Here is a 57,671-nt window from a genome sequence, read left to right on the forward strand (position 1 = left end):
TCATTTCAGGGTCTTAAAAGCATGAAAGATGCTGACCACGAAGTAGCTATTAGGCCTTTAAAACAATAAAAACTGCTAATAAAATAAATTCAGCATGACGATCGCGTGAGATAATGCTGCTGTAAACATTAACTATGATTCAAATATTAATCGAACTCAGGTTACAAGTAATGCATATAAGCAAGAGTTTGATATTTGTAATTTTATTTCGTTTTTAGTTACGGGAACGATTGCATAGATATATATGATTTATTATACGTTTTTGTAGTTATATTACTAATTTCATGTTCATTAATAACCAAATATAATTCTACAATCATGAAAAAAAAATCAGGTATTCTCGTACTCGGGATGGCTATTGCATTGTTCGGATGCAAAAAAGACAACACTACAATGACTGATGTTGCAGATGGTAAATCCATCGTTCAGCCAAACAAACTAGGGCTTGCAGCTGCGGCAGTGAGTGCTACTGTAACTACTGAAGCTGCTTTAAAAGCAGCGATATCAAATGCGCAACCAGGCGATGTGATCACGGTGAGTGGTACCATTTACCTCACCAGCACCCTTCAGTTACTTAAAAGCGGTACATCCAGCTCTAAAATTAATTTTACCGGCGGTATATTGGATTGTTCAGGTATTTCTGGTGCCAACTGGGGTGTAAAAGTAAATGGAAGTTACTGGAATATTACCAATATGACCATCAGAAACGCACCCGACTGCGGGATTGTTTTCCAGACAGGTGGCTATAATTATGTGAATAAGGTAACCACACATGGAAATAAGGATTCCGGACTTCAGATTTATAACGGCGGTCACCACAACAGCATCAATAATTCTACTTCTTATGATAATTATGACGTGGCCAACGGTGGTGAAAATGCAGATGGTTATGCCTGTAAATTATCTGCCGGTGCAGGTAATCAGTTTAACTCCTGTAATGCCTACCACAATTCTGATGACGGATGGGATTTATACGGACAACCTTATACTGTTGTAATCAATAATTGTACTGCCACTAATAATGGTTATGGTACAAATGGTGATGGAAATGGTTTTAAACTGGGTAGTGCCGGACAAAATGTTCCGCATACCGTTACCAATTGCAAATCCAATAACAACAAAGGAAGCGGTTACGACGGAAATGGAAACGCCGGCCATATCACTACTACTGGCAGCGGTGGTTCTGGAAATGTAAAAGGACTTTTTAACCGGATTAATTAAGATTGTTCTCCCCGTAAAAAGGTTCAGTTGGAAACAGCTGAACCTTTTGTTTTATTGAATCAGATTTATTTTATAAAAGGCATGTACTTGTTTAACAGAAAAGCTTTTCATTTATTCATACTTTACAACAGTTCCACAATTCGTTATGGTCTCAACCTAAAGTTCTGCTCGTAGTGCATTTTTCTTAGAATAGTTAAGGCACCACGCTAGCTTGCTTCAATAACAAACAGGTTTTACCGAAGGATGCCGTCAATCCCAAGAGCCGGAGAAATCAAAAAAACAGTTGCAGTTAAAGTAAGTTGGCACTGACAAGCCTGAAACGCAGTGGTTTTGTGTTCATAAGAAATGATTCAAAGCTTTGAATAGAATTGAACACAAAACGAAGTGCCGCTGTTTTTTTGATGTGTGTGTGATTGTGTAAAAGGCTCATTGCTGGATTGACAAAGCGCTTTGGGTACTTTGGCGCTCCAAAGTACCTTGCCCCCGCGGCATAGAGCGGTAGAAGAATGTTTTACTTAATTGTGTCCACATGATAGTTTCTAAGATATAAGAGCGCATTATTTAGCAGTAAAGATGCTGAAATAAATTCAGCATGACGATTACCTAGAATATGTACTAAAAAACAAATCCAGACTAACAATAATTTCTTACGCGATAGGACATTGATCAGGATGAGTAAGCAGATGCAGAACTTTCGCAACCGATTGATTCATAGCCCTGATTTTCTAAATATTTTAGAAGCAAACATCGCAGTTGATAAATTTTTCATCATGTGTTTATGAATGCTGCGCAGATTTATCTAAGTTTGTTTCCAATGTCATTGCCACTAACAAACCATACTTTAGAGAAATTAGAAACCCTGCTTTTTGCAATGGGTTATAAGGTACGTTATGAGAAAGGGAACTTTAAAACGGGTTCCTGTCTGCTCGAACACAATAAGGTTATTGTAGTCAATAAGTTCTCCAATCTGGAAGGAAAAATTGCCGCATTGGTTACATTGGTAAAACAGACCAATGCGGAGGAAAACCTGCTGGACGAGAAGCAACGCCAGTTTTATCAATCTTTACAACAAACCGAATTATTTTAATGAAGATACAAAGCAGGGATTACTTATTTAGAAAGGAAAGTTTAAGCAGATGAAAGTTACTTTTTTAGGTACCGGTACATCACAAGGCGTTCCTGTAATTGCCTGTACTTGTGAGGTTTGTAGATCTACTGATAAAAGAGATAACCGTTTAAGGACTTCTATATTGGTGGAAACGGCTGATAAAACCATTGTAGTAGATAGTGGACCGGATTTCCGTTACCAGCTTTTGCGCGAAAAGGTAAAAGACCTGGATGCGGTGTTGTTTACCCACGAACACAAAGATCACATTGCCGGTTTAGATGATATCAGGCCCTTTAATTACCTGCTCCATAAGGTAATCGATGTTTATGCTACCGAAAGGGTACAAACCGCATTAAAAAGAGAGTTTTATTACATCTTTGCCGAAACCAAATACCATGGTTTACCACAGATTAATTTACATAAGGTAACCAATGGCGAAGATTTTAAGATTGGCGAAACAACCATCACTCCATTTGAAGTCATGCACCATTTACTGCCTATTACCGGCTACCGGATTGGCGATTTTACGTACATCACCGATGCTAAAACCATATCAGAACAGAGTTTTGAGAAAATAAAGGGAACAAAAATATTGGTGCTTAATGCTTTGCAGAAAGAACCACATATTTCACATTTTACCTTGGGCGAGGCCATTGCCTTTGCAGAAAGGGTAGGGGCAGAAACCACTTACCTGACGCACATCAGCCATAATCTGGGTAAACATGCAGATGTGGAAAAGGACTTGCCGTCGAACATCAGGCTGGCTTACGACGGGCTTAGTTTCGAATCTTAGCGTTATTTAATATAAAAGCTTCATTCGTTTGTGATCAAAAAACGAAACTGCCGCAATACGTACTCGCAGATATCCCCATTCTGTCGTCTGCAATGAAAGCCATCCAGGTGTGGAATGTACTTCCTTTATAAAAGGAAGGAATTTCCAGGCTTTCCCTTTCTTTTAACCGCCTGGCGCCACTTGTTTCATAGATGGCCGTTTTGTTGTCCACATCATAAACCATTAGCATCACCTGGTCATGCTTCCTGGTGTAATTGCCGTTAGCATTATCCGTCCAGCTGAAATGTACACCCGCATCGTCGTGTTCCAGCTTAACCCCCTCCGCACCGCTGAGGTTTCCAAAGCTCAAACGCACAGCGGCATAGTCGATTTCGCCGGCGGCATTCTGGGCATTCAGCATATTATAGGATTTCGCCACATTATGGGCGGTCATCATGCGTTTTTTCGACTCCAGGTTAAAACCAATCCGGATAAAGGCAACAATAGGGCTTAAAAAGGTCTGCATGATGGTAAAACGCGATCTGCAGGCCTTTTGATCAGCACTACCGGTTTTGTTTTTGATAGATTTTCTGCGTTTGCTCCTGATCACCCATTTCCCGTTCAGGTAATAACCGGTTACGGCGCCCACCGTCCCGGTGAAACCTCCGTTAATTCCGTTTTCTATTTTTCCCATGATTCAATTAATTTATGTAATACAATATAGCAAATAGCTGATTTATAAACAAATAAGTTGTATTTTCTTCTGATTTAAGCCGACTTTTATTCGGGTACAATTGTCATAAGTCCGACGAAACCCCGTCTTAAGTGCGTCGAAAGTCCGTTATAACATTTACACTTTTATGTTAGTGTGCTATACTGGAATAAGTTTACAAGTTGTCCGATACTGGAAAAGGTTTACTATGTTAAGATTTGCTTTCCGAAATTTTAGTTCAAAAAATATTTTATGAATGTTGCAGTGCACTAGCGTTAATTTATATATTTGCAAACTTCAAACCCAGGTGGCGGTCCCGATAGCAATCGGGATGGTAGACGCACCATCAAATTGGGAGTGACAGTATGATAAAATAAACCCAGGTGGCGAAATTGGTAGACGCACCATCTTGAGGGGGTGGCGCTGGCAACGGCGTGGCAGTTCGAATCTGCTTCTGGGTACAAAGAGTTTGGTTTTTGCCAAACTCTTTTGTTTTTATGGTGTGGCAATTACGCGGCTTTAATAAGGCTAATAAAAAAAGCGGCGAGTAGTAATCTGTTGACCTAATTAAGGTACAAGTCAAGCCATTGCTTAAACCTGGCTGCACTAAACTCGCGTCAGTGAGTAAATCATGTTTATAAATTTCCCATCTCATCCTAAATAAATATGCGCTTTATGATGTATCTCTTTGACTTTTCAAATTTATTTACTCAGATGATAAATAAATTTGGAAAATCTTTATATTCGCCAATTATTAAAAATGAAAATAACCTCTCAATCCTATTATCTTCCTGACGTTCTAGCCGTTGAGGCTCATCATGAACTTCCAAATAGTGCCAATAAACCATTAATAATTACCGGTATAGATAAAAAAAGTGGCACGAAAAATGATTACATTGTAAAGTTAAATGGCGCTGAGCGAATGCATAAAGAAGGGCGCTTGCGAGAAATTTTAGCTGCTTTCATTGCACTTGAACTCGAATTGGATGTGGTTGAGCCCGTAGTTGTTGATATTACAGATGATTTCGTTAGAGCACAATTAGGTCAGGATTTTTATTTGAAAACTAGCAAAAGTTTAGGATTTAATGTTGGCTCAAAATACATTGCGAAGTTCATAACTTTAGAGAATGATGTATCGCTCACTAGACAGCAGGAAGAGGCAGCACAGTATGTTTTTGCATTTGATTTGTTGATTCAGAATAACGACCGAAATCGTTTAAAACCTAATATGATTACCGACGGAAATCAGTTAATAATGTTGGACCATGAATTAGCTTTTGGATTTCATCTAGTTCTGTCTTTTTTAAGAAATCCAAAACCTTGGACCTTTCCAGATGTTGATATGGTTTGGGTAAATCAACATTGTTTGATCAAGCGTCTCAAAAATAAACATTCTCAACTAGATGATTTTGGTAAAAAAATGATTAATTTAAATGATGCATTTTGGGTACGGTGTAGAGAATTGATACCGGCAGAGTGGATGGATGAAGAGATATTTATATCAGTCAAAAATCATGTTGACCTTATTAACGTAAATAGAGAAGAATTTATATCTAATATAAAACTCATACTATCATGAAAAGCTTCCAATATCAATTATTAAGATTTCTTCCAGATAGGATTACTGGTGAATTTGTTAATCTTGGGGTTGTTGCTTATGATCCTGATGAGAAGAGAATTGGCGTTAGACTTATTGACAAAACAACCAGATTATCACAAGTTTTTCCCAATACCAACTCCCGATTTATAATCAAAACAGTGAGGTTTATAGAGGAGCAGCTTAAAAAGCTTGACAATCAGTTATCTTCCGAATTGGAATTTGAATCTTTTGTTTCTTTGGAAGAAGTTACTCGAAGAGTTTTACCAAAAGATGATTCTGCGCTTTTTTTTACTGAAACCACTTTGAGCTTGGATGTCAGTATTAATGCTTTAGTTGATTATCTCTATAATAGACAAGTAAATATTAATTTAACTGAGTCTGACCGGGAATATCAAAGTGATAAAGACATATGGAGTAAAATTTATAAAGAATATTTCGACCAATTAAATATATCCAGATATTTAAAGCCTGTCAGTATCAAAACTAAATTTGAAGAGGTTAGATTTGAACATTCATGGAAAAATGGGCATTTGAATTTTTTTGAAACCGTCAATTTTGATCTGCAGAAAACTGAATCCATAAGAAACAAGGTATTCAGATGGGCAGGGCAGATTGATGAACTCAAGACTTCTAAAGAACCTTCACATCTGTATTTATTGGCACTACTTCCAAAGGATGATATTTCAACAAATAACTTTATCAAAGAGTTTTTACAATCTAAATCCTCTTCAAAAGTAACTGTTGAAGTGATCGTACCAGAGAACGCCCGCAGTGTAGCTTTAGATATAAAAAATGAGATAGATGCGCACGCTAGTACTCATTGATCTATAATTTTTTATCTATTAAATTTTTTTGTTTCCCTACAATAGATTCATTGTAAGTTTTTGATTATCTGCATTTGTAAATTGGCGAGGAGGGGTCAAATTTATTGGCATGTCCACTGAAACTAAACTTTACAAAATATTTTTATAACATATCAAAAATTTATGTTTTAATTTTTCAATTAAGCGCGGCTATTGTTTTGGTTTTTAGGATGTTATAAATAAATCCTTTGCTTTTTAAGTCATCAAAAATTGGTTGTAATGCCTGTAAGAAGTCACTTAAGTGTTCAAAGTAATCTTCATTTAGGGTACTTAAAAAGCTTCGGTAGCACCGAAGCTTTTTTGTTCTTTATGGCATCAGTTTATATCCTTTTTTCTAAAAAAATAAATCGGTATTTACACAGGTATCTGTCTGGATTTGCTACAGCGATTACAATCGCATAAGGATAAAAATTTTAAGGATAGTTTCACATCTAAGATAGATGATTGGAAACTATTTTTTCCCATCTGTCCGCGTAGTCTTAAGCCTTAAGTTGAGCGTAAGGAGACTACGGATATTGGAGAAAACCAAATTGAGTTTAGAAACTCAAAACTATACCATAATCCGTAGAGTCGCTATGCTTAACTCTATGGACAGATAGGGAATCTTCTATTTTAAGTTAGTAAATTTTAAAAGCTTAGATTAGTAATTCAATATGAGAGTAAAAAGGAATGTATAAGTCAGGACAGTTCTTCAATATTAAGCAACAGGAAAATGCAGAAAGAATTGACAAAGAGCTTCGGCATGAACATGCTGGTATATGGTATATTAGTGATAGCTATGGATCAAAGATTTTAGTTAAACTGCCTTCATCTACGATTAAGGCGATTATTAAAGGCTGTCGTTTTGAACTATTATTTGCTATTGATGAGGATTGTACCCCTAAGGTGCTACATACAGGTTTACGTATTTTCGACGATCAGCAAAATCCTCAGTTGGTAATGAATACCCAGCGGTTCTTAAGAGATCATTTTGCGCTTTTAAAGATTATGTATCTTGAATGTGTTCAGGTTCAGTTTTGTAACGAGCTGAGCGTGGTACAGACATTTGGAGATCTAAAACTTGATGAGTGGGACCGACATCGGGTACTTGCATTCTTGGGTAACCCAAAGCAGATGTATGTGGGTGATTTTAATGGGCACTTAAATCGTTCACTGGATAAATTTCAGGCAATTCTTAATCCGCGCGAAGACGAACCTATTAAGGTTAATATGAGAGATTTATCGATAGTAGGATCTTACGAGCATTTAGAAAATATTAACCATTCATTTTATGGTGGTGAGGAGCCTGTTCACACTAATATTGGAGATGCTCTTGAAGGTGAACAATTTGAAAAAGAAATTTTCGTTGTTTTGCAGTCTCTATTCACTGATCGCAATTATCATGCTCCGAAGGTCAAATCTAAGTCCAGTTTACGGGAATTAATAGATATTTTCGCTATTTCAGATTACGGTGTTTTTCTTATTGAGGCTAAGGCTCTTGGCGTTTATGAGGCTACTGGTGATAGGACTATGGCCAGAAAGATTTTGGGACTTCAAAAGCAAATAAAAAAAGCGATAGGGCAATTAGTGGGAGCTTCTAAAACAATAAAAGAAGGCCAAGGAATCTTTGATTCAAATAATAGTGAGATCGTATTTGACCGCGGACTTTTTCCGCACGGAATTGTCCTGATTTCCGAAATGATGCATTTTGGGGATTGGAGCAGTACCGTTCAGCTGATAATTGAAACCATGTCTGAGTGCAAAATGTTTATCCATGTTATGGACTTACAGGAATTTTTGCAATTTATTGGCTACTCGAACCAAGATAAAGATATCTTTGATTCGCTATTGATGCAACGAGCAGAGAGATTTGTTTCCAACCCTAAACTGGATATAAGATGGGAGTTTTTTGCTAAATAACTTATTTTGCGTTTCAGCTACGTTTTTAGTCCATGCGAGAACTTACGTTAAAGATACTCTGGGTGGTGACTTTCAATTCAATTATTCCAAGTTTTCATTTTTTATACTTCCCATCTTTCCGTAGTCTTGTGGGTTGGAAGTGGGCATAAGGAGACAACGGATTTCTAAAGAAAAATATTAGCGATTCAGATCCCCCCCTTTTTGCTTATCACACTAGCAACATCTTTAGTATTTAAGCCCTCACCAATCCGCAAGAGCTTAAATTTAGTTTACCCATTCCTCACTCAAAACTTCCCTTCCCATCAGCAACATAGCTGTAAATCACGATATATTCGATTCCATTTTTTTGAAAATGCCCGATAGGGATATCACCTTTTTCAAAGTAAGCTGATTTGCTTTCGAAAGGAATGCCGCAAAGCATGGTATTCGGTTCTATTTGATGATAAACAACATCATTTCTAGTGCCTGCAATAGCCATCAATGTTGATAAATTTTTACTCGATCCTTTTTGGTGATATTTTGGATGATGCGGGTGCTGATTGGCGGTTACCCAGGCGCCGGGCGCCATTGGTTTATAAAATTTGCCTAAAGGGATATCGAAGCGGCGAGGCAAAAAACAAGATGCTATTGTCCCATTGGGGCTGATGGTTCCGGTTTCGATAAAGAAATGGCTAATCTGTATCCAATGCCGGGTGAGCTGATACACATATTCCCGAATGGAATTTTGCCCGTCCTCTAGAAATTCTGCCCATCCGGTGTAGCGTGGCAAAGTCATCATGATTTCAGAAACATGGCCATCAATATGATGTAAGGTAGCCTTAACTGCGCAAATGGCAGGTAATACATTCGTGTTGGCTGTTTCAGCTGCAACCTGAGCAGGGAGCTGTGTGTTTTGATTTTTACTTTTGGTACTTCGCATGACCTTAAAAATTAAAATATCCCGGCCGCTGCGAAGTACCAAATAACTCTTTTCAGAGACATAGGAAATGAGGGGCTGCCTCTCGGCCGGGAATATCGTTAAAAATAATTTACTGGATTTTCTGTCTCCTGATTTAAATGAAAAAATATATTATTTGTACTTCGCATAGGCAATTTAGAAACAAAATCTCAAATCTCAAAGAAAAACCTTAATTATTAAATTTGGTTTCTCATCAGCGTTTAAAGTAGCTTCGGTTATCCTCTTTTGTTGCTGTAATTTCTTCATGTGGGTCAATACCCAAATCAATTATCTCGCCGGCTTAAGTTTCATTATACAGTTTGGATTCTTTTTCAATATTAACGACTCATCGATTGTTTTGTTTAAATTTGAAGTATGACCAATTATATCGAAGAAATCAGAGGTATATTAGCTGCAGCCAGACAAAACGCCTATACTGCTGTGAACGCGGCAATGGTTGAGGCATATTGGCTGATCGGAAAACGTATTGTTGAGCAAGAACAGCATGGTGAAGAAAGAGCCATTTATGGAGAAGCTATCTTGAAAGAACTTTCCAAAGCTTTGACAGCTGAATTTGGGAAAGGTTTTTCTTACTCTAATTTGCGTAATTTTCGTCAATTTTATCTCACCTACCGTGATAATGAGATTTGCTACACACTGTGTAGCAAATTGACATGGAGCCATAACCGGTTAATTATGAGGGTTGAAAATGAGGCTGCAAGAGGATTTTATTTAAACGAAGCTGCTGAACAGAATTGGAGTGTTCGAACTCTGGAGCGTAATATTAACACTTTCTATTATCACAGGCTTCTATCTTCAAATGATAAAGCTATAAATCAAGAAGATAGTAAAGTATTGGAGAAACAGAGACCTGAAGATTTCATTAAGGATCCCTACATTTTTGAGTTTCTAAATATTGAGCAACCTTCAACTGCAAATGAGTCTGAGATTGAAACAGCATTAATAGAGAACTTACAGCAATTTTTGCTTGAGTTAGGAAAAGGATTTTCTTTTGTGGGCAGGCAATTTAGAATCAGCACCGAGATAGATCATTTCTATATTGATTTGGTATTTTATAACTATCTACTTAAATGTTTCGTGTTAATTGATTTAAAAGCTGGCAAACTTACCCACCAGCATGTGGGGCAAATGGATATGTATAGACGGATGTTTGATGATTTAAAGAAACCAGAAGGCGATAATCCAACAATAGGTATTATTCTTTGTACAGAGAAAAGTGAAACGGTAGTTAAGTATTCTGTGATCAACGATAATCCCAGACTCTTTGCTACTAAATACATGCCTTATCTACCTACAGAGGAAGAATTGATTGCCGAAATAGAACGGGAAAAGATAAAACTTAACCTTTTTAATAGTTAAAATACTAGTTTATATTGCCAAATTTTTGCAGGTAATTACATCGGATTGGCAGAAGTTACCAAGAACGTTTTTAGCAGATTAGCAAGCAAATGGATCGATTATAAATTCATGCCCGAAGATTATGTAGGCAGCGAAGACAAAATAGTAGCTTATGGAACTTATACTGGAACCTATAAAATTACAGGAAAGCCATTCATGGCAAGAGTGGCCCATGTTTGTAAACTGAAGGAGGGAAAAATAATCAGTTTCGAGCAGTTTGTAGATAGCCAGCCGGTAAACGATGCAATAAAATAAGCTCAAAGTAATATTAATAAACACAGGTTATCACGATAAAGATCCTCAAGCAAATTATAGCAGAAATAAAGAATACGAAAGAAGAAGACACGCATCAATTGCAGGATTTGATATTGAAGTACATTTGTTATGCTCCAAAGATGCCTTTGATGATTTTCAGAATAAAAAGCGATTTAAATGTTCAATTATTCCTGCTCATGGTTAGTCTGGTAAAGTTGAAATAGGAGATTAGTTTAGAACAACTTAGTTGTTGTTGTAACTGAAGCTTATCGTTAAACTATGCGAAGCCTGTAAAATTGGAATTAATACTAATTACGGATAACAATTAACCTTTGGGTTAGGGCTGTTAATCATTTAATGCTGTCTGGTGTCTTTAAATTGCCATAACACATTGATGATTTTCCAGCTTCCATTTAGTTTGACGATGTGCAGGTAGTCTATCCATTGATCAGCAATTAATTTTACAGATGCGGTCCGTTCTGAAACATCCAGCAATTTTACTTCTTTCTTTGGGGAGGACGGAAACTTATCATTGTTTTTATTATAGCTTTCGGCCAGTAAAACCATAGATTCTGTGCTTGTCTCCCTGATATAGTCTTTTCCTGTTGGCTTATCTTTCCAAAATGTTCTCTTTACCATTCTTGGATGCAAGGCACCTTCCATTTGTGCCGGGTTTGGTTTGTGCTGCGATTCGATATAATCGAGGGCTGTTTGCCTTATTTCTATACTGTCTTGCCTGGTTTGCGAAAAGATAGCGTTACTGATGAAAATAAGTGTAATGGTAAATAAGAGGGGTTTTAGAGTCATTTATTTTGGATTTTTGTTTAACAAACGGTTTTCATCAGTTCTGGCCTGTTGGTTAGCATTCATCTTTAAATTTAATTTGTTATAGTTGGGAGCAATACTGCCGGAAGAATATATTTTTCCAAAATCTGATCTGCCTGTTGATGGGCAAAAGAAGTTCCATACGCCGATGCATTAACCACTACCACCAGGTCAATTTGCTTAAAGATGTAAATTTTATTTCCACCATTTCCGGAGCTGTACCAGACTTCCAGATTTTTGCCGTCGATTTTAATGGTCTTGTTCCAGAAAAGAAACCCATAAAAGCCGGGCCTATCCGCAGGGAGGGTTTGCAAATGGCGGAACGACTTATTTATCCACGATTTGGGAACAATTTGTTTGCCATTCCAAACACCGGCATTGCAGTAAAGTTGCCCGAATTTCGCAAAATCTAATGCTTTTAGGCGTAATCCTCCACCGGTGAATGGTTTACCCATTGGGGTACGTGCCCATTCGAGCGAGTCGATCCCCAGTGGATCAAATAATTTCTTTTTCGCATAAGGTTCCAAACCACCTGTTATCACCTTATCCATGATATCTCCAAGAAGCATTGTGCCAACGGTGAAATAAGACCATTGTTTCCCATTCTGCTTGTTTGCTGCCATGGGCAGATCAAGCGCAAATTTAACGTAATCGGCAGTAGGATACATATTCTCTTCATTGCCGGGAGATTCCATCACATCGTCATTTCCATCAAAAGCAGCGCTCATTGTTAACAGATCAACAAGTTTTACACTATCCTTTTTCGCAGATGGATGTCCGAATTGCTTTAAATTATAAAACTCACTTAATTTCTGCTGCTCGGATTTAAGGTACCCGTCTCTAATGGACAAACCAAGTAAAGTGCCCGTAAAAGACTTGCCAACGGAGCGTGCATCGTGAAGGCTCGTTCTGGAAGATCCGTTAAAATACTCTTCCAATAATAAGGACCCTTTTTTAATCACAACAATTGAATTGATCTTTTTGTAAGACTGATCGAGTATTTTGGTATTGAGCTGTTCAATTAGCTCCTGATTATATTTTCCCGCATATAATGGCCAACCGCTTCCTGGCCTAATCGGTTGTGGCTTTATTAATTTTGCATCAATAGGGGGGAGGATTCTGGTCATGTTAATATCTGTTGCCAGCAAAATCGGAGAATAGATTCTATGGCCTGCATCGATATAGACCCTAATTTGGATGCTCAGTTTTTTTGGTGTCTGTCCGAATAAACTTATACCCGAATTAATCATAAAACGGTCCCACATATTCAGGCTCCACAGCCCGGATCTGCTCCCGCTAATCAAGACTACCGGGAGTGGTTTTCTAACGATTTTATCCTGTAAAAGAATGGCGCCGGGATGTAAATCTTCCTTATAAACGGGTTTGCCCTCTATCAAAAAGGAAAACTGAAAATTTCCGATTTTTAAGGCAGAATCGGTGGGTAGGCCGGGTGCCAGCTTTTCGAGTTCCTCAGCAAGTGATTTTCCGGTGTTGATCTTCAGGTAGAGGTCTTGACTACTTCCAATATTATAACTGGTAATAGCGGTTTCTTTTGATACAGAATCAGTTGGATCAGGCCGATGATCGAGAAACTCCAGGTTTTTTAATTGAGCGCTTGCGGTAAAGCAAAGGCCAATAGATGCGACAAATACGGTTAAAAATAAAAATTGCTTCATAGGAAAATATTACCTGACAAGGTTAGCTTTTTTTGACTCTAAAAAATAGTACAGAATTAACATGCAACAACTTATTCCATTTTTACTTTAAATAACGCTGATACTGATGCGGGGTAAACCGAAACTCTTCTTTGAAACACCGGATGAGATGGGTCTGGTCGTAAAAACCACATTCAAAAGCAATCTGGATGGCAGTTTTTTTTCCGGCATTGAGTTCTGCCGCTGCCCGGCAAAGTCTGATGCTTCGGATGTATGCTCCAAGGTTACATCCAAAATACTTTGGAAAGTATCTGGATAGATGGACAGGGTGTATGCCTATGGTACCGGACATAGATTCGAGAGAATGACTTTGATCAGGACTATCATGAAGCATTTGGGTGAGTTTATCAACCCATTCCGGAGGTTGTTTATATCTGCGATAATTCGAACTGCTGGAAAGCCTGTCTATCGCATTAACAGCTAGCGCATGGAGCGATAGTGGCGTGGTATCATCGGGATTTTTAGTAGAAATTAAGATTTGATGGAAGAGCGATTTTACCAGGGGATTGATTACTTCAAGGCTGCCTTCGGCCATATTTTTGCCGGCAAATTCCAAAAGCCATTTAGCAGACAATTCCAGGTGCATTCCCCTTGTGTAGCCCTTTGGCTTTACATTGTAATGCGGTTCCTGACAATTATGGAAAAGTAAAGTGCCCGGAACACATTTATGGTGATCTTTTTTATTTATTTCAGAAACCTTGCCAGCGATTAGGAAAGTAAAGTAAGCATTGTCATGATAGTGCCAATCAACGAATTCGTGAGTATATTCAGTATTGGTGATGATGAGCCCATCCAATTTGATGGTTTGATCAGTATTACCAAAAAAAATTCCCGATGTGAGCTTTTTCATGAATGATTTTAGCTTTAAGACACAAAAAACAGGTGGGAGTTACAAGTGATTTCTGTATGTCAATTCCTGGCCACAGCAGCTCCCAAACCGCTAAGACTTGCGGCAGGAAAGGGAAATCTTAAAATACGTAATTGTTTAATGGCTTTGGAATACGCAGGAACTACGCTTACGGTATCTCTTTGTTCTACATTTGGAACATTAGAGACGACCGCTTCAATGATAATCAATTAGAATAGGAGGTGGACATTTGATAATGCAACTCGGTCTGGCCGGTTGTGCTGAATCCCAATCGTTCGTACAAAGCTTTAGCTCGCTTGTTTACTTTGAAAACCTGTAATTCGATTTGTTTTGACTTAGATTTTGCTTGCTTAATTAAGTCACGTAAAATTTCGGTACCAATACCTTTGCCTTGAACCTTGTCGCATAAGAGAAGGCTTTGAAGGTAAATATGAGTTTTGTTCTCTGTAGTAATAATAAGCCCGATAGCATCATCGCTTTCATCCATTATAATTTTAATTTTTTCAGAATTGAAGTCTTCAATGTGGAATTCTAGCTGCACTGCATCATCCCAACCCCATATTTTCTCTATATATGGCTTGATTGACTTTCTTTTAATTTGAAAGATTAAATCGAAATCAGCATCTGTAGCTTTTCTGAAACGTATCATGCAAATATGTATTTCCAGTACGGAGACGATAAAGATAAATCAATATTTACTTTTTTTTTGGCAAAAAAAATGTCACACTGATAGCAGCTCTTCACCAAAAATGGGGAAAAAACACTTTTAGCGAAATTCCCAGTTAATTATTATTTATTTAGATTGATTTGATTAGGTTCGACGACCTATTGATCGAAAAAACAATATTCCCTTCCTTTAAAAGGATAACCGAAAGACATGCTGATATGCTAAATTAACCTTTTTTTGTGCTTCTATCGAAATTTGTATATTACTGAACTAAGGTATCAAATCCCGCCCTTTGGAGATAACTGGCCCATTACAGGCAATTCTAAAGACATGCTATGAGAAGAACATTTTTTCTGATTACAATTGGACTGTTATTATTTAATCTCGCTTTTGGTCAATCTAATCATTATAAGCAACTTGATAGCTTATTTGGCGCGCTTTATAAACAGAAAATGTTCAATGGGAATGTGCTGATTGCAGACAAAGGAAAAATCATATTTGAAAAAAGTTATGGCCTTGCCAATGAGCAAACCGGGCAAAAAATTAATAGCCAAACCATATTTGAGTTGGCATCTGTTTCCAAACAATTTACTGCTATGGGAATTGTTTTGTTGGAAAAACAAGGAAAACTGAACTATGACGACAAAATTTCAAAATATATTCCCGAACTAGCTTTCTACGGAAACATCAGCATCAGAAATTTACTTAATCATACTGGCGGGCTTCCCGATTATATAGCGTTTTTTGAACAAAAGTGGGATAAAACAAAAATTGCTACCAATCAGGATATTGTAAATGTCTTCGCGAAATACAAACCAGAAGTTATTTTTCAACCCGGCGAAAAATACGAGTACAGTGATACAGGTTACACTTTACTAGCGTTGATCATAGAAAAAATATCAGGTAGGACATTTGGACAATTTTTGAGTGAAAATATCTTTCAACCATTAAAAATGAAAAGTACGTTTATCTACAGAAGTAGATTTGAACCAAAAAAAATAGATAATTATGCTCTTGGTTATGTTACAGATAGCTTAGGACACAATGTGCTTCCCAATAGTTTTGGAAAAGAATTTTACACTTATTATCTGGATGGGATCGTGGGCGACGGAACAGTAAATTCTACAACAGCGGATCTATTAAGATGGGACAGAGCACTTTATACCGATAAATTGATAGATTCAAAAGATAAAAAACTCCTATTTAATGCTGTAAAAACCAACGATGGAAAAGAAACTAATTATGGATTTGGGTGGTTTGTGGGGAATTCGAAAAAATATGGCAAAATCGTCTATCATTCCGGAGGTTGGCCAGGGTATTCCACGTATATAGAAAGGCATTTAGACAATGATAAAACAATAATAATCCTACAAAATCATTCGGAAGCAAAAATAAATTCATTTTTGCAAAAAGTAAGAACGATATTGTATAATTAATCTTTAAACAGGAAAATGTATGCTTTTTAAGGGACGACCAGGATTGTTGATTGATCTAAATTTTAGTTTTTAGCTTTTTCAAAGACCCAGCTCCTTTTTTTTTCGGTCGATCATCTTGTGCCTCTGTCATTGTCATGCCTATATTGGCCATCACAATCAAGGTAGCTGTCTGAACCAATTTCATTCTTATCACCTCCGTACTCCTCCCGGAGCCGTGTTTTTCTCTGGCAACAGTAACAGCGGGGAAGCTTAACTAACAATATATCAATATTTTGCCGCTTTTAGTTAATATACGATCAGAATGGCCGCCTTTTGTGGTGTATATTTAAATATTACAAATTTTTTATACAACACTGTAATAAATCCCGGAGTGAAGTGGGCCCGCGCCTTACCACTTTATGCTGAATGCGGAGGTGTATTGTAAAATCTTTTATTTAAGTATTAACCCATCATAAAAATATTTTTCACGAACAGCCTGCTGATCTTCTGAGGTAATCAACCCCTATAGAGATGAGTACACTGTGTGATAAAATTTAATCAATCTATAAACCTAATCAACTAAAAAACCAAAATGAAAAAACAAATTTTATTATTCCTGATCATTGTATTGTTATCAGGCTGTAAAGAGGAATTCAACTCCATTCAGCCCACTTCGCTAATTAAGCCGCAAAAGCAGGCCAACACAGCAGCGGTTGCAGCAGCTGCTGCTCCTGAAGTATATATTCCGCAGGAACTCAGCTCGAATGATTTTAATAATTCGGCCAGCACATGGAGTTGGTCAAGATCCCGCTCTTCCGATCACTTTATTGTTTTCTGGGCTAAACCCTATGGCACTAACGACCCAAATTCAACCGCTGTACCAGCAGCATATCGGGTGAACATTACCGACCTGCTGAGCAAAGCAGAAGGCTTTTTTCAATTAAATGTAACTCAATTAGGTTTTGCCAATTTAGCTACATCCAAGCTGAATAGATATAAGATGATGATCTTTATCAATTATCAAACGGAATGGCTGGCTACTGGTTCTGGCTATGATAACGTCATTGGTGCCCTGTGGGTTAGCCCGGCTACCATGCAGCCGGTTGGTCATGTAATCGGTCATGAGATTGGGCATAGTTTTCAATACCAGGTTTTTGCTGACCAGGGTGTTGGCGGGTTCCGCTATGGGTTTGGCGGTAATGGCGGTAATGGCTTTTGGGAGCAAACGGCTAATTTTCAGGGATTCCAGAGTTATCCGTCGACGGTTTTTAGCGCATATGATTTCACCGTCTACAAGGATAATTACCACCGCCATGTTCACCATGAATGGTATCGTTATGCCAGTTACTTTATACTCTACTATTGGGAATTTAAAAGAGGGCGCGATTTTATCGGAAAATTATGGCGCGAGTCTCGCCAACCGGAAGATCCGATCCAGGCATATATGAGGCTTAATGGTATTAATGTGGCTACTTTTAATGGAGAAATTTACGATCAGGCTGTAAGATTTGTGACCTGGGATATTCCTTCACTACGATCTTACGGTACCAATTACCATGGCGCTCAAACCTGGAATTACACAAGGCTGACTGATGGAAGCTACCAGGTAGCATATAATCGTGCCCCGGGTACTACTGGTTACAATGTTATCCCTTTAACTGTTCCTGCCGCAGGTACGGTGGTTTCAACCGTGTTTACCGGTATGGTTAATGCGCCTGGGTATAATCAGGTGGCAAATCCGGCAAGAGCAGGCTGGCGCCATGGATATGTTGCACTTTTAAATACAGGAGAACGCAGGTATAGCGGCATGTGGACCAATAATGCCACCAGTAGCTTTACTGTGCCGGCTGGTACTGTAAAATTATGGTATGTAGTAACGGGAGCGCCGACTACCTATGCCCCACATCCATGGGATGAAAACGAAGCCAATGATGACCAATGGCCTTACAAGGTAAAATTCACGAACAGCTCCGTGTTGTAAGACATCGCTAAATAATACATTTTATGTAAATTAGGATTATGCCGTCTCATATTGTTGAGGCGGCTTTTTTGTCGTTATGACGTTTATTTTTTAATTTTGGTTAAACCAAACCTTCAATCAGCTATGCTCAGGCTAACCAAACTGCTATCTCTTTACACTTTATTTTTATTTGGCATTTCCTTAAACATTCAGGCCCAGGAGCGTAAGCAGCTTTTTGATTTTGACTGGAAATTTAAACTGGGTGATGCTCCAGAAGCCAGGGCAAAAGATTTTAATGATCAGGATTGGAGCACATTAGATCTTCCGCACGATTGGAGTATTGAAGGGAAGATCAGCCCTGAAAATCCTATGGGGGGAGATGGGGGATTTTTCCCTTCGGGAGTTGCCTGGTACCGCAAAACATTTACTGTACCAGCTAACTGGAAAGGTAAATTGGTTTCCATCAATTTTGAAGGGGTATATATGAATGCGGAGGTTTTCATTAACGGCAAGTCTTTAGGTGTATATCCTTACGGATATTCTGCATTTACATACGATCTTACGCCTTATCTTCACTTTGATCAGGAAAACGTAGTTGCTGTCCGCGTAGATAATGCCAAACAGAAAAATAGCAGGTGGTACAGTGGTTCGGGTATTTACAGGCACGTTTGGATCAAAATTACAAATCCCATTCATGTTCCAGATTATGGTGCTGGCATTACTACCCCACAAGTTTCTACTGCTAAGGCATTGGTTCAGGTAAAAACAAAGATAAAGAACGATGCTTCGGTAATGAAGACAGTGGTTGTTCGTACCCATATTATGGGTCCAGATACCAAAGAAGCCGCTGCTCATCAGGTTTCCATAAAATTAGCGCCGCATAGTGAACAGGAACTCCTTCAGCAAATAGCTGTAGTTAAACCTAAATTATGGTCGATAGCGCAACCAAATTTATATCAGGTTAAAACAGAAATATTTTCTGATCAGAAGTTCATGGATTCGAATACTGAAAATTTTGGAATTCGCGATATTAAATTTTCTACCACAAATGGTTTCCAGCTGAATGGCAAAACCATAAAATTAAATGGCGGTTGCGTACATCATGATAATGGTTGTTTAGGGGCAGCTGCATTTGACAGGGCAGAAGAGCGACGCGTAGAATTGTTAAAGGCAGCCGGTTTTAACGCGATAAGAACAGCTCATAATCCACCATCAGCAGCATTTTTGGCCGCATGCGACCGTTTAGGAATGCTGGTGATTGATGAGGCCTTTGATGGCTGGAAAACAGCCAAAAACAAGTATGATTATGCCATGTATTTCGATGAATGGTGGGAAAAAGATGTCGAGGCGATGGTACTGAGAGACAGAAACCATCCGTCGATTATCATGTGGAGCATCGGCAATGAAATTATTGAGCGAAAAGAAGCGCAGGCCGTGCAAACAGCAAAAATGCTGGCTGGCAAGGTACGTCAACTCGATCCTACACGTCCGGTTACTTCAGCCATGACTACCTGGGATAAAGATTGGGAGATTTTTGATCCGTTAATGGCCGAGCATGACATCGCTGGCTATAATTATCAATTGCACAGAGCGATAGATGATCATAAAAGGGTGCCATCCCGGATTATTGTTCAAACAGAATCTTATCCCAGAGATGCCTTTGCAAACTGGAAACTGGTTAATTACAACAATTATATTCTTGGCGATTTTGTTTGGACGGCAATGGATTACTTAGGCGAATCTGGTATTGGCAGGTGGTATTATGCTGGCGAAGCGGCAAATTTTCATTCGTCTGCAGCGCTATTTCCCTGGCATGGTGCTTATTGTGGTGATATTGATTTGCTTGGGCACCGCAAACCGATTTCCCATTACCGAAGTATGTTATACAACAATACCGAAAAGCTTTATGTAGCGGTTAAAGAGCCAAATCTGGCGCCTCTGGAAATTAAAGAAACGGATTGGTCTGTATGGCCAACATGGGAAAGCTGGACCTGGCCAGGTTATGAAGGGAAGAATATACAGGTTGAGCTGTACTCGAAATATCCTAAAGTGAGGTTATATCTCAATAAAAAACTGATTGGTGAGAAAGAAACAACAGAAAAACAGGAGTTTAAAGCCATTTTTACGCTGCCTTATGCCCCCGGAGAATTAAGCGTTGCTGGTGTACAGGATGGTAAAGAAGTAGCGCATAAAATTTTAAAAACGGCTGAAAAAGCCAGTACTGTAAAAGTATTTTCAGATCGGAACAGGATTACTGCCAATGGACAGGACCTTGCCTTTGTAACGGTCGAAGTTACCGATAGCAACGGGGTGTTTCAACCCAATGCGGAGAATAGGTTGCACTTTGTAGTAGAAGGCCCCGGAACGATTGTGGGGGTAGATAATGGAAACCTAAAAGATACAGATCCGTATACAGGCAATTCCCGCAAGGCCTGGAAAGGTCGGGCCTTAGTTGTGATTAGAACAACAAATAAAGCCGGCAATATTAAACTTAAGGTAAGTTCAGCAGATTTAGTGGGTATGGAAATCACATTGAAATCAAATAAGTAGTTCGCTTAAATTTTTGATTGCAAGGAGGTCAGGGTTTAGCTGTTCATTGTTACGCTGCCAATTTTTTTCCATCATAATCTGATCAAGGTGTTTAAATCAAAAATTACCTTGGTTTTCGATGCCTGATTGAATGATTTTTTTCTGCTCAAATCCGCTATCATCGGCTCGATACGCAATAAAAACCGAGATTTTTGAAAACCGCCTATTTCCCGTCTGTCCGTAGTCGTGAGCCTTTGGATTGCGCGAAAAGACTACGGATTAACCGAGATAAATATATTTCCTAATGCCAAAGGCAATGATTACCTTTCAAGAAATATAAGTCCAGTGCCGGATGTCGAGTGTAAAACCTTAACCATTCATCTAAAAATGTCATTTAATACGCTGAAATTGCTACAGAAACAACAACAAAACATCCTGGAAATCTGGATGAAAAACCAACTCTCTGACGATGGGCTCAGGGAAGATCTTATCAGCAACGAAGACCTTCGTGGTCAGTCTGAAGAGTTGATTTCTGCCCTGGTAACCAATCTTTCGAAAGAAAATCTGGAGGATTTTAATTCAGATAGCTGGGATCCGGTGATCGAAATTCTGGGCGGGATCGCCATAACCCGTGCCCGTCAGGGATTCTCTCCAAGAGAAACCGGCAGATTTGTCCATAGTCTCAAAGAGGCGCTGCTGGAGGTTTTGCAGCGTGAAATCCAGGATACTAAACAGCTGTTTGATGAAAGCATGAAGATCATTAAGGTGATGGACAATCTGAGTATTGTGACTTTTGAAACCTTTATTAAGGGACGTGAGGAAGTCATCCTTCGTCAAACCGATGAGATTGCAGAAATATCTACGCCTGTGATCAGGGTTTGGGATGGCATACTGGCCCTTCCGATTATCGGTACATTGGATAGTTCGCGTACACAGATCGTCATGGAGAACCTGCTTCAGGAAATTGTTGAAACCGGGTCAAGCATTGCTATTTTAGATATTTCAGGCGTTCCTGCGGTCGATTCCCTTGTTGCACAGCACCTGATCAAGACCGTAAGCGCAACGCGTTTAATGGGCGCAGAGTGTATCATCAGTGGTATCCGCCCTGAAATTGCACAGACCGTGGTACATCTTGGTATCGATCTTTCGAACATCATTACCAAGGCCTCTCTGGCCAGTGCGCTTGCCTATGCCTTTAAAGTGCTTAGGCTGGAGGTGCGCAAAAGTAGTTTAGTCAATAAAGCAAACAATTTATAAAAGATGGATAAAATTCCTATTCTCAGGATGGGAAGCTTTCTGCTGGTAACCATTCAGGTTGATCTTTACGACCGGCTTGCCCTTGATCTGGAAGCAGATCTGGTACAGATGGTGAACAAAACCAGTTCGAAAGGCGTACTGATTGATATTTCGGCAGTTTCGATCGTCGACTCTTTTATGGGCCGGATAATCGGAAATATTGCCAGCATGTCTAAGATTCTGGATGCTGAAACGGTGGTTGTGGGTATGCAGCCCGCAGTGGCCATTACTTTAATCGAACTTGGACTTCCTCTAAAAGGGGTTCATACCGCACTAGATGTGGAAAAAGGAATGAATTTACTAAAGTCGATGATAGGAGATGATCACGGGGACGATGACGAAACCGATGATGATGATACTTTCGCTGAGTAAGGATACCATTCAGGTAATGAGGGAACAGGACGTAGTCTTGTTGCGGAACCGTGTACGTGAAGTTGCCGTAAAGATTAAAATGGGCCTGGTTAATCAAACCAAACTCATTACTGCAGCAAGTGAACTCTTGAGGAACATGCTGCGTTACGGCGGGGGTGGAAGCTGCCTGATTGAGGTGGTGACCAGGGGCCGCGACAACGGCGTGCGCCTTACCTTCTCTGATAATGGCCCGGGCATTCCCGATATTGCGGCCGCCATGCGTGACGGTTTTTCTACCGGAAAAAGCCTTGGCCTCGGACTACCCGGAGCAAAGCGGCTCTGTAATGAATTTGATTTAAAAAGCAAGCCAGGAGAAGGCACAGTGGTGATGATATTAAAATGGGCAAATGGTTGATGCAACACATATAAGCTTACAGGCAAACGACAGGAGTTACTTTTCGCTGTTAAAAAAAGAAATTCACCAAAGGCTCATTGCCGCTGGAATGGAAAATAACAGGATTGCTGAAGTAGACATTATTGTTGCTGAAATGACCAGCAACCTGTTTAAATACGCCGACAATGGCGAAATCCTCTTCGGTTCGTTTGTCGAAAACGGCGTTCCTTATATCGAGTTAATCAGTATCGACAGCGGGCCCGGCATGCAGAACACGAAACGAATGCTCATTGACGGTATGTCAACAAGCAATACCCTCGGTGCAGGCCTCGGCAGTATTAAAAGGCTTTCTGATGTTTTTGATCTGTATTCCCAGCCAGGTTGGGGTACGGTATTGCTCAGCAGAATCTATATCGGTGCTTTGCCTCCTCAGAAAAAGGGTTTGGTCATCAGGCCAATGGTAGTGAGCAAACCAGGTGAAAAAGTGAGCGGAGACGGTTTTGTATTCCGTACCAATGGTTCCGATTTTAAGTTTATGCTGGGAGATGGCCTCGGACATGGTCCGGAGGCAAATTTGGCCGTCAATGAAGCCGCTAAAGTCTTTAAGGTGTTTCCGGATAACAGTCCGGTAGAAACCCTTCGTTTTATCCACAGTGCAACCAGGAAAACACGTGGGATGGTTGCAAATGTCACACATTTCAACGCCGAAAGAGGAGAGTGGTCGCTAAGCGGTATTGGCAATATTGCCGTCAAACTGATTGGTCCGACAACTTCAAAAAACCACATGTCCTATAATGGTATCGTGGGGCATAATATTCCCAACACCATGAACGATCAGGTGTATAGTGTCTCTGACTATAGTCAGCTGGTGCTTTGTTCAGATGGAATCAAAACGCGCTGGGAAGTTGCAAAATATCCCAATATTTTAAAATATGATCCTGCAGTACTTGCGGCTTGCATTTATAAAGACCATGCCCGCAGAACCGATGACATGTCTATAGTGGTGATTAAAGCGCGTTGATATGAAAGAAATTTTAAATATTTCACTGGAAAACGAGATGGATCTTGTGCTTGCCCATCGCCGCTCCATGCAGGTGGGAGAGCAGATTGGCTTGACCGTTGCTACCCGCACTACTTTTGCCACTGCGGTTTCAGAGGTTGCCCGGACCGCAATCGAGTATACCGATAACGGGAAACTGCACCTGATTATTTCCGGAAACTTTCCACGTTACTCGCTTTATGCACGCATTGATTTCAAAGCTGATCAAGTTTTCCGGGCCAGTGATGAAGGTTTTTTCTATGCTAAAAAACTGTTGCCTGATTTTACTTTTAATAGTTCCGGCAATGCCTATGAAATTGAAATGGGGCTAAGTTTGCCCCGTTCGCTTAAGCTGGACGAATCCAGGATTAGTATGTTAAAGGATTTCTTTAAAGAAGTTGACCCGCTGAATGCATATGAGAAAATCAAAAAGCAAAACAGCCATCTCAGCAGGCTGACCGGTGAGCAGGAAGAGGAAATCAGGATGCGGCGTGAACTGGATGAAAAAAAGAGTGAGTTTATCTCTGTCGCCAGCCATGAACTTAAAACACCGCTTACCGTGATCAAAGCATATACTCAGATGCTTAGGGCATTGAAAGATCAGTATTCTGAAAAGGTTGCACAGGTTCTTGAAAAATTGGATTTACAGACCACTAAGCTCTCTTTATTGACCCACCAGCTGATGGATGTTTCCAAAATGGAAAACGGAAGCCTGCAGTACGATCTTGTCGAAGTCGATCTTAACGATTTTATCCAGGAAACTGTGATGATCTTATCCAATGTTTATCCAGGTAATACCATCACGATACAGCTGGGAACGAAATGCCGTGTAATGGCCGACCCTATGCGCCTGGAACAGGTATTGACAAATTTATTGGGCAATGCGGTAAAATATTCTGCCCGAAATTCACCCATACAGATTGAAACTGATCTTTCTAAAGATCAAGATCATATCGTAGTGAAGGTTATCGACAACGGCCTTGGTATGTCTGAGGAAGGAATCGCACATATTTTTGATAAATTTTACCGCCTTAAGGCTGTTGCTGCTTCTCATCCGGGACTTGGTATGGGGCTTTATATTTCTTCAAAAATAATTTCTGATCATGGCGGAGAAATTTGGGTGGAAAGCGTGCTAAATGAGGGATCCACTTTTTTCTTCACCCTTCCGGTTCAAAATCACTTATAATTTTTAACCTGTTATATCCAGTTTTGTAAGCAGCACAGGAAATTGGCTGCAAGCGAATAGCTGCATCATCAGCGCATTCGGTAGAGGCTATAGTATGCTTTCAGTCGATTTGCGGTCAGAAACCTTACCCGATAAACGTTACAAGCTTCCCATCGGCTTAAGGATGAACTATTTCCTGGATGATCATTTTGTAATTCGCACTTTTTACCGCTATTATATGGATAACTGGGGTATCAGGGCCCACACAGCCGAACTTGAAATTCCGGTTAAGATCAATTCTTTCTTTTCGATCAGTCCTTTTTATCGCTATAACAACCAGGTTGGTACTAAATATTTTGCACCATATGGACAGCATGCGCCTTCAGCACAATATTTTACCAGTGACTATGACTTATCTACACTGACGAGTGATTTTTATGGTGCAGGTATTCGTTTTGCTCCACCCAAAGGTGTTTTTGGCTGGCAAAGACTCAATATGTTGGAATTAAGATATGGGCACTATTCGCGGTCTACAAGTTTGGTTTCCAATATTGTATCACTAAATCTTAAATTTAAATAAGACGGTTTAAATGTTCATATCCTTTTAATATGACAGGAAATTTTATTCCTGTTATATCAATCTTTTTTGTCCTGAATCCTAAATGATGGACTAAAAAAGCGATTAGATGTTCAAGGTATTCGAACTGATCGGTACAGCCGGGCTTTGATTTTCAATGTCCGGCTTTTTGTTTAAAATCGTTGCTTTTAGTTGTTCTGATTTATTCAAGATATCCATGATCCTGGTTCTTTCTGATAAAGGTGGTGGAGATTATTTACGAACGGCACACCTTCGATCTTTGTGATGGGAAAAAATTCGATATCGAAGTGGAGGATCTATTTCGACTGATTAGCGAAGAAAATAATCTGATCAAATAGAAATGAGCATTGATGATTTGCCAGATAAAAGCAAAAGATTTTACCATAGGTCAAGATTGATTTACTTTCACGATACTACATTTGATATATATTAAGAACAAAAAACGTTTTTAAATAAAATAATCGACCATAAACAAAAAAAACTTAAAACGATGAGCTTACTAAAATTAAAAGACGGAACAGAGATTTTTTACAAAGACCAGGGTGAAGGGCCAACTTTAATGTTTCACCACGGATGGCCTTTATCCTCAGATGATTGGGACGCACAGGTTATTTTCTTCTTACAGAAAGGTTACCGTGTGGTAACGCATGACAGGAGAGGTCATGGTCGCTCCAGCCAGGATATTTACGGGCACAATATCGAAACTTATGCTGCTGATGCTGCAGAACTGGTTGCATTTTTGGATTTGAAAGATGTGGTTCATATCGGGCATTCTACAGGTGGTGGCGAGGTGATTCGTTATGTGAACAAATATGCCAATGGTAGGGCAAAAAAAGCAGTGTTGATTAGTGCTGTTCCGCCGATAATGGTTCAAAGTGACAGCAATCCGGATGGTGTGCCCATGTCTGTTTTTGATAATATCAGAGACCAGACTTTAAACAACAGGCAACAGTTTTATATCGATTTAACCATTCCTTTTTATGGATATAATAGAGCAGGTGCAGATATAAAAGAAGGAATACAAAGAAACTGGTGGAGACAGGGGATGATGGGTGGAATTGTTGCACACTACGAGGGCATTAAAGCTTTTTCTGAAACGGATTTTAATGAAGATTTAAAAGCTGTTGATATCCCGGTACTGGTGCTTCATGGTGAAGATGACCAGATTGTTCCTTACCAAAATGCAGGTGTAAAATCTGCCAAATTGTTGAAAAACGGAAAACTGATTACTTATCCTGGTTTCCCGCATGGTATGCCTACAACGGAGGCAGCAACCATTAATAAAGATATTTTAGCATTTATTCAGTCTTAGTGAGTAAAGTTTTGGAGGGTGATTAATGGTTTCCGCTCCAAATCTTGCAATTTAAATGTTCAAAATACGCCTGCCGATGGTTAAATTGAGGCTTTGTCAAAATAACAGATTCAGAGCTGGCAAAAGAATTCAATTTGGCAGTGTCGTCATGCTCAGCTTGACTGGGCATCTTAATGATTTGGTAGGGGCTTACTTATCTGCCTTTCTATCTTATTAAGATTCCCGTTTTCACGGGAATGACGACATTTCAAAACATTATTCTTCCAAAAATCTCCAAAATCATTTCTGATACAGCCTTTTGTTTTTTTACGACACTTTTAACTTTTGAGCGATTCAGATAAAAGGAATTAAAGCTTATGTTTTTTTTAAATTTTCAAAAACCAAATGCTTATGATTTCGTTTCTTCGACATGGAAACTTTTAAGAAGCTACTTTCAATCATTTTACATGTATTTTTCATTTGTTTATTCATCAGTGCGATTCTTGGGATGACCTTGGCTAAGCTGTCTTAATTTTCCATCTGATTTTTATAAACCATTATTTAATACTTCGTTTATTTTCATGGAAAGTTTAGGTTCATTTGAAAGATTACTGGCCATACTGCTTGCAACTATCTTTTTGCTTGGTGTCTTGATCGGCACTGCGATCTATTTACTTGTATTAACTTTTGCTTTTCTGCTAGGCTAATTGATTGTGCATGTTGTTCAATGTCTGTCAGAATTAATACCCATCAAAAAAATGCCTCACTGATCAATTTAAGCAAGTCGTTACGGTTTGATTTTATAAAAATCACATCGCGACATTTATTGAACAGGATAAATTCCTTTAAATTGTCTATCAGTTTATCAATGGTTTGCATGTCAATATCAATAGACTCAAAATGGAGATTATGGATAATTAGTGTTTTCTTTTTCCGGTCGGCTTTAGCATCCATTCTGGCAATAAATCTTTCTCCAGATATGATCGGTAAAGAGAAATAGCCAAATTTTCGTTTAGGAGCGGGTACAAAACATTCAATTTGATAATCGAAGTCAAAAAAATCTTTTAAACGGGAGCGGAAGACATTCAAAATATCAAAAGGAGACAGAATAAAAACTTCGTCTTCTATATTAAGGTTAACATCAGTGTCCGAAAGCATATATAATGGTCCTTTAACGCCATCAACAATCACTGTTTTAACTTCTCCCGCCTGAAGCATCTTATCCAGTTCTTTTTTTACCAGGTTCCCTTTTACACGGCGGGAACGCCAGGCCATTTCTTTTACAGCAGAAATTCCCAATGCGCCGAGGGTACGTTGGATCACATAACGGGCATACTCTTCATCTGTAGGCATGGTTTGGTCGGTATCTGGTGGCACAACGTCCAATGGAAGGTGGTAAACTTTTTGGAAAGCACTATTCCGGCTGATCATTAATTTACCTTGAAAGTAAAGTCTTTCTAATGCAACCTTGGCAGGTCGCCAATCCCACCAGCCCGAGCTGGCTTCTACGCGGTCGTTTTCAAAATCGCCAACCATCACTGCGCCATCCCGTTCAACCTGATTTAAAATCTGCTTCATTAAATCCGATTCTCTTTTTGTTAAGCTACTACCTTTCGTTGCAAATGCCTTTTTTACCGGCAGCGAAAAGCGGAAATCGGGCATAGGCAAAAAACCTGCATCAGAAGTAAAATATTCGAAAACATCACCATGCTCACCAAGTGTTGAAAGCCATTCTGTTTGATAATCTGGAACCCTTGTAAATATAGCGTGATGGTGGGCACGTTCTACAACGTAGTTGGTATCTAACTGTATATAGCCTAAATGATCAATTACCTTATAAACTGCCTCAATTCCAGTTCCAAACTGTTCTTTTTTTGAAAGTCCTGCCGCATGTAAAATGATTTTTCGTGCCTGCGATCTGTTGAGTACAATAGCTTCCATTATACTAATATATCGATCATTTATCGGGTGTCAAAAATTGTACTTAAGCCTTTTTTTGTTTTGATAGGCTTGGCATTGCCATTTTGTTAGGTATTCTCCATTTAAGCTCCGAAATCAGCGTGGCGATAAAAATCAGTCCGCCACCCATTAAAAGCCGTGATGTAATGGCTTCACCCAACATAAAATGTGCTGCAAAGGCGCCGAAAATTGGCTCGAAAAGATAAATGATCGATACCCTTTCGGCACTAATGTATTTTTGAGCGACGTTTGATATGGTATACATGTATGCGGTCGAAAATAACGCACAAAAAATAATGCCTAACCAAAAAGTTTGCGTTTGAGGGAGCCAGACGGTATCATTTTGAAATAAGGCCAGTAAAAAAGTGAATAGGGCGCAGCTGGCAAACATAGGCACAATGGTAGGCACAATATCGCCCGCTTTTGATGCCTTTTCAACCTGAATTAAATATATGGCGAAGCAAAAGGCACCAATTATGGTATATAAATCACCGATGCCAATACTCAATTTATTAGTAACCGATATTACAAAAAGACCAGTTAGGGCTGTGCCTGCGGCAATCCATATTTTTAGGGCTGCTGCTTTTCGGTAAATCATAAGTTTAATTACGGGAATCATCACCACGGTTATTCCAGCTACAAATGAGCATTGCGATGCTGAAGTATGTGTAATGCCCAGTGTTTGCAGATAAATGCCAAGTACAAGTGACACTGCCAGGCTGGCACCGGTTTTTATAGTGGCTGCATTAAGCTTGTTTACATGTTTCCAGAAAATTACCGATAAAACCATGGTGGCTAAAAGGAAGCGATAGCATAAAAATAAAAGTGGCTGACCCTGGCCAATGGCAAGTTTGGTAACCGAAAAAGAAATGCCCCAGAAAGCAGTACCAATAATCAGCAAGATTAGAAAAAGAGTTCTTTTTTCCATTACTATGCTTTTAATTCGTTGGTATTGGCCAATTCTTTTTTCATCAATAGATCTGTTTGCTCATCGTTGCCAAGCCAGAAAGAATGTTTACCAAAGGCCTTAAAGCCGTTTTTCTCATAAAACCTTAAAGCCCTGTAGTTTTCTTCCCAAACGCCAAGCCATACACATTTTACCTTTATTTCGTAAGCAATATCAATGGCTTTTTGATAGAGTGTTTGCGCTACATTTTTACCATGGAATGCCTTTAAAACGTAAATGCGTTCAATTTCTAGGGCATCATCTATTTTTTCGTTTTGTGCTTGGCCAAAATTGATTTTTAAGTAGGCCACTACGTTTCCATCTACCCGTGCAAAATAAAATTGTGAACATTGATTATTCAATTCTGTTTTCAATTGCTCATCAGAAAAGCTGTTTTCCAAATAATCGCTCATGTTTTCGGCTGTGTTTACATGAGCGAAAGTTTCAAAAAATGTGCTTCTTCCTATTTCCTGTAATTTTTGGATGTCGTTTGTGGTTGCCCTTTCAATGGTGGTCTGATTCATGGCACGAATGTAACAAGTAATTAAATGATTAAAAATGTTATTAAATCATTTATTAATGCATATTTTGCATTAATGGATCTTCAGCGAATCAAATATTTTTTGGCATTATCAGAGCAGCTTCACTATTGGAAAACTGCAGAAAAGGTGAGCATCACACAATCGGCACTTAGCCGCCAGATCCAATCGCTGGAAAACGAACTGGGTGTACAGCTTTTTGAACGAAATAAGCGCAATGTGAAACTCACACCGGCAGGTAAATTCTTAAAAGAAAAGTGGGAAGTCGAATTAAATGAACTCGAATATATCCATCAGTTTGCTAAACAGATTCATTTAGGTGAGCGTGGAACCATAACCATTGCGCATCCCGATTCTATATCGGCTTCCATCATGCCCGATATGCTAGCTAAAATCACGCAGGCATTTCCTCAGCTTCAGATTAAGCTGGTGCAGGTTTTATATGAAAATCAACTGGATTTTTTAAAAAATTATAAGATTGACCTGGTAATTACAAGAGATATCAACAGCGAACCGGGGATCAGGGCAAAAAAAATATATGCTGATCATCTCGCCCTGGTGGTTCCTTTAACACATCCTTTTCAGGTATTTGAAGATCTATCGACCGAAAACCTAAAGCAGCAGAAATTTATCCTGCCCACAAAAGATGAGGGGAGTAGTTATAGCGAAATTATCCAGGCATTATTCAAATCTTATGATTTTGCTCCTGATGTGTTTCTGCACTCCGAATTTGGTTCTACAATTATAGCATTGGTGAGGAAAGGTTTGGGGATAGCCATTTTGCCAGACTCCTATATGCACCATCAAAGCCCTGGTTTGCGCTTTATTCCGCTGCCTTTTAAAACTGATTTATTGATTAATTGGCGGGCAGACGATCACAATCCTGTGCTGGCAAATATTTTAAAACTTTTATTTGAGGAATAAAAGTTAATCAAAAAAATATTTTATTGCAGTATATAATTTACATTCTTTAAGCAAAAAAAGCATTAAGTTTAAATAACTTTGTTTTTCTTCAAAAAAAAATCGAAAAAATCGATTTAGTTGCTTCTTAAACCAAATAACTAAAATGCTTTTACTTATTCTCAACATTATTTTCTGTATCTCGTTTTTAGGCTTTGCTTATGTAAATTTAAATGATAACGATGCTTTTCTCTGGGTATCTATTTATTTAAGCGCCGCAATATGCTGCGGATTAGCTGCATCTGGTAGGTTTTATCCATTTGCTTATCTGTTTTTAACTGCTTTTTATTTGATTTATGCTGTGATCCTCTTCTTTGCAAAAGATGGTGTTCGCGATTGGATTACCAAATACAGGCGCGAGAGCCTGGTGCAGAGTATGCAGGCTACTAAACCTTACATTGAGCAAACGCGAGAATTCTTTGGTCTGTTAATTATTGCAGGCGCACTATTGATCAATTATTTCGTTTCTGCAGGTATTACTGCATAGATACCTTTCAATATTTTTTATTTATGAGAGATGATCATTTAAAGGTGGTAAAAGAAATTATTGCATCTGTTGTTAAAAACAATATCAGCTTGGAGGCCGAAAAATGGCTGGAAAATTTTAACCGATCTACAGACCAATCGGCGCAGTTAGCCAAAGTATTTGTTATGCTGCCGCGTAAAACTGGCAAATTGCCGGTTGCAATTAACGAAGATCAGCAAGAAGCACTTCATGCAGCCGGCTTCGGCTATATTCGTAACTGGACAATAGATAGGTTAAGTCGCGTATGGTTATTGGCAGGTTTGGATCTGAAAGATAAAGAGCTGTTATTTTCAGCCATTAACAGATTATTTCTGTCGGCAGAGGTGAATGAAGCTGTAGCTTTATATTCGGCTCTTCCATTTTTGCCTCATCCCGAAATTTGGGTAAAGCGCTGCGCCGAAGGGATCAGGAGCAATATTGGTTCTGTACTTGAAACCATTATGGAAAACAACCCTTATCCGGCAGCAAATCTGAACGAAGCCGCCTGGAACCAACTGGTACTAAAAGCTTTTTTTACAGAGAAAAATATCAACCTGATTGTAGGTTTAGATCAACGCGCTAACCTGCCGCTTGCTTTAACGCTGGTAGATTATGCCAAAGAACGCTGGGCTGCGGGCAGAGAAGTGCATCCACAGCTATGGCGCATGGTAGGTAAATTTATTAATGCCGAAATTTTTGAAACCCTTAAAACCGGTTTGCAGCATTATAACCAGATGGAACAACGGTCCATCGCGCTGGCCATTTCACAATCCGGTTACCAGCCAGCAAAAGATTATATCAATACTTTTCCGGAACTGAAATTGGCCCTGGCTGATGGGAGTTTAAACTGGAATTCATTTTAACCAAATATAAAATTTAGATAAAGATATGTGTTGTAGCAGTTCAATAGAAAGAGATAAAGCAATGATGGGAGCGCCTGAGGCTTTTGATATCAATGTGGTAAAGGGAATGAAGTTCTTCGACCCACATGTGCACATGACCTCGAGAACAACGGACGATTACCAGGCAATGGCCGATGCCGGTGTTGTTGCTTTGATAGAACCCGCATTTTGGCTGGGTCAGCCACGCACCGGATTGGATAGTTTTAATGATTATTACAGCAGCCTTATTGGTTGGGAACGCTTTCGTTCATCTCAATTTGGCATTAAACATTATTGTACCATTGGTCTTAACTCAAGAGAAGCCAATAACGAGAGCCTGGCCGAACAGGTAATGGAAATCCTACCTTCGTTTATTTATAAAGAAGGGGTGGTTGGCGTTGGCGAGATCGGTTTCGACGACCAGACCGCTGCTGAAGAAAAATATTACCGGTTACAGCTAGAACTGGCTAAAGAAGCAGGTTTGCCCGTACAGGTGCATACACCACACCGCGATAAGAAAAAGGGTACCCAGCGCAGTATGGATATTGCTTTGGAGCATGGCCTTGATCCTTACAGTATCATCATTGATCACAATAATGAGGAAACGGTAAAAGAAGTATTAGATAGGGGCTTTTGGGCTGCTTTTACGATTTATCCATTTACCAAAATGGGTAACGAGCGTATGGTAGAAATTGTAAAACAATATGGCGCAGCGCGTATTATGGTAAATTCTGCTGCCGATTGGGGTATTAGCGATCCATTGGCAGTGCCTAAAACTGCTGCCTTAATGAAAATGCGTGGTTTAAGCACTCAGGATATTGAATTGGTTACTTATAGCAATGCAATTACAGCCTTTGCGCAGAGCGGACAACTGGATGAAGCCGATTTTAACGCTCAGATAGACCTTACCAAGAAATTTGAAGGAAATACCATTCTACGTGGCGGACAACAACCAAGAACAGATAAATCATCTATTATCATTAGTTAAAGTATTGAAAAGAATAATAATCTATCTGCGCATGATGCGCCCAGCTAATATTGTTACTTCAGTAGCAGATATTTTAGCAGGTATTGCCATTTCAGGGGTTTTAAGCAATGGCGCTTCCATTCCATGGTTGTCTATAATCTTATTGATTATATCAACAGCCTGTTTATATGGTGGAGGAATCATTTTTAACGATGTTTTTGATGCCGATCTGGATAAAATAGAACGTCCGGAACGGGTTATCCCCAGTGGGATAATCAGTTTAAAGCATGCCGCCATATTAGGAAGTACATTACTTTTTGCCGGAGTTGCTCTGGCTACGGTGAATAGTTTAACTTCCGGATTATTGGCCCTTTTGGTAGCTGTGTTTGCTTTACTTTATAATAAAATTGGCAAACATCATTCTTTTTTCGGTCCGTTGAATATGGGCCTATGCCGTGGGTTTAACCTGTTGTTGGGTTTGAGTATTGTGCCTGAAATGCTATCCAATCACTATCTGGCTATTATTCCGGTCATTTATATTTTCTCCATCACCATGACCAGCCGTGGTGAAGTTCATGGAGGCCGTACTAAAAACTTATATGTGGCTGCCTTACTGTATGCTACGGTGATCTGTGCTATTGCTTATTTTGCATTTGTAAATGAAAGGTTGCTGCTGTCGCTGCTGTTCCTGATCCCTTTTGTCATCATGATTTTCAGGCCACTTTTAAAAGCTATAAAAGAGCCTATTGGTAAAAATATTGGTGGGGCGGTGAAATCCGGCGTAATTTCACTTATTTTAATGGATGCCGCCTGGGCCGTAACTTTCGATGCCTTGTTTCTGGCTTTTATAATATCAGCTTTACTGCCACTATCCCTTTGGCTCTCTAAATTATTTGCAGTTACTTAACCCTCAAACACCTTAGCAATTGTTATGGAACATTTACATCAATCCTTTACTGTACAATATAATTATAATGTTTTTTTTACTTCATCGCTTTTTTTGCCTGAAAACGAATTGTTGAACAGTTTCTTAGTTAGGTTAAATCCGGCTGTTGCAGTAAAGAAAATTTTATTTGTAATTGATGAAGGCGTAGCCGATGCACATCAAGCGCTTATTACTCAAATTAAAGCCTATTTTTCAAAGCACAATAAAACGCAGCTGGTTCAGGATATTCTCGTTATCCCCGGCGGTGAACAGGTAAAAAATGATAAGAAACACTTTGATCAGGTATTAGAAGCCATTAATACTTATGGTATAGACAGGCATTCGTTTGTGGCTGCGATTGGCGGTGGCGCAGTGCTTGATATGGTGGGTTATGCGGCTACGGTTGCACACCGCGGTATTAAGCACATCAGGATTCCAAGTACCGTGCTTTCGCAGAACGATTCGGGAGTTGGCGTAAAAAACGGGATCAATTATTTTAATAAAAAGAACTTTTTGGGCACTTTTTCGCCACCTGTTGCTGTTTTTAATGATGAAATATTTTTAAGCACATTGTCAGATCGCGATTGGCGTTCAGGTATTGCCGAAGCGATTAAAGTAGCGCTGATTAAAGATGCTGAATTTTTTGAGTGGCTGGAATCGAATGCTATAGCACTTACAAATCGCGATACCATAGCCATGAATTACCAGATCTGGAAATGTGCAAAACTCCATATGGAGCATATTCGCAGTGCTGATCCTTTTGAGAATGGTTCTGCCCGACCATTGGATTTTGGCCATTGGAGCGCGCATAAATTAGAGTACCTGACGAATTTCGAAGTGAGGCATGGTGAGGCGGTTGCCATGGGCATTGCTTTAGATACTGTATATTCCAATTTATCGGGCAGGATAAGTGCCGAAGATGCACAAAGGGTAATCACCCTGATCCAGCAACTTGGTTTCGAACTCACGCACCCGCTGTTGCAGGTTACCGAAGGCAATAGTCCAATTTTGGATGGACTGGAAGAATTCCGCGAGCATCTTGGTGGCCAGCTTACCATTACCTTGCTTACCGGTTTGGGAAGTGGAGAGGAAGTTCATGAAATTGATGCCGACATCTTAAAGCAAGCTGCGGAAATTTTAAATAGACAGGCGGCTATTATTCAACATTAAGCGATGAAATTAACTTCAGGACATTTAACCTTCTGTACCAATATTTATCCGGGCGAAAATTGGATGGCACATTTTGCTGTATTGAAAGATAGTTTTCCAGTATTAAAAGCACAATTATCGCCAGATGCCCCGATGGGTATCGGTTTGCGCCTTTCCAATCTTGCAAGTATCGAATTGTTGGAAGAAAATCATCTCGAAGTATTTAAACAATGGCTTAAGCAGGAAGGTGGCTATGTTTTTACCATGAATGGATTTCCATATGGCGGTTTTCACCATACCAGGGTGAAAGATCAGGTACATGCACCCGATTGGACAACAGAAGAACGCGTTGAATATACATTGCGTTTGGCCAAAATCATTTCACAATTATTGCCTGATAATGTGGATGGTGGCATTTCAACCTCGCCTTTGAGTTATAAGCCCTGGTTTACAGCTGCTGAAGCCAGAAAAGATGCCACAGCTAATGCAACAGCAAATATTATAAAGGTGGCCGAGGGTTTGCATCATATACACAGCCAAAGCGGCAAGATGATCCATTTGGATATTGAACCTGAACCAGATGGTTTTCTTGAATCCGGTCCGGAATTTATCGATTGGTACCAAAATGTACTTTTACCTGCTGGAAATGATGAAGATATGATTAAAAAACATGTCCGTTTGTGTTATGATGTTTGTCATTTCGCAATCGGTTATGAACCACATACAGCCATCATTAACGAATTGCAGCAGAAAGGCATCCAAATTGGAAAAATCCAGATCAGCGCTGCATTAAAAGCAAAATTGCCAGTATCCATTTCTGAAAGAAATGTAGTATTGGATCAGCTGGGCCGCTTTGATGAACCAACTTATCTTCATCAGGTAATCGCCAGGAAAAATGATGGTAGTTTAATCCGTTATCCTGATCTTAAAGAAGCACTGGCAGAAAGCGATAATATAGCGGTAGAGGAGTGGAGAGCACATTTCCATGTCCCTATTTTTGTAGAAGATATGGGTTTGATCCAGTCTACTCAATCGGATATTATGGAAGTGTTAAAACTGCAAAAAAATAATCCTTTCACTGCTCATTTAGAAGTAGAAACCTATACCTGGGAGGTTTTGCCAACTGCTTTAAAAGCACCGTTAAACGATTCCATTATCAGAGAACTGGCCTGGGTTAAAAATTTATTATAAAAGAATATGCACAAAACCGTTGTTATTGATATCGTAGCCCTATCTGCTTCCGTAATTGGAGTGCATACACCATTTCTTCAAAAATATATTAGTGAGAATCATCTCACAAGCATAGAACCTTTGTTACCCGCAGTTACAACGGCTGTACAATCGAGTTATCTGACGGGTAAATATCCTTCAGAGAACGGTATTGTGGGAAATGGCTGGTATGACCATGATGATGCTGAAATTAAATTCTGGAAGCAGTCTAACAAACTGGTAAATGCTGAAAAAATATGGGATCAGGCTAAAAAGGAAGATCCTGATTTTACCTGTGCCAATATGTTCTGGTGGTATAATATGTATTCTACCGCCGATTTCTCGGTAACGCCACGTCCAAATTACCTTGCTGATGGCCGTAAATTACCTGACTGTTATTCGCAGCCGGCTGAACTGCGCGACCATTTACAGGCTAAGCTGGGACAGTTCCCCTTATTTCAGTTCTGGGGACCTGGTGCAAATATTAAATCAACAAGATGGATTGCAGATGCCTCAATGGAAACCGAGAAGCTTCATAATCCAACACTTACTTTAATTTATTTGCCCCATTTAGATTATTGTTTACAGAAGTTTGGTCCTGCGCTGGATAAAATCAGTACGGAACTAAAAGAAATTGATCAGGTGGTAGAAGAATTGGTACGCTTTTACGAAAGTAGGGGGGCGCGCATCATTTTGCTTTCTGAGTATGGCATTGCCCCGGTAAATAACCCCATCCACCTTAACCGTTTGTTCAGGGAAAATGGCCTGATCCAGATCCGTGAAGAAAGAGGATTAGAATTGCTTGATCCGGGTGCTTCTAAAGCATTTGTAGTGGCCGATCACCAGGTTGCACATGTATATATTAATGATAAAAGTGTAACTGAACAGGTAAAAGCATTATTAAAGATTGTTCAGGGAATTGATTTGATACTCGATAAGGCAGAACAGGAGCAACACCACATTAACCATAAACGTTCTGGTGATCTGGTACTTGTTGCAAAAGAAAATAGCTGGTTTACCTATTATTTTTGGTTGGATGATGCTAAAGCGCCTGATTATGCCAGGGTAGTTGATATCCATAAAAAACCTGGTTATGATCCGGTAGAAATGTTTATGACCTCAAAATTGAGGGCTGGGTATAAACTTTTAAGAAAAAAGGCAGGATTTCGTTATGTGATGGATGTGATTCCACTTGATGCTACATTAGTTAAAGGATCGCATGGTGGTATAAATATCGCTGATCAATATAAACCTGTTCTGGTTACTTCAAAAGCAATAGATAAAACATTGCAGGCGCCAGATGTTTATCAGGTGATTTGGGATAGTTTAACTGTTTAAATATGATGTTCTGCTGATCTGATGACAAACGTAAAGGCAGGATTAACGTATTTAACGTTATTAAATTGAGGAGAAAAAAATATGTAAAAAATCGTCATTGCGAGAAGGAACGACGAAGCAATCTTTTAATCAAATATTTCTTGTTGTAAAGATTGCTTGCCCTAAGATCGGGGCAGGCTATCGGCTGAAAAAGCCTTCTCGCAATGAAAACATTCCTTAGGTATCTGTCAATTCTAGCCTATCGAAGGACAAATATTTTTTTGTTTTCAACTATTAAAAGATCTTCGATAAGCTCAGACTGACCGTGTATACTATAATTTAATTGCCAAGTGATTGCATTAGAGAAAGATTTTTTTAATTTCAGGCTTAATGAAATTACTTTCTAAAAACGCTGCAATAAAGGGATTATTAATCTCTTGAAAACCTATACCCGCAACCTTCGATACAAGGTGGATTAAGCTCTAGCGAATTTGCAGAAACTTGATATCTAAAAATTGTTGGCATTTGATAGTTGCTACTGTAAACCTCCATCCTTATACTGTCCAAAATCTTAAATGAAATTAAATTTGGCATAGCATCCCCTTTGAATTTCCCAGCCTGATTTCCTGATTTTTCTACCTTAAGATATTTGGCTTCGCCGGTAACTTTTGTGTACTTACCCTGTCCATTACCAATATCATATAAGGTTTCGGTCAGTTTCCATTTTCCATAAACTTCACCAGGTCTGTCATTATTGTTATCTGATTTTTTGCAGGATACAATTATGGTTACAATTGCTAAAAGAAGTAATATTTGTTTCATAAAGCTTTAATTTACAGCTTATACGTTGCTGAACCCAAAAACGCTACCAGATACCTCCGTTTAATTTTATTTTTTTGAATAATTGGCTTTTAAAAGTTATAGAAGCACGATCGCTATCGAATTTATTTTACACGTAAAAATGTTTTTTAACTGCTTTGTATTTGTTAGTGAAGCAGTCGTTCTTGTTGCTTATAAAGGGTCTATGCAGCTAAGAAGACTTTTTGATGGGCGATTAGATAGTATTGATTCTGTGTAGCACTAGCCTTTGGGTCGCCGCCAAAACTCTCAAAAATTTCTGCTCCATGTTTGGAGCGTTCTGATGTACAATTTTAATTCTTCCTCAAAATGAGGATATATTGGTCAGTTTATCAATAGCTGCAGCTCATTTTTAATAGCGTGCAATTTGTAAATGAGTCATTTACTATTCCAGTCCAGCACTAAAGTCTATTCCATAATTAAAATCAAGAAGTACTGTTGGATGGATTTTTAAACCGATGGCCAATCTCATTATGGTAATAAAATTCGGACTGGTTTCTCCATTTTCATATTTAATGATATCGCCTGTATTAACACCGCTTCTTTTATAAAATTCACGATAAGAAAGTTCCTGTTTTTCTTTTAAGGATTTTAAATGCTCACCAAAGTTTTTCAGAATTGTTTTTTCTTTCTCACTTATCATTTCATTGCTAATAAAATACAATTGCCAATGTCTTTTATATTTTATTTAAAATCGTCATGCAATTACTTGACATTTGTCTTTTTTTTATTTACATTTACGTAACAAAAAAAATAGACTAATAAAAAGATAAAATTTAAGAGTCTTGCAACCTCAAATCTCACGCCGTTGGAGCAAGACAGCAGATTTTATCCCATTTCTTATAGCGGAATTGCTATCTTTAGCTTTCCTAAATAAGAGTGGGCTTCTGCTGTAATTCCATTTCAACGTAAGGCGTGAGAAACATTATGAGGTTATGGTTTGGGAAGCCCACTTTTCTTCTCTCCGGCAAGACTCATAACATATGGTTATGGGCAAGCAAAAAATAAATTGGATGAATTGGTTGGTACTTACCGAAGTAAGTATGCGCCAATATGCTGTTTTAATTGTTTGCCATTTCCAAATATTTCTACACCAGTCTCTGTTAAGTTGTCCATTCGATCGGCTTTATGCCCTAAAACCCAAAAATCCAGAATAATTTTTTGATAAGGCAGGCTAGCCTTTAAGGTTAATGATGATTTAGGTTTTTTAATGATGCTGGTCTGCCTTATTCCTCTTTGCAGAGATTATTTGATATGCTGATAAAACTTATGTTTTAACGGAATATTTTATAAAAAATGAGTGGCTTATGCTGCAATGGGATTGTTATTTCTGAATTTTCGCCTCATACCTGCTTTTATCCTTTAAATCAACTTTCAATAAGCCTAATTTTTACGGTTCAATTAACCAATCATATCAATCAAAACAATGAAATTCAACAATGCTTATTTGCCGCTATTTTTCTTTTGCTGGGCTTTGTTGTACAGTCCATTGGCGATGTGGTACGCTTTTGAACGAAATGAAAATCTGAGCACTATTAATACGAAAGTTATTCAAAATCTTAACAGTGATAAGGTAGGAGATGTTTATTGTTTTCCAGGTATTTATACATCATCCAGGTTTACAACGGGGCATTATAATAAAGGCTGTGCTTTTTACGATAGCAACATTCCATTTGTTTTTTATAAACCTGATCAATGCGGAGTGCATAGCACAAATTGATTGGTTTACGCTCGGCTGCTACGTGCTGTAGCATCTAAACCAAAATAAAATTGTTGGACCTGCTTTTATTGTTTGTGCAAAACATGGCTCATTCATAACAGAACCTGCCGGCAGGTTCTTCTTATTAATAGCTCAACTAACCAATACAAAACCATTAGCAATGATTTCGGTGTAGCATCCTTATCCTTAAAATGTTAAGCGGATTAACACATTATCTGATGCCGGTACGCCTGATCCGCAAAGCAGGTACGGCAAGCTTTAGTGCAGTTTTAGAACTGCCTAAAGCTTTTTTTTAAAATCCGATTCAGGCTAATTAACTCAACTTTATGAAAGTATTTATTGCAACAGGCATGATGCTTGTTTTTTCTGTTTTTTTATACGCCCAGGGGCCTGTAAAGGCTTTGCAAGTGGGTGATCGGGTGTCAGATGCTTTCTGGACCAGTCCCAGAAATTTTATCGTAGATGGTAAGGTAGTGCGGAAGGATATGCAGCAATTTAGGGGTAAGCCATTGATTATTGATTTTTGGGCTACCTTCTGTATTCCATGTATTAAAGGGATGCCGGAACAGGAAAGGCTTTCCAAGTTGTTCCGTGGAAAACTAAATATTGTAAGCGTAACAACGGATAACGAGAAACTGGTTTCCACTTTTTATTCCTCAGAAAGAAATCCCATCGGCCGGGATTTTACTTCAATTGTAGATGATAAAGAGTTAAATTCTTTCTTTCTACACAACAAGATTCCACATCTGGTTTGGATCGATAACCAGGGAATAGTGAAAAATACGACAGACGGTGATGCACTATCTGAAGCGAATATTAAGGCAGCCTTATCTGGAAATTTAAGTTTATCCCCCTTAAATTACATTTACCCAAATACGGTTTTGATGATGAACCGGAATCCCGAGGGAATGCAATCGTTTAACCTGTTAATTAAAGGTAGAATACCAGGTGTTTCGAGCTCCACGTTTCGCTCAAACGGGGCAAATACTGGAATGATCATTTTTAACCATCCGCTACGGTGGATTTACACTGTGCTGGCAATGGGCGAATATCCGTGGTTTTCTGATCAGCGGTTTAAACTTGATTTTGATGAGATAGATGGATTTAATAATCCGTCTTTAAAGCCAGAAGATCTTTGGACTGTAGACTTATGGGTACCAAAGGAAAAATCTGCTTTATTAAAAAAACTGACGATGAAGTACCTGAACGAAAATTCAGGATACTCGGCTGCGGTAAAAGTAATCAATACCGCAGTGTATAAGTTAAAGTATTTACCATCAAAGGCTACCCGTCAGCTGAAAACAAAGGGTGGACAACCCGCTAATTTGGGTTTTCATAAAGGATCAAAATTTATCAACCAACCCATAGCCAACCTGATCAATGATATTCAAGATTGTGGCTTTGTCAAATATCCGGTTTTGAATGGTACTAATCTCGATTTTTTAATTGATCTGGAGCTTTCAGCGGTAAAGGATATGGCAGGATTGAATATAATTCTCAATCCCTATGGCTTATTCCTCGTGGCCGATCATCAGGAGCTGGAAATGCTTGTCATTAATAAAACCGATAAAACAAACTAATATGAGATACATTCTATTTTTAACAGCTTTCCTCTTTTCATTAAACACAGTTGCCCAAGAGAAGTTAGCTGGGGTACGTGTTTTTAATACAGAAACAAAAACACCGTTGGAAGGAGCAATCCTAAAATTTACAACAATTAACAAAACATTATTTAGTGATAGCACGGGAAAGGTTTTAATCCCGAAATATACTGGAGACTATTTAATTGAAGTAAGCCTTATGGGATATGAAAAAACTTTAGTTAAGCTAAGTTTGCCCCTTAAAGCTGATCTGATTATTTACTTACAGCCTGCGGTAAGGCTTCTGGATGATGTGCAGGTGTATACAGGTTACCAGACTTTGCCAAAAGAACGCTCTACAGGCTCGTTTACCACTTTAGACAACAAACTATTGGCACAACAAGTGGGGCCTAACATTATCTCAAGATTAGAGGCGGTTTCATCTGGTCTGATCGTTGATCGATCTACTAATAGCGGTGGAAGGCTTATGATAAGGGGATTAAGCTCTATACAGGGGCCAAAAACGCCATTGATTATCCTGGATAATTTTCCTTATGAGGGCGACATCAACAATATAAACCCTAACGATGTGGAAAATATCACGATTTTGAAAGATGCTGCTGCTTCAAGTATCTGGGGCGCGCGTGCTGGAAACGGAGTGGTAGTTATTACATCGAAAAATGGACGGTTTAATTCGAAAGTAAAAATCGATGCCAATATCAATACCAGTTTTGTTCAAAGCCCTGACCTTTCGAGGTTAAAGCAGATCACCTCTGCAGATTATATTGACAATGAAATCTTTCTTTATTCAAAAGGTTTTTATCAGTCTCAAATCAATAATGCTCAACAGCCGGCCTTAAGCCCGATTGTGGAACTTTTGTTGAAAAAGGAAAAAGGAACAGTATCGAATAGTGGCGCGCAGGCAGAGATTGACCGGTTAAAATCGCTGGATGTAAGGGATCAATACCAACAATATTTTTATTCAGCAGGATTGAACAACCAGGCTTCTGTAAATATCTCCGGTGGGAGGGAATTATTTAAATGGTACTCTTCGGTTGCCATTGATGACAACAGATCAGTAACAGATGCTGTTTTTAGGAAATTGAATTCAAAAATGAGCATGACTTACAAGCCCTATAAAAGTCTCGAGGTTAGCACCGGATTTTATTATACCAATAGTACTGCGCGCACAGGGAAACCAGATTATGGCAGCATCAGTTCCATATCAGGGAATCTTTATCCTTATGCAGAATTCGCGGATGCTGATGGCAATGCCCTTGCTATTCCAAAGGATAGGCGCGCATCTTATCTGAGTGGATTGGCGGGTGGCCTTTTAGGAGATTGGAAGTACTATCCATTGACGGATTACCAGCATGTTAGCAACCGGACTAAGATCGGAGACCTGATTCTTGATGCCTCTTTAATACAAAAATTGCCACTCGGGTTTTCTGTGACGTTAAAATACCAATATGAAAATCAGGAGCGGAAAAATACGGTGCTTAGTGATGAGCAAAGTTATTTTGCCCGTAATCTGGTTAATGATTTTGCGCAGTATGCAAACAACATTTTAACCTACAAAATTCCGAAGGGAGGAATTCTGGATAATTCGTTCAATTCTTTACAGGTATATAATCTGCGGGGGCAGCTTAACTATGGCTTAAATACACCGGCCCATGTTATAGCAGGGTTTATTGGTGCAGAAACAAGGGAGTCGTCGGTTAATGGACTATCTTCCAGGTTGTATGGTTTCAGGGATGATATTATTTCTGCCGGGACGGTTGACTATACGACCGCATATCCCTCGCTAATCACCGGAAACAATTCATTTATACCAGATAGAAACGGAATAATAGCTACCAACACGAGATTCGTTTCCGTTTTTTCCAATCTATCTTATTCCTATAAATCCAGATATACCATTACGCTGAGCGGTAGAAGGGATGCCTCAAATCTTTTTGGCGTCAATACAAATGATAAATGGAACTTACTTTGGTCGGCAGGGCTATTATGGAACCTATCAAATGAGCATTTTTTTGATAAAGACCTGTTTAGTTCGCTAAAGATCAGGGCAACTTATGGGCTTACCGGCAACATTGATCCCGCTATGACCTCCATTTCAACTATCGTTTACGTAGGAAATTCTTCCAATACCGGACTGCCATATTCCAGATTCAATACCTATTCAAATCCTTCTTTGAAATGGGAAACATCCGCAATGACAAATCTCGGCGTCGATTTCTCTACGCTAAAAGACCGCTTGTCGGGTTCTCTGGAGTATTTTCATAAAAAAGGAAAAGATCTGTTTGGTGTCGCAAGTTTGGATTATTCGGGTGGTGTAGGACAATCAATTGTCAAAAACGTGGCTGAGATGAGCGGGAACGGTTGGGAGATTCAGCTTAATTCCATCAATACCGAAGGCAGGTTGACCTGGACAAGCAGTTTTAATATAAGCGGTTATAGGGATAAAATCGATAAATATTTATTGTCAAATTACCAGGGGAGCAATTTTTTGGGCATTGCAGGGGGACCTTCAGTTTCGGGAATAATTGGAAGTCCGGTTTACTCGATATTTGGTTATCGGTGGGGCGGCTTGGATCCTGCTAACGGCGATCCCATCGGGTATGTTAATGGCAATACCAGTAAGGATTATAATTTGATTACAGGGCAAGGTACTCAGCTTTCAGATCTGGTTTATTATGGTTCTGCTGTGCCCAGGATATTCGGTGGCTTAGGCAACGGTTTTAAATACGGCAACCTCGAACTTAATGTTCAGTTTAGCTTTAAGCTCGATTATTTTTTTAGAAGAAATTCCATCCAGTATGCTAACCTGAATACTACCGGTTTGGGCCATACTGATTATGGATTGCGTTGGAAGCAACCAGGAGATGAACTCAACACGGACGTGCCTTCCCAAATATACCCAACAGTTAGTGCCAGAGATAATTTTTACAGGGGGTCAGAGGTATTAATCACAAAAGGCGACCATATTCGCTTGCAGTATATCAATTTGGGTTATAGCCCAAAAATTCAGTCAAAGGTATTCAGAAGTTTTACGATTTATGCTACCGTTTCAAATTTATGCCTGATATGGGCGGCAAATAAACAGGGCCTGGATCCTGATTATGAAATTGGTTTGAATGGCCTAATTCCGCCTAAAACAATTTCAATTGGCCTGAGGACAAGCTTTTAATCTTAAATAAATCATATGAAAATATTATATCTAGTAGCTATTGTGCTGACCATGTCATTGCTTAGCTGTAAAAAGTTTTTGGATGAAAAATCTGATATGAAGTTGGCGGTACCAGAGCGACTGGACGATCTGCAGGCGTTGCTCAACAACGAAAATTTAAATAATGCTGTAGATCCGGGTGCCGCTGAAGTTGGTGCTGACGACTATTTTGTTACGGATGCAGACTTGAACAGTTTATCAAATGAGCAAAATAGAAGACTTTACACATGGGAAAAGGATAATTTATTTACGAGTGTGAGCTTTCCCAACGACTGGGAATACCTGTACACTTTAATTTATACCGCCAATACGGTTTTGGAGAATCTGGAGAAAATTGAGCGGACTTTATCGAACGCTGCCCAATACGATAATATAAAAGGGCAGGCATATTTTAATCGCGCCCGTGCGTATTACAATGTGTTACAACTTTGGTCTGTGGGTTATAATAGCAGTACGGCAGATAGCGATTTAGGGCCTGTGATAAGGGAATCTACCGATTTTAATAAAACTTCGGTCAGATCATCGGTGGCCAAGGGCTACAATTACGTTCTTTCTGATCTTCTTGAGGCCAAGCGCTTGCTGCCAAATTTATCGGTACATCCGCTCCGCCCTGGCAGGCAGGCATCTTTTGGCTTGCTTGCCCGTGTATATCTAAGCATGAGAGAATATAGAAATGCAGCTTTATATGCAGATTCATGTCTTAAGATTAAAGCTGTGTTATTGGATTATAACCAGATCAGTACTACGCCTACATTTCCTTTTGCCAGGTTTAATGCTGAGGTTATTTACGAATGTGCTGCTTCTATCCCGCAGATTCTGAATAATTCAAGGGCAAAGATTGTTCCTGAACTTATTACCCAATATACCGATAACGACCTGAGGAAAGTGCTTTATTTTAAAAATAACAATAACGGAACCTTTGGCTGGAGAGGGAGTTACCGGGCAGGACAGGGTGTATTTCCAGGTATTACTGTTGATGAGCAATACCTCATCCGGGCGGAATGTAATGCCCGTTTAGGAAATCTCCAAGCTGCGGTAGATGATCTGAATACGCTATTGATCAAACGTTTCAAAAGTGGTACTTACATTCCTTATGCAGTAAATTCGTTGGATATTTTAGGCGTGATTTTAAAAGAGCGGAGAAAGGAACTTGTGATGAGGGGCATGCGTTGGACTGATTTAAAGCGGTTTAATCTGGAGGGTGCAAATATCACCTTGAGAAGAACAGCCAACGGAATCAACTATGAACTTAAACCCAATGATAAAAGGTATGCCCTGGAAATTCCGCAAGATGTGATTGCAATAAGTGGTATTGAGCAGAATCCAAGATAAAATTAGTGGGGAAGAATTTCCCCACTAATTTTTTGACTATTGTTCTGGTGTACGTTGAGCAGATAACGCAAGAATCTCGTTGTCGGTTTTTCCTGCAAAAAAATCTTGAAGATCTGATTGGGTAACAACTGTTTCCGGAACCTGGATAACACATGGTAACGGCTCATTATCTTCAGTGCACTGTGCCGAAGGCGCTGAGGTATGCATGTACTTTGTGTAATCTCTTAAGTTATTTTCTGCATTTGGCTGGTAAGCCCAGAAGGTAGTTGATCTGGTAGTAAAAGCACTTTGTGTTGCGATAAGGCCGAACCCCAATACGAGGGCTGCGAAGCCTAAATTGATTTTTTTTAACATGTTTTTTTTAGTTTGATATCCTGCTTATCAAATAGGGCTTAAGCAGCTAGCCTGGCTGTTTGTTTTTCTTGGCCATCAATACAGCTTGTGGTTTTTTTATTTTTGGTTTGGCCAGGTCCATCGTATAACCTTAATCTTTGTCACGTACCTCCTGCTTTAGTGTAATAAATAGTGAGAGAATTGAGGCGCTAATAAAAAAAATATTGAAAATGAGGTGTGCTTTCCAGCCCATTGCCTTAATTATACCACCACAACTGCATGGTGTTTTTGGAAAATAACCTAAAATAATGAGTAGAATATATCCCGTAAAAACCAGCATGAGTAAGAGCGATAAGGCTAAGCCCAGCTTATTGGTTTTTTTGATCAATAACAGTATCGCGCATAATATTTCAAAAAATGGTATTGCGTATACTAGTACAGCTGCAAAATCCGGACTGAAAACCTGCAGACTCATTTCCTGTTTGTAAGACTGGAAATCAGTCAGCTTACTTCCAGCTGTATATACCCAGAGCAAAATAAATGCTGCCGAAATAACTTGTGCTATCGTTTTCTTCATATCTGATTTTTCTTTGCTATTTCGAAATTGGCGCTTTGCCTGCTAAATCAAGTCACATATACATGGGAAAAACATGAATCTTGGAGAGAAGGGATGACAGCTGCATGGACTATCAGGGCGTAATTTATCAACTGGTAACTTTAATTATCGTGTATGCTTTTTATTTCCATTTCGCATTGCACTCAACGTACTGCTATGAATGCCCAGGTATGATGCCACATCTTTTACTGCGGTTTGGCTAAAAACTGTCGGAAAAAAATCAAGTAGTTTATTTAGCCTTTGCTCAGCATTTTGGATTTTTAGTCCAGTTAGTATATTGATTATTTTAGCCAATATTTCCGCATTTATTTCAGCACACAAAGTGGCAGATTCGCGGAAGAGCTTGTGCATATTATCGATGTGTTTAATTGGTATGCTAAGGAGCGTAGTGTTTTCTGAGAATTGTATAAAAAGCTGCCCTTGTACATATTTAGAGATCGATTTAAGGTCTGGTAATATATCTTGCGACTGAAAGAACATGATGGTAATTTCTTTCTCGTTCTCAGTATCATAAATAAAGATTCTTCCAAAGCCTTTGGCCAGGTAACAAAAACGGCCAAGTTCAATACTATTGAACGAAATTTTTTCCATTCTGCTGAAATCAGTTTGCCATATCGAATAATTGAGGTAGGCTTTGAAACCGACCGAAAGTTTTTGATAGGACGATAATTTGGAGAGGTATTGTTCTTTTTCCATAACCAGTTTTTCAGGTAAAGAAATAAACATTTTCAGGTTTGTCAAGTTGCTTATGGAGCAACCCATGGCAACCCTTTTATTTTTTTGTTTTAAGGAAATAAAAGGCTTAGATCTGTTATATTTGAGCCATGAAATAAAAAATAATTACATATTGATATTGTAGCAATAGCTATTTTACTGTTTTAGAAAACCGCAAAACTTCAAAAGACACAGGAAAAAATAGATGGTTGCCTACGCTACGCGTGGGTGCCTGTTTATCTTGTGTCTGGGCATTTTGCGGTGCCTCTAAAGCGGATATCGGGTTAACCCACGCTTTTTTATGGACACTTCTTCCCAGCCAAATTATTTTCTCCTCAACTTGCCTATTGCAGAACTTCCGCTATCCGAGAATTTTAAGCTCAGAAGTAAATTAATGGGTTTTTTTACCCTCCAGGATATTGTTGGAACCCAGCAAAAACAATTACATATGCTGGATGATTATTCAGAACATTGGTATTTTGAATTTGTAGATTTTTTACGCAGAAAAGATTTATTAAATCTTCTTGGTTAGCATTTTTCCTCGGCGATAGCCAACATGGTGACGATTTTGTCAATCACTTTTTGAACATCTTTCTCCACATTTCCGTAGTACGCATTTTTAAAGCTTTTTTCTGATATGATTGCTTTTTCTGCGGTACTATAATGTTTTGTAACGTATTGGTGTAGCGCCTTGGGGCTGTTTGTTATGATAATGCCTGCTTCAACTTGTAAGTTAATAAATATGGCAAGCTGTCTAACCGTAAAGGATACTTTAAAATTGCTTTCTAAAATACCACCACGACTGAGGTCTTCGGCTATGGTATCTATTGATCTGAGGTAGCTGATTTCACTTTCAATATACCTTAATATAGATTCATCAATGTTGGACAAATTTCTATTGTACGGTACGCTGATAGTTTTAAAAACCTGTCCAATGAGCTTTTTAAAGAAATGGATTAATCTATATTGCTCGCTAATGTTTTCGCATTTCTGAAGTTCGTGATTGAGGTGGCTACAGCAGAAATGATAAAAAGAGGGATGATTAAAATTTAAAGAGACGAGCAGCAGTATCATTTCGGATAGATCTAAAGGTAGCAATGATTTATTTAATGTGATTTTAAGTGACGCTAAAAAATCATGCAGATACCTAGCCTGTTCGAAAGTAAAACGACGTGGGCTGCTATTCATATGTTCGAAGATATGCTTAAATAAGGTCATGGTCTCATTATCTGCATGTAGCTCTTCGATGTGTTTTAGGATCCGGCTGGAACTTTCTGTAATATTTAATAAGAGCTTTTTCTGGCTAACCGCCGAAATGGGGCAGTCATAGTCAAAATAATAGGGGAACAGCTGCTGGAGATCCAAAACCATCTGGTTGAGCAGGTTTGCTATGTTACCAATTCCGTTTTTTCGATTGATGTTTGGCGCATCCTCATTCATCATAGCTTCTAGCTCATCCATTAACTGCAGCAATCCTCTTTGATGTTGCCTGATGTAAGCCTTAGCCCTATCAGGCTCAACTTGGATAACATGATGTAGGATGGAACTGATTATCCGTTTACTTTCCTCTAAAATTTCGCCATGTAGTTCTTTGCAAGGGCACTGAAGAGTTGCACCTGCCTTAATCACATCCAAAATTAACTCCCTGAAACTGATAAGTTCGTATATCATTTGCTTAATAGCCGATTGCCTAATTCTAAGTTTTTTATTTTAATTTCTCGAATTAACGTGGTAAAACGAAGCGTTAACTTGGTGAAACTAAATTTTAACAATTGTTGGCTGTTATAAGCAGTATTGCGTTGATATTAAAAGCTAGGTATATTTAAATAACCATTGGAAGGGAGGAATAGATGGTATTATCACACTATTTAGCGGGCATTAACCTTGATGTGATACATCTGTTATTGTAGGTGGTTTTCTATTGCGCCAGAGATCTGATTGATCTCGGCCACACCTAAAGAAAGGTGATGACCATTTCCAGCCAGTTTATGATCAGCGGCCAAGCCCTCAGTATCGATTTCTTCTGCTTTCAATAAAATCCAGTCAGATTCCTGTTTTTTGATTACGCCTAAAGTATCTTCTAAATAAACAATCTGAAAATAATCATCTTTAGGAATAATGGTCAGTATTATTGCCTGATCATTATGGTTAATTTCAATATTAAATGCAGTCATGATTTCAGAACCATTGCATTTCGCTTATTGTTTTGTTAACCGTCGTAAACCAGCATTTACTAAAATGTTTAAACCGATTAATTGTTTGAAATTGAAGCGCTGCTCAACAACTAATCGGTTTAAACGATTATATTTTAGTCCACTCTTCCCGGATATTGCTTCAATGCTATTTCCAAACAGTTCATAGCTGCATTTAAATCGTCGGTATTTAGTACGTATGCCATACGGACCTCATTTTTACCAGAACCAGGGGTAGAGTAGAAGCCGGTAGCAGGCGCCATCATTACCGTTTGATTATTATGGTTAAAGTCCTCTAAAATCCACTGACAGAATTTATCGGCGTCATCAATTGGGAATTTGGCCACTACATAAAAAGCACCACCCGGATTAGGACAGAAAACACCTTCAATATTATTTAACCGATTGACCAAAGTATCTCTACGTAAAGTATATTCGGTATTTACTTTTTCAAAATAACTATCTGGCGTATCTACAGCCGCTGCACCAGCAATTTGTTCTACCATACCAGGGCTTAACCTTGCCTGCGCAAATTTTAACCCTGATGCAATAACGTCCTTGTTTTTGGTAATTAAACAGCCTAAGCGCGCACCACAGGCACTATAACGTTTAGAAACCGTATCCATAACCACCACATTTTCATCTAAGCCATCTAGATGCATAGGCGAAATGAATTCCCTTCCATCATAACAGAATTCGCGATAAGCTTCATCAGAGAATAAAAATAGATCGTATTTAACACAAAGTGTTTTTAAGGCCTCTAGTTCTTCTTTAGAATATAAATAACCCGTAGGGTTATTAGGGTTACAGATAATAATCGCTTTGGTTTTTTCCGTAATCAACTTTTCGAATTCGGCGATCGGAGGTAATGCAAAGCCATTTTCAATATAAGAAAGGATTGGTTTTACCACTACATTGCTCATGCAGGCAAAGCCATTGTAGTTAGCATAAAAAGGTTCTGGGATAATAATTTCATCACCTTCGTTTACACAGGTTTGCATGGCAATGGTAATGGCCTCAGAGCCACCAACGGTTACCAGGATATTTTCTGGTGTAATATTGTAACCCAGTTTATTGTAGTATTCGGTCAGTTTTAAACGGTAGGCAAGCGTCCCTTCAGATGGTGTATAGGCCCAAACATTAAAATCAATGTTTTTGATGGCGTTTAACATTCCTTCTGGTGTTTCTATATCTGGTTGACCAATATTTAAATGGAAAACTTTCTTACCATCTTTTTTAGCTTGATCTGCAAATGGAGTTAACTTTCTGATTGGTGATGCAGGCATCTGCACACCTTTTTGTGAAATTTTTGGCATGGCACAAAAATAAAAAAGTCCAGATGAAAATCTGGACTTTTTAAATATTATCGTCTAAAAAATTATTTTGAAGATGCGGCAACTGTTTCACCTTTAATGTAAAGCACTTTAATTGGTGTTTTAGCATTTGAAGTAATGGTTACGGCTTTAGAAAAAGTTGATGGACCAGCAGCAGCGTTAAAAGTTACAGAAATTACACCGGTTTCACCTTTTTTTAGTGGAGTAGAAGTATATTTAGGTACCGTACATCCACAGCTAGCCTCAGCTTTGGAGATAATTAAAGGCGCCTCACCAATGTTAGTGTATTTAAAGTCGTAAGTTACTGGTTTATTTAAAACAATTTTACCAAAATCGTGCGTTTCGGATTCAAATTTAAACTCCGCAGGTTTAGTTTGTGCGTTTACTGCAAGCCCTAAACCTAAAACAAAAGCGAATAATACTAAGATCTTTTTCATGTTATGTGGGTATATTTTATTTTTTTAAAATTACTAAAACAAATTTAATGTTTTCTGAGTAAAACAAAAACTATTCCAATTATATTTTGCAAATCGATATATAATTTTACAATGGAGGATAAAGGCAAGCTTTTAATTTTGCATATATTTGCCGCAACCAATCTTTGATTACTATGCCGAATGAAAAATTGATGACCAAAACTATTGATGCTTCCGAACTCAGTTTTAACGATTTTAAATCTATTGTTATAAACGACTATAAAATCGCCTTCGAAAGTAGGCAGGCCAGTGTTTTAGGCCGTAGGGAAGTATTAACAGGGAAGGCTAAATTTGGCATTTTCGGCGATGGTAAAGAGGTTCCGCAGTTGGCCATGGCGAAAGCCTTTAAAAATGGCGATTGGCGCTCTGGTTATTACCGCGATCAGACGTTTGCCTTTGCTACAGGGATTTCTACTATTAAAGAATTTTTTGCACAGCTCTATGCCAATCCTACCGAAGGGGCTGATCCATTTTCGGGGGGAAGACAGATGAACTGTCATTTTGCAACAAAATCTGTAAATGAAGATGGTAGCTGGAACGATTTAACGCAGATTAAAAACTGCTCATCAGATATTTCGCCAACAGGTGGCCAGATGGCACGTTTGGTAGGTCTAGCTTACGCCTCTAAATTATTCAGGCAAAATAAAGAACTCGATTACTTAAAGCACTTTTCTGTAAACGGAAATGAGGTTGCTTTTGGTACCATTGGCAATGCGTCAACCTCTGAAGGGGTATTTTTTGAAGCTATTAACGCCGCTGGTGTTTTACAGATACCAATGGCCATTTCTATTTGGGATGATAATTATGGCATTTCAGTTCCCGCAAAGTATCAAACTACTAAAGAAGATATTTCTGAGGTTTTAAAAGGCTTTCAGCGTAATGCCGATCAATTGGGTTACGAAATATACAAGGTAAAAGGTTGGGATTATCCGGCTTTATGTGAGGTATATGAAAAAGCAATAAATGTTTGTAGAGACGAACATGTACCTGTTTTAATTCATGTAACCGAACTTACTCAACCTCAGGGTCATTCTACCTCTGGTTCGCACGAACGATACAAATCAAAAGACCGCTTATCTTGGGAAACTGAGCACGATTGTATCCTGAAAATGCGCTCCTGGATGCTGGATTCTGCAGTAGCAACTGAAGAGGAAATTGCAGAGGTGGAGAAAAATGCAAAGGTTTTTGTGCGCAACGCACAAAAAGAAGCCTGGAATGAGTTTTTGGATAGCATTAAACCAGAACAAAAACAAGTGGTTGATTTAATCGGAGGCATAGCTAAACACCAACCCGAACTGGCTAAAATTGCTGCTAATCTGGCTTCAACTGCCGATGCACAACGTAGAGAGGTTTTTGCTGCTGCACGCAAATCCATACGTTTATCTGCCGGTTTTAATTCTCCAGAACGCGATGAACTGTTAGCCTGGTATAAGCAGCAAGCTAAGTTTAATTATGACCGTTATAATTCTAAACTGCATACCAACGGCATGGAAAGTCCGGATATGATTGCAGTAGTTGATGCCGTGTATGATGAGCAGTCGAAAATGGTTGACGGTAGAGAAGTGCTTAATGCCTGCTTTAATGAAAACTTCGCGCGCGATCCGCGTTTGGTTGCTTTTGGAGAAGATCTAGGAAATATTGGAGACGTAAACCAAGGTTTTGCGGGTTTGCAGGCCAAATATGGCGAATTAAGAATTACCGATACCGGAATCAGAGAAATGACCATCATGGGCCAGGGTATTGGATTGGCCATGAGGGGTTTAAAACCGATTGCCGAAATACAATATCTTGATTATTTAATTTTTGCATTAAATGTACTTAGCGACGATTTAGCATCGCTTTCTTATCGTACCAAAGGGATCCAGAAGGCACCGGTTATTGTGCGCACTCGCGGTCATCGGTTGGAAGGAATCTGGCATTCGGGTTCACCAATCAGCATGATTTTGGGCGCTTTAAGAGGAATGCATTTATGTGTGCCGAGAAATATGACCCAAGCTGCCGGTATGTATAATACCCTTTTTAGGGCTGATGAACCGGCAATAGTAATTGAGTGTTTAAATGGTTACAGGCTTAAAGAAAAACTACCAAATAACGCTGGAGATTTTACAGTGCCGTTGGGCAGAGCAGAGGTTTTAGAAGAAGGAACAGATATTACAGTTATATCTTACGGTTCTTCTTTAAGAATTGTTCAGGAGGCAGCCGAAGAACTGAGCTTAATGGGTATTTCTGTAGAAATTATTGATCCACAAACGCTCTTGCCTTTCGATACCACACAGGTTTGTGTAAACTCGCTTGCTAAAACCAGTAAACTATTGGTGGTAGATGAGGATGTTCCGGGGGGAGCATCTGCATATATCCTTCAAAAGGTATTGGAAGAACAAAAAGGTTATTTCCATTTAGATGGTCAGCCGAAAACTTTGACGGCTAAAGCGCATCGGCCACCATTCGGATCAGACGGTGATTATTTCAGTAAACCATCTGTTGATGATGTGATCGAAACTATTTACCAAATGATGCACGATGCAAATCCAACTAAATACCCATCAATTTTTTAATTAAATGGTAGCAGAGGCATAAAATTTAACGATTGGAATAGTATAAAAGGTTTATCATCAGTTTCTTATTTGAGGTTTTGATGAGATGTAAAAAAATGGTTACTATTGATCATTTTTTTATTTACTTTTAAAGACCAAACTCTATTTTGTTATTTCAGTATGTTTTGTTTAATTCCCGTTCTAAAACACTGTAATTTTCAAGATCTTTCGTGGTATTTTAAGATAAAGCAAATAATTAGTTGATCTGAAATAATGCGATATCTTGTAAATATACAGTTAGTTAGTAAAGTATGTTCTTTTAAAAAAGGCGTGCTGTTTCTTTTTTTTTTATTTCTAAGCACATTTGGCTTTAGCCAGGTAAGCGCACCACAGAAAAAACTTGATAGCCTATTAAATTTAAATCAAAAGAATCTAAAATCAGATTCCACTAAAATCAAAATATTGACGGAGGTTTACCGCCAATACATGAGAATGAAAAACGTTGAAAAGGCGAATGAGTACGTGGACAAAACCATTCAGCTTTCTCATGAAAAAAATCTCAAAAAATTTTCTGCATTTGCTTATTACCGTAGAGGCTTAATGTACCATGGAAGGTCTGAATATCAAAAAGCGGAAGAAAATTATCAATATGCAGTAACTGAGTATGCTTCGGTAGGGAATTTGGATATGGTGGCTGGTACTTACCTTAATCTAGGTGCTTTATATAGCAGCATTCCTGATTATGTTAAATCGCTGGAAGTAAATCAGAAAGCGATAGCTATTTATGAAAAAATGGGTAATGAAGTTGATCTGGCAAGTTGCTATACCAATATTTCTACTATTTATCAGCGTTTGGGCAATCAAAGTCAGGCATTGGTTTACATGCACATGGCGCTAAAAATATTTACCAAAGATGGCGAAAATACAAGAGGGGCAGCAGTTGTTTATGGCTTAATCGGAAGCAATTACTTTGAGGCTTCGGATCGTGAATTGATGGAGATGAATGTACTGCCCAGCCAAAAAATAAAACTGGCATTAACCTATTACAACAAATCTTTAAAGGTATCAGAGGCTATTGGAGATTTAGGTTTAATCGCTACGATTAAAAGAGATCTTGCCGACTTATACAGTTCAACAGGACAAAAGGATATCGCGTTAAAATCATATCAAAAATCGGTCGAGTTAAATAAATCTGGAGATGATAGAGAAGCCTATGCTGCAAGTTTATATGCTTTGGGTAATTTTTACCAAAAAGAAAATGATTTTGAAAATGCCATTACATTACTCAATACCAGTTTGAAAATTGCAGAAGACAATAAACTGCTGGATATAGAAAAACAATCTACCTTGGGCCTGAGTGCTGTATATGAAAAACTAAAAGATTATAACAAATCGTTAGCTTATTACAGACAGTATATTGCGGTTAGAGATAAAATTTTTGATGAGGAAAAGGAAAAGGAAATTACCAGAAGGCAAATGCAGCTCGATTTTGGCATTAAAGAACGCGATTATTTATTGAAACAAAAACTTACAGCGGGCGAGTTAAAAAGACAGCAGCAGGAACTTGAGCTTAAAAGACAACAGTTAGTCTTGAGTGATAAGGAAAAAGTATTGGATCTGTTAACTTTTCAAAAAGCAAAAGCTGACCTCGATATCCAGCGCTTGGCTCAGGATAATAAATTTGCAAAAGCCAAGTTTGAAGCTCAGCTAGCCAGCGGCGTAAAGGATAAGCAAATCAGTAAGCAGGTACAACAGATTAAATTTGATAGTCGTGTTAAATTATTCCTTACCATTGCTACCATACTGATTCTGATTATTGCCCTTGTTATATTTTACAATCAGCGGAAAACAAAGCGGCTGAATATAATCATCAATAACCAAAAACGAGAGTTAGAGCAGTTAAGTAAGGTTAAAGACCGCATTTTTAGCGTAGTCAGTCATGATATGCGTACCCCGGTAAATTCGTTAATTTCCTTTATGCAATTGCTTGAAGGTGGTAATATTGAGCAAGAGAAGTTAAAGCGGTATGCGGTTTCGCTAAAAAATAACCTTACCTATACCTCCACAATGATGGAGAACCTCCTGAATTGGGCAGCCAGCCAGATGCAGGGTTTTAACCCATATTTACAATCCTTGGATATTTGTGAACTGATTAATGAAGTTATTCTTTCTCTGCAGCATCACGCCGATGAAAAAAGTCTGACTATTCAAAATTTAGTGCCAGCCAAAACATTTTGCAAGGCAGATTCGAATATGTTTATGCTGGTTATTCGAAATATCGTCAGCAATGCCATTAAATTTACACCCGATGGTGGTACGATTACCACTGGAGCAATTTCAATTGAAAATATGCTTGAAATTAAAATTTCTGATACGGGCATCGGTTTAACATCTGCACAGATTGAGCACTTTAATAAGCAGGGTTATTCAGGTGTTGGAGTGAGCACTTTGGGTACAAATAAAGAAAAAGGAACTGGCTTAGGTTTATTGCTCTCCA

At 38.8% G+C, this 57,671-nt stretch carries 50 protein-coding genes and 1 tRNA gene (1 of these 51 running past the window's edge); 33 read left to right on the forward strand and 18 right to left on the reverse strand.

Features of this window, described 5'->3' with window-relative positions; genetic code table 11:
• Positions 1-318 precede the first annotated feature (318 nt).
• The 3 genes from OQX63_RS16870 (at position 319) to OQX63_RS16880 (ending at position 3,122) form a co-directional block, all read left to right on the forward strand.
• On the forward strand, positions 319-1,221 hold the full coding sequence (locus tag OQX63_RS16870) for a right-handed parallel beta-helix repeat-containing protein (RefSeq protein ID WP_265851991.1): 903 nt from the start codon (positions 319-321) through the stop codon (positions 1,219-1,221).
• 814 nt (positions 1,222-2,035) lie between these two features.
• Positions 2,036-2,308, forward strand: coding sequence for a hypothetical protein (locus tag OQX63_RS16875; protein ID WP_265851992.1), 273 nt, complete (start codon positions 2,036-2,038; stop codon positions 2,306-2,308).
• A 49-nt stretch (positions 2,309-2,357) separates the two neighbouring features.
• Positions 2,358-3,122: an MBL fold metallo-hydrolase gene (locus OQX63_RS16880; protein WP_265851993.1), complete on the forward strand. Its 765-nt coding sequence runs from the start codon at positions 2,358-2,360 to the stop codon at positions 3,120-3,122.
• A gap of 34 nt (positions 3,123-3,156) precedes the next feature.
• Here OQX63_RS16880 and OQX63_RS16885 read toward each other — a convergent pair whose 3' ends face one another.
• Complete coding sequence (locus tag OQX63_RS16885) at positions 3,157-3,795, reverse strand: DUF6266 family protein (RefSeq protein ID WP_265851994.1); 639 nt, start codon at positions 3,793-3,795, stop codon at positions 3,157-3,159.
• A gap of 395 nt (positions 3,796-4,190) precedes the next feature.
• Here OQX63_RS16885 and OQX63_RS16890 point away from each other — a divergent pair.
• The 4 genes from OQX63_RS16890 to OQX63_RS16905 all read left to right on the forward strand — a co-directional run bounded on the left by OQX63_RS16890 (position 4,191) and on the right by OQX63_RS16905 (position 8,175).
• A tRNA-Leu gene (locus OQX63_RS16890) sits at positions 4,191-4,274 on the forward strand.
• A gap of 299 nt (positions 4,275-4,573) precedes the next feature.
• Positions 4,574-5,392, forward strand: coding sequence for a HipA family kinase (locus OQX63_RS16895; protein ID WP_265851995.1), 819 nt, complete (start codon positions 4,574-4,576; stop codon positions 5,390-5,392).
• On the forward strand, positions 5,389-6,237 hold the full coding sequence (locus OQX63_RS16900; protein WP_265851996.1) for a DUF3037 domain-containing protein: 849 nt from the start codon (positions 5,389-5,391) through the stop codon (positions 6,235-6,237). Before OQX63_RS16895 ends, OQX63_RS16900 begins: the two co-directional genes overlap by 4 nt.
• A 708-nt stretch (positions 6,238-6,945) precedes the next feature.
• Entirely contained in the window at positions 6,946-8,175 is a 1,230-nt protein-coding gene (locus tag OQX63_RS16905; protein WP_265851997.1) for a hypothetical protein, read from the forward strand.
• Positions 8,176-8,455: 280 nt separating this feature from the next.
• Here OQX63_RS16905 and OQX63_RS16910 read toward each other — a convergent pair whose 3' ends face one another.
• Entirely contained in the window at positions 8,456-9,094 is a 639-nt protein-coding gene (locus OQX63_RS16910; protein ID WP_265851998.1) for a hypothetical protein, read from the reverse strand.
• Between the two features lie 393 nt (positions 9,095-9,487).
• Here OQX63_RS16910 and OQX63_RS16915 point away from each other — a divergent pair, with 393 nt between their 5' ends.
• Positions 9,488-10,492 (forward strand): PDDEXK nuclease domain-containing protein, encoded by a 1,005-nt coding sequence (locus OQX63_RS16915; protein ID WP_265851999.1) that lies wholly within the window; start codon positions 9,488-9,490, stop codon positions 10,490-10,492.
• 45 nt (positions 10,493-10,537) lie between these two features.
• Positions 10,538-10,786: a nuclear transport factor 2 family protein gene (locus OQX63_RS16920; protein ID WP_265852000.1), complete on the forward strand. Its 249-nt coding sequence runs from the start codon at positions 10,538-10,540 to the stop codon at positions 10,784-10,786.
• A gap of 354 nt (positions 10,787-11,140) precedes the next feature.
• On the opposite strand, the gene OQX63_RS16925 is transcribed toward OQX63_RS16920, so the two are convergent.
• From OQX63_RS16925 to OQX63_RS16940, 4 genes are all read right to left on the reverse strand, one after another.
• Positions 11,141-11,593, reverse strand: a complete 453-nt coding sequence (locus tag OQX63_RS16925; protein WP_265852001.1) for a nuclear transport factor 2 family protein — start codon at positions 11,591-11,593, stop codon at positions 11,141-11,143.
• Positions 11,594-11,664: 71 nt separating this feature from the next.
• Positions 11,665-13,287, reverse strand: a complete 1,623-nt coding sequence (locus OQX63_RS16930; RefSeq protein WP_265852002.1) for a serine hydrolase domain-containing protein — start codon at positions 13,285-13,287, stop codon at positions 11,665-11,667.
• 82 nt (positions 13,288-13,369) lie between these two features.
• Complete coding sequence (locus tag OQX63_RS16935; RefSeq protein WP_265852003.1) at positions 13,370-14,176, reverse strand: helix-turn-helix transcriptional regulator; 807 nt, start codon at positions 14,174-14,176, stop codon at positions 13,370-13,372.
• 223 nt (positions 14,177-14,399) lie between these two features.
• Positions 14,400-14,843 carry a GNAT family N-acetyltransferase gene (locus OQX63_RS16940; protein ID WP_265852004.1) on the reverse strand — a complete coding sequence of 148 codons (444 nt, stop codon included), beginning with the start codon at positions 14,841-14,843 and terminating at the stop codon, positions 14,400-14,402.
• Positions 14,844-15,196: 353 nt separating this feature from the next.
• On the opposite strand from OQX63_RS16940, the gene OQX63_RS16945 reads away from it, so the two are divergent.
• The 10 genes from OQX63_RS16945 (at position 15,197) to OQX63_RS16990 (ending at position 26,920) form a co-directional block, all read left to right on the forward strand.
• Positions 15,197-16,297, forward strand: coding sequence for a serine hydrolase domain-containing protein (locus tag OQX63_RS16945; protein ID WP_265852005.1), 1,101 nt, complete (start codon positions 15,197-15,199; stop codon positions 16,295-16,297).
• Between the two features lie 571 nt (positions 16,298-16,868).
• Positions 16,869-18,257 (forward strand): DUF6055 domain-containing protein, encoded by a 1,389-nt coding sequence (locus tag OQX63_RS16950; RefSeq protein WP_265852006.1) that lies wholly within the window; start codon positions 16,869-16,871, stop codon positions 18,255-18,257.
• A 123-nt stretch (positions 18,258-18,380) separates the two neighbouring features.
• The gene (locus OQX63_RS16955; RefSeq protein ID WP_265852007.1) at positions 18,381-20,786 is read left to right on the forward strand and encodes a sugar-binding domain-containing protein; all 2,406 of its coding nucleotides are present in this window, start codon (positions 18,381-18,383) and stop codon (positions 20,784-20,786) included.
• Between the two features lie 366 nt (positions 20,787-21,152).
• Positions 21,153-22,022, forward strand: a complete 870-nt coding sequence (locus OQX63_RS16960; protein ID WP_265852008.1) for an STAS domain-containing protein — start codon at positions 21,153-21,155, stop codon at positions 22,020-22,022.
• Positions 22,023-22,049: 27 nt separating this feature from the next.
• A complete protein-coding gene (locus tag OQX63_RS16965) occupies positions 22,050-22,433 on the forward strand; it encodes an STAS domain-containing protein (protein WP_265852009.1) in 384 nt (127 codons plus the stop codon).
• Positions 22,408-22,827 (forward strand): anti-sigma regulatory factor, encoded by a 420-nt coding sequence (locus tag OQX63_RS16970; RefSeq protein WP_265852010.1) that lies wholly within the window; start codon positions 22,408-22,410, stop codon positions 22,825-22,827. The genes OQX63_RS16965 and OQX63_RS16970 overlap by 26 nt, the downstream gene beginning before the upstream one ends.
• The gene (locus OQX63_RS16975) at positions 22,820-23,827 is read left to right on the forward strand and encodes a SpoIIE family protein phosphatase (protein ID WP_265852011.1); all 1,008 of its coding nucleotides are present in this window, start codon (positions 22,820-22,822) and stop codon (positions 23,825-23,827) included. The genes OQX63_RS16970 and OQX63_RS16975 overlap by 8 nt, the downstream gene beginning before the upstream one ends.
• A 1-nt stretch (position 23,828) precedes the next feature.
• Entirely contained in the window at positions 23,829-25,031 is a 1,203-nt protein-coding gene (locus tag OQX63_RS16980; RefSeq protein ID WP_265852012.1) for a sensor histidine kinase, read from the forward strand.
• A gap of 94 nt (positions 25,032-25,125) precedes the next feature.
• The gene (locus tag OQX63_RS16985; RefSeq protein WP_265852013.1) at positions 25,126-25,590 is read left to right on the forward strand and encodes a DUF3570 domain-containing protein; all 465 of its coding nucleotides are present in this window, start codon (positions 25,126-25,128) and stop codon (positions 25,588-25,590) included.
• A gap of 508 nt (positions 25,591-26,098) precedes the next feature.
• Entirely contained in the window at positions 26,099-26,920 is an 822-nt protein-coding gene (locus OQX63_RS16990; protein ID WP_265852014.1) for an alpha/beta fold hydrolase, read from the forward strand.
• A gap of 729 nt (positions 26,921-27,649) precedes the next feature.
• Here the strand turns inward: OQX63_RS16990 and OQX63_RS16995 are convergent.
• Genes OQX63_RS16995 through OQX63_RS17005 form a run of 3 tightly spaced genes read right to left on the reverse strand, consistent with a single transcriptional unit; the run spans position 27,650 to position 30,328 of the window.
• Entirely contained in the window at positions 27,650-28,840 is a 1,191-nt protein-coding gene (locus tag OQX63_RS16995; protein ID WP_265852015.1) for a winged helix-turn-helix domain-containing protein, read from the reverse strand.
• Positions 28,841-28,883: 43 nt separating this feature from the next.
• Positions 28,884-29,786, reverse strand: coding sequence for a DMT family transporter (locus OQX63_RS17000; protein WP_265852016.1), 903 nt, complete (start codon positions 29,784-29,786; stop codon positions 28,884-28,886).
• A gap of 2 nt (positions 29,787-29,788) precedes the next feature.
• Positions 29,789-30,328 carry a GNAT family N-acetyltransferase gene (locus tag OQX63_RS17005; RefSeq protein WP_265852017.1) on the reverse strand — a complete coding sequence of 180 codons (540 nt, stop codon included), beginning with the start codon at positions 30,326-30,328 and terminating at the stop codon, positions 29,789-29,791.
• Between the two features lie 24 nt (positions 30,329-30,352).
• Between OQX63_RS17005 and OQX63_RS17010 the strand changes: the two genes are divergently transcribed.
• From OQX63_RS17010 to OQX63_RS17045, 8 genes are all read left to right on the forward strand, one after another.
• Positions 30,353-31,267, forward strand: coding sequence for a LysR family transcriptional regulator (locus tag OQX63_RS17010; RefSeq protein ID WP_265852018.1), 915 nt, complete (start codon positions 30,353-30,355; stop codon positions 31,265-31,267).
• Between the two features lie 142 nt (positions 31,268-31,409).
• Positions 31,410-31,790 carry a transmembrane 220 family protein gene (locus tag OQX63_RS17015; RefSeq protein WP_090497278.1) on the forward strand — a complete coding sequence of 127 codons (381 nt, stop codon included), beginning with the start codon at positions 31,410-31,412 and terminating at the stop codon, positions 31,788-31,790.
• A 23-nt stretch (positions 31,791-31,813) separates the two neighbouring features.
• On the forward strand, positions 31,814-32,671 hold the full coding sequence (locus OQX63_RS17020) for an EboA domain-containing protein (RefSeq protein ID WP_265852019.1): 858 nt from the start codon (positions 31,814-31,816) through the stop codon (positions 32,669-32,671).
• Between the two features lie 25 nt (positions 32,672-32,696).
• Complete coding sequence (locus OQX63_RS17025; protein WP_265852020.1) at positions 32,697-33,677, forward strand: TatD family hydrolase; 981 nt, start codon at positions 32,697-32,699, stop codon at positions 33,675-33,677.
• 4 nt (positions 33,678-33,681) lie between these two features.
• Entirely contained in the window at positions 33,682-34,563 is an 882-nt protein-coding gene (gene eboC / locus OQX63_RS17030; protein ID WP_265852021.1) for a UbiA-like protein EboC, read from the forward strand.
• 24 nt (positions 34,564-34,587) lie between these two features.
• Entirely contained in the window at positions 34,588-35,751 is a 1,164-nt protein-coding gene (locus OQX63_RS17035; protein ID WP_265852022.1) for a 3-dehydroquinate synthase, read from the forward strand.
• Positions 35,752-35,754: 3 nt separating this feature from the next.
• Positions 35,755-36,921 (forward strand): metabolite traffic protein EboE, encoded by a 1,167-nt coding sequence (gene eboE / locus OQX63_RS17040; protein ID WP_265852023.1) that lies wholly within the window; start codon positions 35,755-35,757, stop codon positions 36,919-36,921.
• A 6-nt stretch (positions 36,922-36,927) separates the two neighbouring features.
• Entirely contained in the window at positions 36,928-38,277 is a 1,350-nt protein-coding gene (locus OQX63_RS17045; protein ID WP_265852024.1) for an alkaline phosphatase family protein, read from the forward strand.
• Between the two features lie 408 nt (positions 38,278-38,685).
• On the opposite strand, the gene OQX63_RS17050 is transcribed toward OQX63_RS17045, so the two are convergent.
• Together OQX63_RS17050 and OQX63_RS17055 are read right to left on the reverse strand one after the other, a co-directional pair.
• Positions 38,686-39,078, reverse strand: a complete 393-nt coding sequence (locus OQX63_RS17050) for a hypothetical protein (RefSeq protein ID WP_265852025.1) — start codon at positions 39,076-39,078, stop codon at positions 38,686-38,688.
• Positions 39,079-39,499: 421 nt separating this feature from the next.
• Positions 39,500-39,757, reverse strand: a complete 258-nt coding sequence (locus OQX63_RS17055) for a helix-turn-helix domain-containing protein (protein WP_265852026.1) — start codon at positions 39,755-39,757, stop codon at positions 39,500-39,502.
• A 1,403-nt stretch (positions 39,758-41,160) separates the two neighbouring features.
• Here OQX63_RS17055 and OQX63_RS17060 point away from each other — a divergent pair.
• The 3 genes from OQX63_RS17060 to OQX63_RS17070 are packed head-to-tail and all read left to right on the forward strand — an operon-like array spanning position 41,161 to position 46,975.
• A complete protein-coding gene (locus OQX63_RS17060) occupies positions 41,161-42,414 on the forward strand; it encodes a TlpA family protein disulfide reductase (RefSeq protein WP_265852027.1) in 1,254 nt (417 codons plus the stop codon).
• A 1-nt stretch (position 42,415) separates the two neighbouring features.
• Entirely contained in the window at positions 42,416-45,604 is a 3,189-nt protein-coding gene (locus OQX63_RS17065; protein ID WP_265852028.1) for a SusC/RagA family TonB-linked outer membrane protein, read from the forward strand.
• 15 nt (positions 45,605-45,619) lie between these two features.
• Positions 45,620-46,975: a RagB/SusD family nutrient uptake outer membrane protein gene (locus OQX63_RS17070; RefSeq protein ID WP_265852029.1), complete on the forward strand. Its 1,356-nt coding sequence runs from the start codon at positions 45,620-45,622 to the stop codon at positions 46,973-46,975.
• Between the two features lie 36 nt (positions 46,976-47,011).
• Here OQX63_RS17070 and OQX63_RS17075 read toward each other — a convergent pair whose 3' ends face one another.
• The 3 genes from OQX63_RS17075 to OQX63_RS17085 form a co-directional block, all read right to left on the reverse strand.
• Positions 47,012-47,329 carry a hypothetical protein gene (locus OQX63_RS17075; protein WP_265852030.1) on the reverse strand — a complete coding sequence of 106 codons (318 nt, stop codon included), beginning with the start codon at positions 47,327-47,329 and terminating at the stop codon, positions 47,012-47,014.
• A gap of 130 nt (positions 47,330-47,459) precedes the next feature.
• Positions 47,460-47,885, reverse strand: coding sequence for a MauE/DoxX family redox-associated membrane protein (locus tag OQX63_RS17080; protein WP_265852031.1), 426 nt, complete (start codon positions 47,883-47,885; stop codon positions 47,460-47,462).
• Positions 47,886-48,029: 144 nt separating this feature from the next.
• A complete protein-coding gene (locus tag OQX63_RS17085; protein ID WP_265852032.1) occupies positions 48,030-48,650 on the reverse strand; it encodes a hypothetical protein in 621 nt (206 codons plus the stop codon).
• Between the two features lie 289 nt (positions 48,651-48,939).
• On the opposite strand from OQX63_RS17085, the gene OQX63_RS17090 reads away from it, so the two are divergent.
• Positions 48,940-49,170 (forward strand): hypothetical protein, encoded by a 231-nt coding sequence (locus OQX63_RS17090; protein WP_265852033.1) that lies wholly within the window; start codon positions 48,940-48,942, stop codon positions 49,168-49,170.
• Here OQX63_RS17090 and OQX63_RS17095 read toward each other — a convergent pair.
• The 4 genes from OQX63_RS17095 to OQX63_RS17110 form a co-directional block, all read right to left on the reverse strand.
• Complete coding sequence (locus tag OQX63_RS17095; RefSeq protein ID WP_265852034.1) at positions 49,167-50,267, reverse strand: hypothetical protein; 1,101 nt, start codon at positions 50,265-50,267, stop codon at positions 49,167-49,169. The genes OQX63_RS17090 and OQX63_RS17095 overlap by 4 nt on opposite strands.
• 272 nt (positions 50,268-50,539) lie before the next feature.
• The gene (locus OQX63_RS17100; protein WP_265852035.1) at positions 50,540-50,812 is read right to left on the reverse strand and encodes a hypothetical protein; all 273 of its coding nucleotides are present in this window, start codon (positions 50,810-50,812) and stop codon (positions 50,540-50,542) included.
• Between the two features lie 134 nt (positions 50,813-50,946).
• Entirely contained in the window at positions 50,947-52,146 is a 1,200-nt protein-coding gene (locus tag OQX63_RS17105) for a pyridoxal phosphate-dependent aminotransferase (protein ID WP_265852036.1), read from the reverse strand.
• A gap of 62 nt (positions 52,147-52,208) precedes the next feature.
• The gene (locus OQX63_RS17110; protein ID WP_265852037.1) at positions 52,209-52,601 is read right to left on the reverse strand and encodes a DUF1573 domain-containing protein; all 393 of its coding nucleotides are present in this window, start codon (positions 52,599-52,601) and stop codon (positions 52,209-52,211) included.
• Between the two features lie 173 nt (positions 52,602-52,774).
• On the opposite strand from OQX63_RS17110, the gene OQX63_RS17115 reads away from it, so the two are divergent.
• Together OQX63_RS17115 and OQX63_RS17120 are read left to right on the forward strand one after the other, a co-directional pair.
• Positions 52,775-55,195 carry an alpha-ketoacid dehydrogenase subunit alpha/beta gene (locus OQX63_RS17115; protein ID WP_265852038.1) on the forward strand — a complete coding sequence of 807 codons (2,421 nt, stop codon included), beginning with the start codon at positions 52,775-52,777 and terminating at the stop codon, positions 55,193-55,195.
• Positions 55,196-55,666: 471 nt separating this feature from the next.
• On the forward strand, positions 55,667-57,671 hold the 5' portion of the coding sequence (locus OQX63_RS17120; protein WP_265852039.1) for a tetratricopeptide repeat protein. 89 nt of this gene lie beyond the right edge of the window; only the first 2,005 of its 2,094 coding nucleotides appear in the window; the start codon lies at positions 55,667-55,669; its stop codon lies off the right edge, out of view.

This window comes from Pedobacter sp. PF22-3, from assembly GCF_026239555.1.
Lineage (GTDB): Bacteria > Bacteroidota > Bacteroidia > Sphingobacteriales > Sphingobacteriaceae > Pedobacter.

Excerpts from the sequence above, each read along its gene's own strand:
- OQX63_RS16870 (WP_265851991.1), top strand. The coding sequence starts at position 319 with ATGAAAAAAAAATCAGGTATTCTCGTACTCGGGATGGCTATTGCATTG.
- OQX63_RS16875 (WP_265851992.1), top strand. The coding sequence starts at position 2,036 with ATGTCATTGCCACTAACAAACCATACTTTAGAGAAATTAGAAACCCTG.
- OQX63_RS16880 (WP_265851993.1), top strand. The coding sequence starts at position 2,358 with ATGAAAGTTACTTTTTTAGGTACCGGTACATCACAAGGCGTTCCTGTA.
- OQX63_RS16885 (WP_265851994.1), bottom strand. The coding sequence starts at position 3,795 with ATGGGAAAAATAGAAAACGGAATTAACGGAGGTTTCACCGGGACGGTG.
- OQX63_RS16895 (WP_265851995.1), top strand. The coding sequence starts at position 4,574 with ATGAAAATAACCTCTCAATCCTATTATCTTCCTGACGTTCTAGCCGTT.
- OQX63_RS16900 (WP_265851996.1), top strand. The coding sequence starts at position 5,389 with ATGAAAAGCTTCCAATATCAATTATTAAGATTTCTTCCAGATAGGATT.
- OQX63_RS16905 (WP_265851997.1), top strand. The coding sequence starts at position 6,946 with ATGTATAAGTCAGGACAGTTCTTCAATATTAAGCAACAGGAAAATGCA.
- OQX63_RS16910 (WP_265851998.1), bottom strand. The coding sequence starts at position 9,094 with ATGCGAAGTACCAAAAGTAAAAATCAAAACACACAGCTCCCTGCTCAG.
- OQX63_RS16915 (WP_265851999.1), top strand. The coding sequence starts at position 9,488 with ATGACCAATTATATCGAAGAAATCAGAGGTATATTAGCTGCAGCCAGA.
- OQX63_RS16925 (WP_265852001.1), bottom strand. The coding sequence starts at position 11,593 with ATGACTCTAAAACCCCTCTTATTTACCATTACACTTATTTTCATCAGT.
- OQX63_RS16930 (WP_265852002.1), bottom strand. The coding sequence starts at position 13,287 with ATGAAGCAATTTTTATTTTTAACCGTATTTGTCGCATCTATTGGCCTT.
- OQX63_RS16935 (WP_265852003.1), bottom strand. The coding sequence starts at position 14,176 with ATGAAAAAGCTCACATCGGGAATTTTTTTTGGTAATACTGATCAAACC.
- OQX63_RS16940 (WP_265852004.1), bottom strand. The coding sequence starts at position 14,843 with ATGATACGTTTCAGAAAAGCTACAGATGCTGATTTCGATTTAATCTTT.
- OQX63_RS16945 (WP_265852005.1), top strand. The coding sequence starts at position 15,197 with ATGAGAAGAACATTTTTTCTGATTACAATTGGACTGTTATTATTTAAT.
- OQX63_RS16950 (WP_265852006.1), top strand. The coding sequence starts at position 16,869 with ATGAAAAAACAAATTTTATTATTCCTGATCATTGTATTGTTATCAGGC.
- OQX63_RS16955 (WP_265852007.1), top strand. The coding sequence starts at position 18,381 with ATGCTCAGGCTAACCAAACTGCTATCTCTTTACACTTTATTTTTATTT.
- OQX63_RS16960 (WP_265852008.1), top strand. The coding sequence starts at position 21,153 with ATGTCATTTAATACGCTGAAATTGCTACAGAAACAACAACAAAACATC.
- OQX63_RS16965 (WP_265852009.1), top strand. The coding sequence starts at position 22,050 with ATGGGAAGCTTTCTGCTGGTAACCATTCAGGTTGATCTTTACGACCGG.
- OQX63_RS16970 (WP_265852010.1), top strand. The coding sequence starts at position 22,408 with ATGATGATGATACTTTCGCTGAGTAAGGATACCATTCAGGTAATGAGG.
- OQX63_RS16975 (WP_265852011.1), top strand. The coding sequence starts at position 22,820 with ATGGTTGATGCAACACATATAAGCTTACAGGCAAACGACAGGAGTTAC.
- OQX63_RS16980 (WP_265852012.1), top strand. The coding sequence starts at position 23,829 with ATGAAAGAAATTTTAAATATTTCACTGGAAAACGAGATGGATCTTGTG.
- OQX63_RS16985 (WP_265852013.1), top strand. The coding sequence starts at position 25,126 with ATGCTTTCAGTCGATTTGCGGTCAGAAACCTTACCCGATAAACGTTAC.
- OQX63_RS16990 (WP_265852014.1), top strand. The coding sequence starts at position 26,099 with ATGAGCTTACTAAAATTAAAAGACGGAACAGAGATTTTTTACAAAGAC.
- OQX63_RS16995 (WP_265852015.1), bottom strand. The coding sequence starts at position 28,840 with ATGGAAGCTATTGTACTCAACAGATCGCAGGCACGAAAAATCATTTTA.
- OQX63_RS17000 (WP_265852016.1), bottom strand. The coding sequence starts at position 29,786 with ATGGAAAAAAGAACTCTTTTTCTAATCTTGCTGATTATTGGTACTGCT.
- OQX63_RS17005 (WP_265852017.1), bottom strand. The coding sequence starts at position 30,328 with ATGAATCAGACCACCATTGAAAGGGCAACCACAAACGACATCCAAAAA.
- OQX63_RS17010 (WP_265852018.1), top strand. The coding sequence starts at position 30,353 with ATGATTAAAAATGTTATTAAATCATTTATTAATGCATATTTTGCATTA.
- OQX63_RS17015 (WP_090497278.1), top strand. The coding sequence starts at position 31,410 with ATGCTTTTACTTATTCTCAACATTATTTTCTGTATCTCGTTTTTAGGC.
- OQX63_RS17020 (WP_265852019.1), top strand. The coding sequence starts at position 31,814 with ATGAGAGATGATCATTTAAAGGTGGTAAAAGAAATTATTGCATCTGTT.
- OQX63_RS17025 (WP_265852020.1), top strand. The coding sequence starts at position 32,697 with ATGTGTTGTAGCAGTTCAATAGAAAGAGATAAAGCAATGATGGGAGCG.
- OQX63_RS17035 (WP_265852022.1), top strand. The coding sequence starts at position 34,588 with ATGGAACATTTACATCAATCCTTTACTGTACAATATAATTATAATGTT.
- eboE (WP_265852023.1), top strand. The coding sequence starts at position 35,755 with ATGAAATTAACTTCAGGACATTTAACCTTCTGTACCAATATTTATCCG.
- OQX63_RS17045 (WP_265852024.1), top strand. The coding sequence starts at position 36,928 with ATGCACAAAACCGTTGTTATTGATATCGTAGCCCTATCTGCTTCCGTA.
- OQX63_RS17050 (WP_265852025.1), bottom strand. The coding sequence starts at position 39,078 with ATGAAACAAATATTACTTCTTTTAGCAATTGTAACCATAATTGTATCC.
- OQX63_RS17055 (WP_265852026.1), bottom strand. The coding sequence starts at position 39,757 with ATGATAAGTGAGAAAGAAAAAACAATTCTGAAAAACTTTGGTGAGCAT.
- OQX63_RS17060 (WP_265852027.1), top strand. The coding sequence starts at position 41,161 with ATGAAAGTATTTATTGCAACAGGCATGATGCTTGTTTTTTCTGTTTTT.
- OQX63_RS17065 (WP_265852028.1), top strand. The coding sequence starts at position 42,416 with ATGAGATACATTCTATTTTTAACAGCTTTCCTCTTTTCATTAAACACA.
- OQX63_RS17070 (WP_265852029.1), top strand. The coding sequence starts at position 45,620 with ATGAAAATATTATATCTAGTAGCTATTGTGCTGACCATGTCATTGCTT.
- OQX63_RS17075 (WP_265852030.1), bottom strand. The coding sequence starts at position 47,329 with ATGTTAAAAAAAATCAATTTAGGCTTCGCAGCCCTCGTATTGGGGTTC.
- OQX63_RS17080 (WP_265852031.1), bottom strand. The coding sequence starts at position 47,885 with ATGAAGAAAACGATAGCACAAGTTATTTCGGCAGCATTTATTTTGCTC.
- OQX63_RS17085 (WP_265852032.1), bottom strand. The coding sequence starts at position 48,650 with ATGTTTATTTCTTTACCTGAAAAACTGGTTATGGAAAAAGAACAATAC.
- OQX63_RS17090 (WP_265852033.1), top strand. The coding sequence starts at position 48,940 with ATGGACACTTCTTCCCAGCCAAATTATTTTCTCCTCAACTTGCCTATT.
- OQX63_RS17100 (WP_265852035.1), bottom strand. The coding sequence starts at position 50,812 with ATGACTGCATTTAATATTGAAATTAACCATAATGATCAGGCAATAATA.
- OQX63_RS17105 (WP_265852036.1), bottom strand. The coding sequence starts at position 52,146 with ATGCCAAAAATTTCACAAAAAGGTGTGCAGATGCCTGCATCACCAATC.
- OQX63_RS17110 (WP_265852037.1), bottom strand. The coding sequence starts at position 52,601 with ATGAAAAAGATCTTAGTATTATTCGCTTTTGTTTTAGGTTTAGGGCTT.
- OQX63_RS17115 (WP_265852038.1), top strand. The coding sequence starts at position 52,775 with ATGCCGAATGAAAAATTGATGACCAAAACTATTGATGCTTCCGAACTC.